This window comes from Lamprocystis purpurea DSM 4197 (genome assembly GCF_000379525.1).
Classification (GTDB): Bacteria; Pseudomonadota; Gammaproteobacteria; order Chromatiales; family Chromatiaceae; genus Thiodictyon; species Thiodictyon purpureum.
The window spans coordinates 1-57,671 of sequence record NZ_KB902510.1 but is presented as its reverse complement, the minus strand read 5'-3'; the positions used below and the strand labels follow the sequence as shown (position 1 = coordinate 57,671).

Sequence of the window (57,671 nt, the reverse complement as noted above, 5' to 3'; positions counted from 1 at the left end):
GGTCGGCATAGGGGATCAAATAGGCATTGTCCTTGGTCTTGAGCTCTTCATCGACCACCTTGAGTTCCGCTCCGACCTCTGCCGCCCCATAGTCCCGCCCTACGTTCACGACCATGTCCCCATAATAGGACAGGCTGCTGGCCATGCCTTGCTCGATCTCGGCGAGCATCCCCTGCCACTTGGTCATCTTTTCGGCGAGCGCGTCACGCGCTTCGGCGATCAGCTTGGGTCCGTCCCGCGACCCCTGAGCCTGCTTGGCGAAGGTGTCGAAGTTGCTCTGTGCCAGCCCCATCAACCCTTGCAGCACCTCGGCGCGTTTGCCGTCAGTCACCACCCGCTTGCCCATAAAGGCGCCCATCCGCAGCAGGGCGCGTACCGTGCGGGCGCGGGCCTCGTTGAGCCCCGCGTGCGCCTGTTCGACATTGCGCTGAATCAGTTCCAGCCGGGTTCGCAGGGCGTCGTCCTGCGATTGGCGTGCAACCTCCTGCAACTCGGCCAGCGCCTTGTCCGAGTCGACTCGCACGTCACCGGTGAGGCTCGGTAACTCGGACCAGGACTCCTTGATGGCATCCAGACGTGCCGCCGAGACGATGACCGGGGCCGTGACCACCAGTCGGAAGCCCAGGCTGTCGAGTGCCTTGGCGCGGCCGGTGGTGGCATTGAAATAGTTGTGCTCCTGGCGCACGGCGCTGCCGATCTGGCTCGCCGGGGTGAACACATCACCGCCGCGGCTGACGAAACCGCCGGGCTGACCATGGGGACGGCCGCGGCGGTCCAGATGGAAGGGCGCCAGGGTCATTTCGGCCGCGTTGCCGAGCACGTCATACAGGCCCAGCGGGTTGGGCTTGAGCAGTCCCACCGGGTGCAGTTCACCGGCGGCGGAACCGGTGCTCTCGTGCCAGGCATAACGCGCCAGATCGCCGTCCGGCATGGGGAAGACGGTCGCCAGAAAGTCCGTGTCATCCACCGCGAGGCCGCCGCGGGTCGCGAACTCCCATTCCTCCTCGGTCGGCAGGCGCAGGAAGCCGGGTTCCTGCTCTTCCCGCGGCAGGGCGGCGGGGGCCTTGGTGAGCAGCCATTCGGTCGTGCGGCGGGTGAAATCCACCGCGTCGAACCAACTCACGTCGGTCATCGGCAGACGCCCGCGCATCGTCGGTTGAGGGCAGGTGTCGGCGGTGAGTGCGGCGTACTGGTCGCGGGTGGTCTCGTACTTGGCGATGTAGTAGCGGCGCGCGGCGGCCGTGCCCATGCTGAAGGCGCCGGCCAGGTGGCTGAGCCGCCGGCCCTCCTTGTAGCCGCGTGCAGCGTCGGTCTGGCCGAGTTCCACCTGGCGGTCATCGAGCAGGTTCCCGCCGGGAATCTCCACCGGTCGAAAGACCATGGCGCCGCCGCAGGCCAGGGGCAGGATCAGATCCCCCGCGGCGGGCGTCGGGTTATAGAGTTTCTCGGGCCAGGTGATGGCCGGTGCGGGTGTGTCGGCACGGGCCGGACCCATCATCAGGCAGCAGGCCGCGGTGGTGATCAGGAAGATGATTGCGTTCATTTGCGGTTGAATTCAGACCTCACGTAAACCCTCGGCAGGTTCGATGCGCGCCGCCCGCCAGCCGGCCCAGGCCGCCGAACCGGCGGCCCCCAGCAGGGTCGCCGCGAGCGCGATCAGGAGATGCGTCGGCAGCAATCGGCAGATCGACTCGTCATGCTGGAGGCTGTCGGCGAACCAGATGTTCAAGGCCGTGGCCACCGGCAGGTAAACCGCCAGCGCGGCCACCGCCCCCAGCAGGGCGACCAGCAGGGCCTGGACTACCGGGAACAGGACCAGGCTCCTGGTCGGAAACCCGATCAGCCGCACCACCGCCAGTTCGCGGCGTTTGCGCTCCACGTTGGCCAGCAGATTGGCCGCCAGCGAGGCGAGGAACCCCAGGGTGCCGATCATGGCGATCAGCCAGAACACGCGGCTGAGGTTGCGGTCCAGCGCCTGCATGCCGGCGATCTCGGTGACCTGGGTGCGGACCTCCACGCCGTCCGCGGCCAGATCGGCGGCGAGTCCGGCCACCGCGTAGATGCTCACCGCATAGAGGCGAAAGCGCGCGAACTCACGCGGCCCGCCGCGGACTGGCGCGCCCTTCCAGCCCAGCGCCGGGACAGCCAGGCCGTCCCGATAATCCTCGGTCGCCACCAGCAGGGGCAGCGGAACCAGGGCCGCCTCCTCGGCCATCGCCGCATCCGGCAGGATGCCGGTCACCGTCACCTCCCACAGGGCCTGCTCATCCCGCTCGTCGCGGCGGCGGTCGACCCGCGCGACCAGCCGGTCGCCCGCCGCCGCGCCCAGTTTGCGGGCGGCAGCGGCCGAGAGCACCAGTTCCGTCAGGCCGGTCGGCACCGCGGGGCCAGCCGCACCGGCCAACCCCGATGTGAGGAGTGGATCGCCGGTCCCGGTAGGGATCATGGAGACGACTCGCAGGTCCTGCCCGTTGGCGGTGTTCAGCAGGCGGGTCAGGCTGGCGGCGATGCGCCTGGTATTGGGGATCAGAAAGGCGACATCCGGGCGGGCGCCGATGCGATCGAACCAGGCCTGATCATAGTCGCGACTCCCCAGCGGCTGGATCTCGCGATTGACCGGCGACTCGACCAGGCGCTGGGCCAGAGTGTCCACCAGACCGAACTTGAGTCCGAACAGGATCAGCAGCGGGGCCAGGACGGCCATCAGCGCCAGCACGAAGCACAGCGAGATCCGCCGCTCATGGGCAAAATCCCGATAGGCCAGTCGCAGAATTTCAGGCGTGGCGCGCATCGTGATTCAAACTAAAACCGGAATAAGGTTTCATGTGCGGTGACATCTTATTGGTGTTTAGCCCCAGAACAAGGACCGGGTCAGGTCCCCATCACGCTCGATGCGGTGCTCCAGCACCCGCACGCCCGGCAGTCGCTCCGGCCGCCAATCATGGCTGGCGATCACCGCGCAGGCGCCCGACTGGCGCACCAGATCCAAGAACAGATCCAGAATGCGTGCCGCGTTGAGCGGGTCGACCGAGGCGGTCGGCTCGTCCGCCAGCACCACCCCCGGCCGATGGGCCAGCGCGCGGGCGATGGCCACCCGCTGGCGTTCGCCCACCGAGAGTTGGCCCGGACGTTTGTCGAGCTGCGCGCTAATGTCCAGGCGCTCCGCCAAGCGTTCGATCAAACCACCGGGATCACGCCCCAGCAAGCGGCAGGAGAGGGCGATGTTCTCCCGTGCGGTGAGGAAGGACAAGAGCCCGCCGGTCTGCAGCACATAGCCGATATGGGTCCCGCGCAACTGGCCGAGTCCGTCCAGATCGTCGCGCTGCCACAGCCGCCACAGATCGGTCGCGGCGCGATGTTCCGGGCGAAAGCTGAAGATGCCGGCCCGATCCGGGCGCAGGGCCAGTGCCAACAGGTCGAGCAGGGTGCTCTTGCCGCTCCCGCTCGCCCCCTGCAACACCACGACTTCGCCGGGCGCGATACGCAGCTCGGGCACCAGCAGTTCGAAGGCGGTCCCGCCGCCGACGCGGCGCTTGATCAGCCCCTGACACAGGTAGACGGGCGGGGAGGGCGCCATCAGGGCAGGCTATCGAGCGGCAGGGTGGTGACTGCTTCTCCCGGCGGGGCCGCCGGGGCCAGGTTGATCCACCGGTCGGTCTCGTCGTGGACCTTACGGTAGAGCCGGATCTTCTCATCGATCACGTCCAGCACCTCTTGCTGTTCCGCGTAGGAGCGGGCGAGCCAGCGTTCCGGGGTCAGATTCATGATCTGACTGGTGTAGGGCAGCCCGTCCAGCCAGGCCCCCACCAGACCGACATCCGCGAGCCGCTTCACCTGGACCTGACTGACCTTGTCGGGGTCGCGCGCCAGCGCCGCCGCGGCGCCGCGCAACTGGTCGAAGAAATCCTTGGCGTTCATGTGCGTGCGTTCACCGGCGGCGAGGATGGCCTCCAGGGTCTCCTGCAGGTTGCTCAACTGATTCTTGGTGAGCATCACCCGCACCTCCAGCGTCTTCTGGGTCGGGTCGATCAAATCCCGATCGGTCACCCAGGCCTCGATCAGCCGCGGTGCCCGGCTGCCGGTCTCCCGGCCCAGATAGGCCAGTTGCATGGCGCGCCCGACCAGTGCGGTCTTGCGCTCGACCGGATCGACCTTGGGTCCCTCCGGCACTTCGATCAGACGCCCGGACGCCGCGCTCTCGAGTTGCCGCAGCAGGGCGTCGGCGAGGGTGTCCACCTGGGTGCCGAACGCCTCGACCGCGCCGCCCTCGACCGGGAAATAGAGATCGCCCGCGTCGCCCCAGCGGCTCAGTTCCCGATATTGCCGGGTCGCGCCCTCGTGGGTCTGACGGCCCTCGCGGGTCAGCAGGTGCAGCACGGCGATGGCGATCTTGCCGCCGCCCCCGGACTGGTCTTTTTCCTGGGCGAGCAGGCGCAGGCGCTCGGCGGACAGTCCGGTGCGGCCCAGCGGGTCGTTGGCATCGCGCGCGCCGGCGTCGGTGATCAGCACGATATAGCGGGCGTCGAAGCCACTCCAGTCGATGCGCTCCAGGGCGTCCTGGATGCCGGCGTAGGCGTCCTCGTTGAACCCCTTGCTGGAGACGGTCGCCTCCTTGACGCCGGCCACCTTGGACTGGAAGGTCGCCGGGTCGCGGCCGTCCTCCAGCGACGCCGCGACCCGGCTGACATACTCGAGTCCGGGTGCCGCCTCGACGTTGTCCCGGAAGGCGACCAGGCCGAAGCTCAGTCGTTCGCCCAGCGTCGAGCCCCGCAATTTGTCATAGATGCGGCGGACCGCGGTGCGGGTGCGGTCGATGTAGGGGCCCATGCTGGTGGTGCTGTCGATCACGAAGACCACACCGGCGCGATAGCCGGCGGGGCGCGACGCGGCCGTCTTATCGGCCGGCTTGGCGTTGGGTTGGCGCGCCGGTTTGGGCGTTGGCTTCGCGGCGGTGTCCGTGCCCAGCAGGTCCTGCTCCCCCGCCTGCAGGGTCACCGCGGCCACCTTGAGCAGCATGGTCTCATGGCCGCTCTGCAGGTACACCGGCTCGAAGGCGAGGATCGGCAGCAGATAGAACTGCTCGTTCGGGTCGATATAGGTATCCGGCTCTTTGGCAATCACCGGAAAGTCCGTCGGGAAGCGTCCGGTCTTGACCTCGGCGCGCAGGCGGTCGACCTGCGGCACCAGGTCCTCGGCCTCCAGCAGGTGCGTGAGCCGGTCATGATCGCGAAAGAACAGCGCCGGATCACGATTGGAGGTGCGCGTAAAGGCCAGCGTCAGCGTCTGGCGCCAGTCGATCGCCTGGGCCGCCGCGATCCAGCCCTGAGCCGCGTCCGCCGCGGCGCCGACCTCGATCCAGTCCTTTCCCTGGACGGCACGCCGGTCAAAGACATAGAGCACCGACAAGGCCGGCAGCGCCGGACCGGGCGCGGCAGCGCCGCCAGGCAGCGTGAGCAATCGCGTATCGGGCCGCGTCAGCACCCGCTGATAGAGCCCCGGCTTATCCGGAATCGACAGGGCGGTCCGGTCGGCGGTTGCTGCCGGGGCCGCCGTCACCGCGGGTCCGCACAGCAGGGCCAACGCCGCCGCGACCGGCAGCACGCGGGTTAGGAAAGACCTCATTGGATGAGTGCTCCTCTGCGTAAGTTGCCGATGAGGCGCCGCGGCACCCAGGTCCCCGAACGGCAGCGGGGTAGGGGCACTGATGAGAGTACACCGGCGCCTGCTTGCGCTCCAGACCGATGTGATGGGCATCCGGCGCGACGGCCTTGATCATCGCTCCGGCCAGCGACGGACTGTCCGCAACTGGAGGTCGAGGCATTACCGGAAAAGTCGCGCAGCGACCCCGTGGGAGCGGCGTCCCGCCGCGATGGGGCCGGGCGTGCAGCCGCAGCGTTCGAGGTCACCGCGGCACCGCATCGCGGTGGCCGGATGGGCATCGCTCGCGCTCTGCCCATCCTACGCGCTGACCGAATCATTTGAAAAATTGACGATCCGGTGAGTCTCTCGAATACTCTGCCACGACGCCTGCCGCGGCCACGCAACACCTACTCCAAGGAGTCCCAATGACAACCGCACTGGTCAACTGCCCCGTTCAGCCCGTCCCTCAGCCGCTGGCCGCCGCCCTGCGGGCGTGTCTGGGCCCCTTCGCGCTCCGGCCGCTCGCGGCGGCGGGCGCGCTGGCCCTGGCGCTCAGCACCCCGCTCGGCGCCCTGGCCGACACCTACACCGTCACCACCCTTGATGACAGCGGGCCGGGCAGCCTGCGTCAGGCGGTGCTCGATGCCAATGCCCGAGCGGGGGCGGACGAGATCGTCTTTGCCTCCACTGTCAGCGGTACCATCGCCCTGACCTCCGGACGGCTGGTCAGCGCGGACGCGCTGACCCTGACCGGGCCGGGGGCGTCGGTGTTGACGCTGGATGGGGGAGGGGCCTCAGATATCCTGCTGTTCGCTTCTGACCTGACGGTATCCGGTCTGACCTTGACGAATGGGGAAAACGCGATTTATTCCCATTCTTCGTATGATTCGCATCTTAAGGTCAAGGACTGTGTGATCGTCGAAAACTCCGGCTTTGCAATCTTCAGAGACACCCGCAGAAACACGGATTATGATTCCCCCTCCAGCTATTTGGACGTGGATGATTCGATCATTGCCGGTAACGGTAGCGGCATCGAAATGCTAAATTCGACCTATGGTGGCCCTTTTAGCTCTGCTGGCGGCTATGTACGTATCCGCAATAGCGTAATCACCGGTAATCGTGGGGTTACTGCTGTATATGCATTCAGTGGTGGCATCGCCATATCTGACAGCACGATATCTGATAATGGCAGTACTGGTTATTATAGTAAGTATAGCGGTATTGTTAGTTCAATTTACGGCGGCATCAGTATTACCGGCAGTCTGATCGCCGGAAACCGCGGATCGGCTGTCAGCAAAGGGTTCGATGCGTCGGTATGGATTGATGCCAGCACCATTACCGGTAATCGGGGCGCGGGCGTCACCCTTGGATTCGAACGTGGAGACCTGCGCATCCTGAACTCGACCATTACCGGCAACGCGCTCACTGGGGTTGGGGCCTACCTGTATTCTGGATATGTCAGCATGTTGAATTCAATCGTCGCCGGTAACGGACCAGGTTCCGGAGCGGACCTGACGGGACCACACATCTTCGACGTCACCTATTCGCTGATCCAGGCGCCCGGCGACGTGACGATCACTGAATCAGTCCCCGGCTCCAACATTTTCAACACGGATCCGATGCTTGGCCCGTTGGGGGACAATGGCGGTCCGACGCATACCCAGGCCCCGCTGGCCGGCAGTCCGGTGCTTGACCGCGGCGACCCGAACTTCAGCCCCCCACCCGCCTTCGATCAGCGCGGTTCGGGCTACCCGCGGGTGGTCGGCGGCCGTGTCGATCTGGGTGCGGTGGAGGTGCAAGTCGGCGAGGCGCCGTATCGGCGTGCCTGGCTGCAACTCCTGGGCGACACCAACGGCGACGGCACCCCGGAGATTGCCGTGGTCAGCCGGGTTCATGACACCGCCCGCGCGACGGTGAAAGACGCCGCCACCGGGGCGCTGATCAGCCAGGTCGCGTTCAGTGATGCGGTGCGGTCGTTGGTGGCTGCCGAGACCGTGCCGGCCGTCAGGCCCGGGCTCGGGCCGCATCTGGTGCTGCTCGGCGCGGCGCCGGCCCAGGCCGAGACCCGCAATCCGCTGACCGGCGATCTGCTTGGAACCGTCCGCGTCGATAGCAATCCCTTGCCCTCCCCGGTGGACTTGGCGGTACTCCCTGACCAGGACGGGAACGGTGTCCAGGATCTTGCCGCGCTGGTCACGGCAGCGTCGACGCTCGTCGCGGCGGAGCGCGTGACCGAACGCGTGAGTGTTGACTCGAACGGTGCTCAAAGCGAGCCTTCGAGTGAAGCCCCATCGCTCAGTGCCGATGGGCGGTTTGTGGCGTTTCAGTCCGCCTCTGCCAATCCCGACATCAATGGTACTCGCGATATATTCGTCCAGGATCGTTTGACGGGGGCGACCGAGCGGGTAAGCGTCGACTCGAACGGGGTTCAAGGAAACGATGGGAGCTACTTTCCGGTCATCAGCGCCGATGGGCGGTTTGTGGCGTTTCAGTCTTACAGCAGCAATCTCGTCCCGGGCGACACCAATGAAGACAAAGATGTATTCGTCCACGACCGCGAGTCGGGAGTGACCGAGCGGGTAAACGTCGACTCGACCGGGGTTCAAGGGAACGGTTCCATCGGATACGGGGTAGCCATCAGCGCCGATGGACGCTTTGTGGTGTTTAGTTCTTACAGCAGCAATCTCGTCCCGGGCGACACCAATGATGAGTCCGATATCTTTGTCCACGATCGCGTGACGGGGGTGACCGAGCGAGTGAGCGTCGACGCGAACGGGGTTCAAGGGAACGGTTATAGCGGATTCCAGGGGGTGGCCATCAGCGCCGACGGACGGTTTGTGGTGTTTCACTCTGGCAGCACCAACCTCGTACCGGGCGACACCAATGATGCGTTCGATACATTCATCCACGACCGCGTGATCGGAGCGACCGAGCGGGTGAGTGTCGACTCGAACGGGGTTCAAGGAAATTATGGGGGCGGCGGGTCTGGGGCCATCAGCGCCGATGGACGGTCTGGGGCCATCAGCGCCGATGGACGGTTTGTGGTGTTTGGTTCTTACAGCAGCAATCTCGTCCCGGGCGACACCAATGAAGACAAAGATGTATTCGTCCACGACCGCGTGACGGGGGCGACCGAGCGGGTAAGCGTCGACGCGAACGGGGTTCAAGGGAACGGTGACAGCGGAACCTATTACGGGGTAGCCATCAGCGCCGATGGACGCTTTGTGGTGTTTGATTCTGACAGCAGCAATCTCGTCCCGGGCGACACCGTTATGGGTCACCGTATCGTCATCCACGACCGTGTGACGGGGGCGAATGAGCGGGCGGACGTCGACACCTGCATGACTCCAGGCGTTGGTTGGGCATCCTCGTTTGCAATCAGCGCTGATGGTCGGTCTGTCGCGTTTGATTCCACTGCCTTTAACCTTGTTCCGGACGATACCAATCAGGCTTCTGATATTTTCGTCCGCGGACCCGCCGCCGACACGTCCGCGCCCCTGTGCCCGGTTCCGCAAGACTCAACCCAGGTCGAGGTGCGCGACGCGGCCACCGGGACCTTGTTCAACACCCTGGCCTTTCCCGCCCAGTTCGAGCCCCGCCAGGTGCTGGCTCTGCCCGATCTCAACGGCAACGGCAGCGCCGAGGTTGGCGTCGTGTTGTCCGACCCGGACAAGACCGACCGCCTGCTCATCAAAGACACCCGCACCGGTGCCGCGGTGCAGACCCTGTGGTCCGGGGCCGACCTGTTGCAGGCCGCGGTGGTCGCCGACCGCAACGGCAACGGCTTACCCGAGGTGGCGCTGCTATGGCGCGACCCGGCGGTGGGCGACACCCACGTGTGGGTCGTCGATGCGGCCACCAACCAACGAGTCGCCTCGCTGGCCGGGTTCGGCCAGGGCTACGACCCGCTGAAGCTGGCGGTGGTCGCCGATCTGAACGGCAACGGCGTGGACGACTACGCGGTCTTGGGCCGCAACGCCGCGACCGGCCAGGTCGCGGTGTCCGTACAGGAGGGGGCGACCAACCGCTGGCTGAATCGGTTCTGGTACGACAAGGGGTGCACGCCGCTCGATCTGGCGAGCATCGCCGACCTTGATCACAACGGCGCCGCGGAGTTGGTGATGCTGGGCCGCTGCGGCGCCGACGGCGAACTGCGGGCCGTCGTCACCGACGCCAAGACCGGGCAGGTGCTGAACCGGCTGACCTTCTAGCCGTCACTGGCCGGACGGGGCTAGCGCTTCGTCCGGCGCGAGTGGCATCGCACTTGCTTAATCCCACAATGCCCAGTTCTCACATCGCAATTCAGTAGGGTCGCGCGATGCCGCCCAAATGTGGAATTGCTGTGCCGACGCCTGTCACAGATACGCAACACCCAAGCCCAGGAGATCCAATGACACCCGCACTGGTCGACTACCCCGTTCAGCCCGCTCCCCAGTCGCTGGCCGCCGCCCTGCGGGCGTGTCTGGGTCCCTTCGCGCTCCGGCCGCTCGCGGCGGCGGGCGCGCTGGCCCTGGCGCTCAGCACCCCGCTCGGCGCCTTCGCCGACACCTACACCGTTACCACCCTCAATGACAGCGGGCCTGGCAGCCTGCGTCAGGCGGTGCTCGATGCCAATGCCCGAGCGGGGGCGGACGAGATCGTCTTTGCCTCCACTGTCAGCGGCACCATCACGCTGACCTCCGGACCGCTGGTCACCGCGGACGTGTTGACCCTGACCGGACCGGGCGCCGCGGCCTTGACGCTGGATGGGGGTGGGACCTCCGATGTCCTGAACGTTGTTTACGACTGGGATCGGCCGGGTGGGGAGCGCCTGACGATATCCGGTCTGACGTTGGCAAATGGGGAAAACGCGATCGATGCCGGCACTGGAGGGTTTTCTGATTCCGGCACAGATATTCATGTCAAGGAATGTGTTGTCACTGGCCACTCCGACTGGGTCATCATTTCAAACGACGATTATGGGAGCGGCAGGGTCACGATAGAGGATTCGGTTATCGCCGATAATGGCAAGGGACTCGCTGTCCCCGCATCGTCGAAGGGTGGTGGGGGGTATTCAGCAGTCATACGCAACAGCAGCATCACCGGTAATCGCGGTACGGCCGTGGCAGTAGAGAGCGGCTACGTTCTGATATCCGACAGCACGATAGCCAATAATGGGAAGGGGTTTTCCGGCATCTATTACTACAGTAGCATGGCTGTGCGTATCCTTGGCAGCCTGATCACCGGAAATGGCGGACCAGGTGTTGCGATCGGGGCTTCCTCCGGCCTGGTAAGCATCGTCAACAGTACTATTACAAACAATGGCGTTGGCGTATACCATGATGGCGGACAACGCTTGGACATCCTGAACTCGACCATCACCGAAAACGTCGGCAGCGGAGTCGTCGCTTTATCTTCCTGGTCGCCAGGTGTCGGTATCTCGAATTCCATTATCTCCGGTAACGAACGAGGCACCCCGGCGTCTCCGGATAGAGCGGACCTGTATGGAGGTGGGACCTTCAATATCAATTATTCGCTGATCCAGGCGCCCGGTACGGTGTCGATCGAAGAAGCGGTCGCCGGCTCCAACATCTTTGATACCGATCCGTTACTTGGCACGTTGGGAGATCACGGCGGCCCGACCCTGACCCAGGTCCCGCTGCCCGGCAGCGCGGTGCTCGATCGCGGCGACCCGAATTTCAATCCCCCGCCCGCATTCGATCAGCGCGGTTCGGGCTACTCGCGGGTCGTGGGCGGCCGTCTCGATCTGGGCGCGGTCGAGGTGCAAGTTGACGAGGCACCGTATCGGCGTGCCTGGCTGCAACCCCTAGGCGACACCAACGGCGACGGCACCCCGGAGATCGCCGTGGTCAGCCGGGTTCAGGACGCCGCGCGCGTGACGGTGAAAGACGCCGCCACCGGGGCGCTGATCAGCCAGGTCGTGTTCAGTGATGCCGTGCGGTCATTGGTGGCTGCCGAGACCTTGCCGGCCGTCAGCCCCGGGCTCGGGCCAAATCTGGTGTTGCTCGGCGCGGCCCCGGCTCAGGCCGAGACCCGCAACTCGCTGACCGGCGATCCGCTCGGGACCGTCCGCTTCGATCGCGATCCCTTCTCTTCCCCGGTGGACTTGGCGGTACTCCCTGACCAGGACGGAAACGGTGTTCAGGAACTCGCCGCGCTGGTCACGGCAGCATCGACGCTCGTCGCGGCGGATCGCGTGACCGAACGTGTGAGTGTGGACTCGAACGGTGCTCAAAGCGAGTCTTCAAGTGAAGCCCCGACGCTCAGTGCCGATGGGCGGTTCGTGGCGTTTCAGTCTTACAGCAGCAATCTCGTCCCGGGCGACACCAATAATTGGAGAGATGTATTCGTTCACGACCGCGTGACGGGGGTAACCGAGCGGGTCAGCGTCGACTCGAACGGGGTTCAAGGGAACTATGGGGGCTACCGTGCGGCCATCAGCGCGGACGGACGGTTTGTGGCGTTCGAGTCTTACAGCAGCAATCTCGTACCGGGCGAAACCAATGATGGTCCTCATATATTCGTTCACGACCGTACAACGGGGGCGACTGAGCGAGTGAGTGTCGACTCGAACGGGGTTCAAGGGGACGGCGGCAGCTACGCTCCGGCCATCAGTTCCAACGGACAGTTTATTGCGTTTTCTTCTGACAGTAGCAATCTCGTACTAAACGACATCAATGATAGAATGGATGCATTCATCCACGACCGCATGACGGGGGCGACCGAGCGGGTGAGCGTCGACTCGCACGGGGTTCAAGGGAATGGTAATAGCTGGTCTGGATCCATCACCGCCGATGGGCGGTTCGTGGCGTTTTCTTCTGACAGCAGCAATCTCGTCCCGCGCGACACCAATCATGTGAACGATATATTTGTCCACGACCGCATAACGGGGGCGACCGAGCGGGCGAGCGTCGACGCAAACGGGGTTCAAGGGAATGATGGGAGCTACTCTGCGGCCATCAGCGCCGACGGAAGGTTTGTGGCGTTTCAGTCTTACAGCAGCAATCTCGTACCGGGCGATACTAATGGTGCGTTCGATACGTTCATTCACGACCGCGTGACGGGGGCGACCAAGCGGGTGAGCGTCGATGCAAACGGGGTTCAAGGGAGCGGTGACAGCGAATACGCAGGGGTAGCCATCAGCGGCGATGGACGGTTTGTTGCGTTTGCTTCCGACAGCAGCAATCTCGTCCCGGGCGACCCCAATGCTTGGACCGGTACGTTCGTCCACGACCGTGTGACGGGGGCGATTGAGCGGGTGAGCGGCGGCATCTGCGGGACTCCGGGTATTGGAGCGACATACTCGTTAGCAATCAGCGCTGACGGTCGGTTTGTCGCATTTGCTTCCACTGCCTTTAACCTTGTTCCTGACGATACCAATCAGTTTTTCGATATTTTCGTCCGCGGACCCGCCGCCGACACGTCCGCGCCCCTGTGCCCGGTTCCGCAAGACGCGACCGAGGTCGAGGTGCGTGACGCGGCCACCGGCACCCTGTTCAACACCCTGTCCTTCGCCGCGCAGTTCGAACCGCGCCAGGTGGTGGCGCTGCCCGACCTCAACGGCAACGGCAGCGCCGAAGTCGGCGTGGTGCTGTCCGACCCCGCCAAGGCCGACCGCCTGGTTATCAACGACACCCGCACCGGTGCCGCAGTGCAGACCCTGTGGTCCGGGGCCGACCTGCTGCAGGCCGCGGTGGTCGCCGACCGCAACGGCAACGGCGCGCCCGAGGTGGCGCTGCTGTGGCGCGACCCGGCGGCGGGCGACACCCGCGTGTGGGTCGTCGATGCGGCCACCAACCAACGGGTCGCCTCGCTGGCCGGGTTCGGCCAAGGCTACGACCCGCTGAAGCTGGCGGTGGTCGCCGATCTGGACGGCAACGGCGTGGACGACTACGCGGTCTTGGGCCGCAACCCGGCGACCGGTCAGGTCGCGGTGTTCGTGCAGGAGGGGGCGACCAACCGCTGGCTGAATCGGTTCTGGTACGACAAGGGGTGCACGCCGCTCGATCTGGCCAGCATCGCCGACATTGATCACAACGGCGCCGCGGAGTTGGTGATGCTGGGCCGCTGCGGCGCCGACGGCCAACTGCGGGCCGTCGTCACGGACGCCCGAACCGGGCAGGTGCTGAACCGGCTGACCTTCTAGCCGTCACTGGCGGGACTGCGTTTCGCGGTCCGGCCGCGCGGCCATTCGGCCGGACGGGGCCTTTGCTCCGTCCGGCCGAATGGCTGCGCACTCCCTTTTCTTACGCGTTTTCACTTGTTGGTGACCAAGTGTGACAGAGTTCACGCTTTGGGAGTCGGCGTATTGCCGCGCGGTGATTTTCTGCCAGACTGCAACCAACGACGCTCCCGCGGCGTCGATTAGTGCTCCGTCCATGGACTTCTAAAGGTTGGGATGTATGGCGATGTCGGATTTGCGCACGACCAGGCGTTCTGCCGGAAAACACCGACTGATCGAGAACCAGCCATGACCGTGATCGTGGCCCGTCACTTGGCGCCTGGGCAGCGGATTGAGGCGGATGTTTGTGTCGTTGGGTCCGGCCCCGCGGGTCTGACGGTCGCCGCCGCACTGGTTCGGGCTGGCCACTCGGTCTGTGTCATCGAAAGTGGGTATTCCGCGCCGCATCAAGGCGCTCAGGAACTAAGCGCGCTGGAGTCGGTCGGTCATCCGGTCCGCGAACCCTTTGTGCATCGCCTGCGGATGCTTGGGGGTACTGCCAATCTTTGGGCCGGGCGCTGCATGCCACTGGAGCCGATCGATTTCGAGACCCGTGACTGGGTTCCGGCGAGCGGGTGGCCGGTGTCCTTTGCCGACTATCTCGGTTTCCTGCGGCAGGCCGGACGGCTGATGGGATTACCGCAACCAGGCGTCGAGCCCATCGCGAACCGGGCCGGACAACAGGCGCCGGCCGGACCACCCGCGCTCTTCGAACGCACTGACTTTTCGTCGAAACTCGCCCTCTGGGCCAAGCGTCCGCCGAATTTCTGGAGTCTCTTCGGTACCACCCTGAAACGCAGTTCGGCCTGCCGGATCATCATCGGGTTGACGGTGATCGGGCTGCGTTTGAACGACGCGGGAACCCGGGTCACCGCGCTGCGGGCGGTTCCGTCCACGGGGGGGCCGACGCATGAGTTGCGCGCCGGACGCTTCATCCTGGCCATGGGGGCGATCGAAAATACCCGCTTGCTGCTCCTGGGGCTGCTGGACAACCCGCAAGCCTGCTACCCGCGCGAGCCGCTCGGCCGATATTTCATGGATCATCCGCGCGCGCTCCATGGGCAGATTCGGTTGAGTGCGGGCGTCGACCTGACCCGGTATCTCAGTTGTCCGGTGCGCGGCGGCATGATGCAGCCCGGCCTTGGCCTGGCGTTCGAAAAACAACGCATCCTGCGCTGCCTGAACGGGTATCTGCACTTTGAAGTGGCGCGTCCGTCGGTCGTGGAACAGGGCTATGACACCACGATTCACGTCATGAAATGTCTCTTGCGCCGTGGTTATGCCGGGCGGCGCCTCGCCCCTTCACTGCGCCCGCGCATTCACGATCTGATTTACCATCTGACCCCGCGCGAGTTGCTGCCCTACGATCTGTATCAACTTTACTTCCGGGCCCGCGCCCTGGCGCGCGTGCAGCGCCGCAACCTCGTGGTCTATAACCACTGCGAGCAGGTGCCCGACCCCGACAGCCGGATCACCCTGGGGACCGGCAAGGACCGGTTCAGCAATCCCCTGGCGCGGCTGAACTGGCGCCTTCATGCTCCGGAGATCGAAACACTGGTGCGGCTCCAGGAGACCCTGCGAACTGTGCTCGAAACGCGCGGACTCGGTCGTCTGCTCTCTGATCCGAACGATCTGGAGCCGGCTTTGTTCGCCGATGCATCGCACCACCTCGGCGGCACCCGGATGAGTGCACAGCCGGCCACCGGGGTCGTGGACTCCGATCTCAAGGTGCACGGGGTCGTCAACCTGTTCATCTGCGGCGGTTCGGTCTTTCCCACCAGCGGCAGCGGCAATCCCACCTGGAGCATCGTCGCCTTTGCCCTGCGGCTGGCCGACCATCTGGGCGCGCCGAGCAGCGGTGCGGCTTGGGGTGGTGCTGGATGAAACGCCGGACTTGGGGCTGAAGTCTTGGGCTCCAGGTTCGGCACTCTATTCTTGCTCGGGATGCAGCCGGTGGATCGGGCCGCGGCGGTTTCGATTCGCGGCGTGATTTTCCGGCAATCTATTCGGAAAACGGGTACTAAGGCGAGTATATCCGCTGCAGCGCATCGCGCCCGCGCCAGATGGGCCCGTCCCATCCTGATCTCGCCATAGGAACGGTCATCGCCGAGCGTCTGCTTGGCCGGGGCGCGGTACGGCCGCGGCCTCGATGCCCTGGCAGCGGCACCAGTCGGCGACGATGGCCAGGATCTCCTGGCCATAGCGCGCGACGGAGGGCTTGCCGATGCCTTTGACGGCGACCAGCATCTTCGGGTTCTGGGGCAGGGTGTCGGCGATCTGTCGCAGGACGGCGCGGGTCAGCACGCGATAGTGCTCCACGCCCTCGCGCGCTTCTTCCTGCGCCTTGCGGTCGCGCCAACGCAACAGCGCCCCCAGCAGTCCGGGGCTCTCGGCCGCGTCGTGGCGCGGGTCTGGTCCCGGCCCCGTCGGCGGCCCGTTGGGCTCGGCGTCGATCCGCGCCTTGGCCAGCGCGCTCAGATGGGCGGCCGTTGCGAACCCGTCCCGGCAACTCTCGATACCGGCGGTCTTGACCGCCAGCTCAGTGCGCAGCGCCGCGACGGCCTGGCCGAGTTGCTTGCCCAGCGCCTTGTTGTCGGTCCCGAATGAGAAGGCGGCGAGCCAGGGGCGCAGGCCCTGCTGGAGCTGCTCGGCGAAATAGACGGACGCCTTGCGCAGGCGCTCCTGTACACGGGCATCGTCTTCCGGGGGCAAGTCCTCCTGGAACAGCGCGCGGAGCTGGCCCCGGAACTTGGCGGCGACAGTGACCACCGCATCGAAGGTCTGTCGTTCCAGGGCGTCGATGGTGTTCGCGCCGTTCGCGTCGATCACCCTTTGGTGCTCGCGCAGCAGGCCGAGCAGTCGCCGCAACCGGGCGCCAAGCGCGTCGAAATCCCAGCATTCCTGGAGCAGCCGCTGCTGGTAGGTGATGCGTGCGCGGTCGATCCGGCCCTGGGTCGGCGGATGGCGGGTGGCCTCGGTGACATAGTCCGCCACCACCTGATCGGTCATGACCGCCCGGCGCGGGATGGGGGTGCCGAGCACCAGCCCCTCGAAGGTCTTGCAGCGGCTCAAGGCGACATAGACTTGCCCGGGCGAGAAGGCCGCCCCGGCATCGACGATGGCCCGCTCGAAGGTCAGGCCCTGGCTCTTGTGGATGGTAATCGCCCAGGCCAGACGCAACGGGTACTGGGTGAAGCGGCCGACGACCTCCTCGGTGATCGCCTTGGTCTCTTGATCGAGGCTGTACTGGATGTTCTCCCAGGTAACCGGTTCGACCTCGATCTCGGTCGCATCATCCGGGCAACGCACGCCGATGCGCTCGCGGCCAAGGCGGGTGACGGTGCCGATCTTGCCGTTGAAATAGCGCTTGGCCGGTCCGGCGTCGTTGCGTACGAACATGACCTGGGCGCCTTGTTTCAAAGTCAGCTTCTCGGCGGTCGGATAGCTGTGCGCCGGGTAGTCGCCCTGGATATTCGCGGCGAATGTGAATGACTTGGTGTCGAGTGCGGCGAGGCGCGTCTCATTGATGCGATCGGCGCCCTGGTTGTGCGTCGTCAGGGTGATATAGCCCGCCGATTCACTGGGCCGGAAATCGGGCTGATAGCGTGAGTTCAGCCGCTCCAGGGTGGCGTCGTCCAGCCGGTTGTCGCGCACGCGATTGAGCAGTTCGATGAAATCCGCGTCGGACTGGCGGTAGATGTGCTCAAGTTCGATAGGCACCATCTCGGTCGCCTGCAGCGCCCGGCTGCCGAAGAAATACGCGGAGTCATAGAACTCCCGGAGGATGGCCCAGTCCGCCCCGGGCACCACGGGCGCAAGCTGATGCAGGTCGCCGATCATCAGCAGCTGGACGCCGCCGAAGGGCCGGTCGGAGTCGCGCTCCCGGCGCAGCACGAAATCGACCGCATCGAGCAGGTCGCAGCGGACCATGCTGATCTCGTCGATGATGAGCAGGTCCAGGCCCTGGACGATCTCGCGCTTCTGCCGGCGTAAACGCCGCTCCGCCGTCTGGCGCTCGCTGTCTCCGCCGGGCACGAAGGGGCCGAACGGAAGCTGGAAAAACGAATGCAGGGTCACGCCGCCGGCATTGATTGCGGCCACCCCGGTCGGGGCGGTGACGATGGTGCGTTTGGGCAGGTCTGCTTTGAGCGTGTGCAGGAAGGTGGTCTTGCCGGTACCGGCCTTGCCGGTCAGAAAGACATTCAGATCCGTGCCGCGGATGAGTTCTTGCGCCAACTGCAACTGTGGATTGCGCATATCCGTCTCGACAACTGTGCGGGGCGGCGGTCATTGTGCGGCTTTTTTGGCCTTGCGGCCAGTTTACCAGAGACGGCGCGGGATTCGGTGGACTGCGCTATCACCCTAGGGCTGGAACGATGATCAAGGCCGCGAAACGCCGTGGGGCGAGAGTGTCCTCGCGGGTATCGTAAACACGATTGCGATTACGACAACGACAACGACAACGACCGAGACCGAGACCGAGACGCCAAAGCCGCGACGATACTCAGGGCCGCGTGTGGATTGTCACCCATAGGCCGCCGTCAGTTCATTCAAATCCACTCGCGCCCGCAAGCGGCGACAGAGCATGAAGATGCCGACAAACTTGCGGTGCAGGAAGAAGGTCGCCGGTTCGGGTTTCCGGCCGAAGGCATCCTCGTAGAAGAGTTCGCGCCCGCCGACAAAGATCCGCTCCAGGAGGGTGGCGGCATGGTCACGTTCCACTTGGCGAAACGCCTGGCCGGTGAGTTGATCCACCGGGATACCGGTGGCGAAGTCCATGGCGAGGACGCGGGTGCTGGAGAGGTCCCGGTGGACCTTGGGCACCAGCAAGTCGGGGTCGTCGCCGATGAGTGCCCCGTAGGCTTCCAGCGCGTCGGCCTCAGTCAGGTAATCGGCCTCCTGGTGGAGTTGGCGACGTGCTACCGCCAGGATGGGCTCCAGGTTGACGCCCCTGGGCGCGAGCCCCAGGGTCTGCCCCAGGAAGGCGAAATTGTCCAGGTCGCTGTCGATGCTCTCGCGCACCCCGGGAAACTGGATCTTGATGGCCAGGTGCCGACCGTCCCGGGTCTCGGCCTGATGGACCTGCCCGATGGAGGCGGCGGCGATGGGGGTGAAGTTGAAGCGGCGAAAGCGCTTGTCCCAGTCGACCCCCAGTTCGCCTGAAAGCACCTGGTTGACCTGTCCCAGCGGCATGGGCTGGGCAGGGTCGCGCAGGCTCGCCATGATCGCGGCGGCCTCCGGAGAGAAGATGTCGGAGCCGTCCAGGGACATGAGTTGACCCATCTTCATCGCCGCCCCGCGCATTTGCGCCAGGCGATCGGTGAAACGCTGGGTGCGTTCGGGCGACATTTCTTTACGTATCAATGATTGCTAATAGGCTAATATATAAGGGCGACTGAGCGTCCTCCGGGTATTGCGGGCACGGTGATTCGACCATTCGTCCTGCCCGTCCCGGGAAGATCGCGGTAGTCGTGCCAACCTGGCGTACTCCCTACATGTGCTTGCGTCGTCACCTGGCGGCCATCGCCGCGTTCACCACCCTGATGTTGTTCATCCCCAGCGCGGCCCTGGCCGCAAACTGGTACGTGTCGCCCGCCGGCAATGACACCGGCGACGGCTCCGCCGCCCACCCCTGGCGCACGATCGCCCATGCCGCCGCCGCTGCCCTGCAACCCGGCGATCAGGTCCTAATCGCCCCCGGCACCTATGCCGAGGCGGTCGCCTTGACCCGCTCCGGCGCGCCGATCGTCCCGGTCACCACCGGGGTTGCGGTCGCCGGGACCGATACCATCCGCTTCCCGGCCGGCACCGATCTGTCCGGGATCGATCTGGCCGTACACCCGGGTGAATACCGGCTCTATGTCTATCGCAGTTGGCGCGCCAACAACGGCGTCTTCGCGATCCTGGAGACCGGCCGTTATCGCGACTACAACGATGCGGACCCGGTCGACTGGACCATCGTCGACGGCATCGACGCCACCGGCTCGCACCAGGGCGGCGGCGTGCATCTCCAGGATTCGAGTTTCAACGTCGTCATGAACAGCCGGTTCTATGACCTGCAGGGTGCCGGTATCCTCATTGCCGGTAACCAGGGCGAGCCGTCGCGCTACCACCTGATCTGGAACAATACCCTTTACAACACCCCGACCGAGGGCGTCTATGTCGGTGCCGGCGGCCATGGTCCGGCGGCCAATCACGCCTGATCGAGGTTGTACCGCCGGCTGTCCGCCAAACGGTGCTTTCCAGCGACTTCGAGACCGGGCTCGCGGGTTGGTACCGCCAAGGTAAGGTCGCCTGGTACGCGGGCGATCCCAAGCACGGGACCCACGCCATGCGCTTCACCGGCAACAATGTCTGGGTCGAGCGCCGGCGCTCCACCGCCGGTTACCAGGATCTTGTGCTGTCGGTCTACCTGGGCGCCAAGTCGTTCGAAAATTGGGAGTACCTGATCCTCTATTGGACCGACGGCCAAACCTGGTACGAACCGCTGACCGTCGATAACCACCACCCGGCCAGCGATGGCCAACTGCATCTGATCGAGATCGCCCTGCCGGCCGCCGCCGCCAACAACCCGGCGTTCGGCATCGCCTTCGGCATGTGGGACACCGACACCAGCGACTTCGCCTACATCGACGAGGTGCTGTTGACCGGCGTGCCCATCAGTCCGTAGGGCGAACGCAAGCGCCGCGCGGAGCGTCCGGTGACGACGCGGGACGAGGAATACGCGCTCAAATCCCCGTGGCATGGGATCTGGCACAACCGGCAGACGGGCTATGATCGCCGCGGCAATGCGCGGCGATCATCCGGCCGACTCAGCGTTTCTTCGGCGGCATCAGGTCGGTAATGGACCCGTGGGCCATCTCGGCGGCGAGGCCGATGGTCTCATTGAGCGTCGGATGGGGATGGATGGTCAGCCCCAGGTCTTCCATGTCGGCGCCCATTTCCAGGGCCAGCACGGTTTCGCCGATCAGCTCGCCGGCGTTCACGCCGACGATGCCGGCGCCCAGGATACGATGGGTCTGGGGATCGAACAGGAGCTTGGTCAGACCTTCGTCGCGGTGGATGCCCAGTGCCCGGCCGCTCGCCGCCCAGGGAAAGACGCCCTTTTCATAGGCGATCCCTTGCTTCTTGGCCTCGGTCTCGGTCAGCCCCATCCAGGCGACCTCGGGGTCGGTGTAAGCGACCGAGGGGATGGTCAGGGGGTCGAACAGGGCCGGCAGCCCGGCGATGACCTCGGCGGCGGTCTTGGCCTCGTGGGTGGCCTTGTGCGCCAGCATCGGGTTGCCCACCACGTCGCCGATGGCAAAAATGTGCGGGACATTGGTGCGCAGGTGTCCGTCGACCGGGATGAATCCCCGCGCGTCGACCGTGACGCCCGCGGCTTGCGCGTTCACCGACTGGCCGTTGGGCCGCCGGCCGACGGCCACCAGCACCTTGTCGTAGGTCGCTTCACCGGGATGCTTGCCGTCGAACACCACCTTGATGCCCTCGGGCGTCGCGTCCATGGCGGACACCTTGGTCTCCAGCATGATACGGTCGTAGCGCGGTTTGATGACTTTTTCGAAGGCGCGGACCAGGTCGATATCGCAGCCGGGCATGAGTTGGTCCTGCAACTCCACCACCTCGATGCGGGACCCCAGGGCGGCATAGACGCTGGCCATCTCCAGGCCGATGATGCCGCCGCCGACGATCAGCAGGCGTGCCGGGATGTCGCGAATCTCCAGGGCGCCGGTGGAGTCCAGCACCCGCGGGTCGTCGTGGGGAAAACTCGGGATGCGCACCGGGCTCGAACCGCAGGCAATGATGCAGTGTTCAAAGGTGACGTTCACCCGGCCCTCGGCGGTCTCGACGCTCAACTGATACGGGCCTTCCAGTCGTCCCTCGCCGGTGACAATCTGCACCTTGCGCTGCTTGGCCAGTGCCGCCAGTCCGCCGGTGAGGCGGTTGACGACCGCTTGTTTACCCGCGCGCATCTGGTCGAGATCGATCTGCGGCGGGGCGAAGGTCACGCCCATGGTGCCCAGAGATTTGGCCTCCTCGATGATGGCGGCGGCATGCAGCAGCGCCTTGGAGGGGATGCAGCCGACGTTCAGGCAGACGCCGCCCAAGGCGTTGTAGCGCTCGATCAGCACCACCCGCTTACCGAGGTCCGCGGCACGGAAGGCCGCGGTGTAGCCGCCGGGTCCGCCGCCGATGATCGCCACCTCAGTGCTGAGGTCCTGGGTTGGGGTCTGGTTGGTTTCGCTCATGTTCGCTCTGCAAGGTGAGTTGGTTAGGGGTCCGGGTGTCGGTGCGGCGTGAAGGTGCGCGATCCGGACTGACGGACGGTATCGGCTGGGGGGATTATCGCGGATTTGACCCTCAGTCACGTTGCGGTGTTCGGTCCAGCCGCGACGCGCAGCGGCCGGAGATGCCCGTCGGTCAATGATCGCCATACCCATTCCAGGGGCCCGTAGCGGAAACGCCGCAGCCACAGCAGGCTGAACAGGACCTGGAACGCGGCGACGGCAAGGAAGATCAAGGCCAGTTGCCACCGCTCCAGACGCCCGAAGAGCGCGAATCCGAACCCGTAGAACAGGGTGATGCCGATCACCGTCTGGGTGATGTAGTGAGTCAGCGCCAGGCGTCCGGTGGCAGCCAGCGCATGCGTCAGCCGGGCGGCGCGGCTCCATCGGCACAGCAGTCCGATCAGGCCGACGTGACCGAGCGCCACCGGCAGGCGCCCGAGATCCAGGTCACCCTGGGCGAGCCCGGCCACGATCAGCGGGTCGAAGTCCAGGCGATAGGCCTGGTAAACATCGGCCCCGCGCAGCCAGCCGCCCACCCCGAACCCCAGCAGCGCGAGTAGCCAGTAAAGCCCCGCCGGGCGCTGTCCGGAGAGGACTCCCCAGCGGTACAGCGCCATGCCGATCAGCATCATGCCGCCGATCTCGAAACCATGCCGCTGATAAAAGACCGTGGACTGTTGCGCCGCGACCTCCGCGGCTTGGGCAGCGAAGAGGGTCAGGTAGTCTGAACCGTAGGTTTGGATGTCCTGTTCCAGTTGCAACCGCAGCCAACCCAGGAAACGGGCGGCCTCCGCCGGGTCCGCGCCGGCCCCGGCCGCGGCGGCGGCGAGCTCGGGTGACTCGGGCAGGCCGCGCAGCCAGTCGATGACCGCCGGCCAGTCGATCGTCAGGTCCGCGACCCCCTGGAGCACGACTCCGATCAGGAACAGCGCCAAGGCCGGCAGGCGCCGCAGCGGGAAGAGAAAGAGTCCAAGCAGCCCGTAGGCATAGAGCACGTCATGAGGCCACAGCAGCAGATAGGCATGGATCAGACCGAACAGCATCAGGATCAGATTGCGCCGGTAGAAGCGGTCCACCAACGCCACCCCGTCGCGCGCGAGCCGTGCCTCGTCCAGGTAGATCAGGGCGCTGGCCCCGAACAGCATGGAAAAAACGCCGCGTACGGCACCCTCCATGTAGACCTCGGTCGAGGCCCAGAGGGCGAGATTCAATGGGCTTGCGGTGCCGAGCAGGGTCGGCAGGGCATTGGCCCCGTAGGGCAGACCGAAGGCGCCGACTCCGATCCAGAAGACGCCGAGCACGGCGAAGCCGCGCAAGGCGTCGATCTGGGCGATGCGGCCGGCGTCGGGAAGACGCAACGACGGTGCTGCAGGATCGGCTCCGGTCATACTCTGGTCACCAGGATCGCACGAAAATCGTTGACGTTGGTCAGGGTCGGACCGGTGACTACCGAGTCGCCGAGGGCCTGGAAAAAGCCATGCGCGTCATTGTCGGCCAGGTGATCCCGCGGCCGCAGACCCAGGGCCGCGGCGCGGCCGAGGCTGTCCGGGGCGAGCCAGGCGCCGGCGATTGGTTCCTGACCATCCATGCCGTCGGTGTCGCCCGCCAGGGCATAGACGCCGGGCTGGCCGGCGAGCGCCACCGCCAGGGCCAGCAGGAACTCGACATTGCGTCCGCCACGCCCCTGACCGCGGACCGTCACCGTGGTCTCGCCGCCCGAGAGCAGAACACAGGGGGCCGGAGTCGGCTGGCCGTGCACGGCCACCTGCCGGGCGATACCGGCCATGACCGTGCCCACGCTGCGCGCCTCGCCTTCGATGCTGTCGCCCAAAATAAAGGGCGCGATTCCGGCCTGACGTGCGACCGCGGCGGCGGCTTCGAGTGCCAGTTGGGGCGTGGCGATCAGTTCGACCTTGCCCCCGGCGAGGCGCGGGTCTCCTGGTTTGACCGTCTCGCCCGCGCCGCTCGTGAGCAGCGTACGTGCCGCTTCCGGCACGGCAATCCCGTAGTGGTCGAGGATCCGCAGGGCGTCCGCGCAACGGGTGGGATCGGGGACCGTCGGACCGGACGCGATGTCGGTAGGATCATCGCCCGGTACGTCGGAGATCAGCAGCGTCAGGACCCGGGCCGGGTGGCAGGCCGCCGCCAGGCGTCCGCCCTTGATCGCGGAAAGATGGCGGCGTACGCAGTTCATCTCGGCGATGGTGGCGCCGCTCTTGAGCAGCGCCTGGTTCAGCGTCTGTTTGTCCGCCAGTGTCAGGCCCGGCGCCGGCGCCGTCAGCAGGGCGGACCCGCCGCCGGAGAGCAGACACAACACCAGATCCGCGCGATCGAGTCCGTGCACCAGGTCCAGGATGCGGCGGGCCGCCGCGCTGCCCGCGGCATCCGGTACCGGATGGGCCGCCTCGATGACCTCGATCCGTCGGCAGGGTACGCCATAGCCGTAACGCGTGACGACCAGACCCGTAAGATGGCCGCTCCAGTGCCGCTCCACGGTCTGGGCCATCGCCGCCGCCGCTTTCCCGGCGCCGATGACGATCAGGCGCCCCGCGGGCGGGTCCGGCAGATAAGGCGGCAGACAGCGCGCGGGCTGGGCCGCGGTGATCGCCGCGTCGAACATGTCACGCAACAACGTCTTGGCGTTGACTGTGCTTGGGTCGGTGATCCTGTTTGCGGTCATTTGATATACTGTCTGATCTCTCGAACGCGGTCGCCTGTTCCATGTCCCGCATTGCCGTCTTGCGCGTCTTCATCCTGGCCGTCCACTGCACAATGGCGCCGGCCGGGCCGGGGGTCGGGGAGTGAGTTCCGACCCGCTGGAATTCATTGCGTGCGACGCCTTGGGTGCGGGCGAGGCGCAGACCATCGCCGCCAGCCTCGCCGCCGGCGACCCCTGGCGGACCTTGGGCTACGGCGCCGACGCGCTGGCGCGCGGACTCCAGCTCACCCACCCGGACCTCACCCGCTATCTGGCGGTCCGCAACGGGGCGATTCAGGGGCTTGTGGTCATCCGCCACCCCTGGCTGCGCGGGGCCTACATCGAACTGTTCGCGGTCTTGCCGGGCGCTCAGGGCCAGGGGGTTGGCCGCGCCGTCCTGACGTTCATCGAGCGGACCTACCGCGGCCGGACTTCGAACCTCTGGCTCCTGGTGTCCGGTTTCAATTCAGGTGCCAGAGCCTTCTATGAGAAACAGGGTTTTCGCCCCGTCGGCCTGCTCACGGACCTGGTGATCGCGGGACAGGATGAGGTGTTGATGCGCAAAGTGATTCAGGCCCATCCAACGCCTTCCCGGCGGACCCCATCGGCCTCCCCCGCGGAGCAAGGCGATTGAGCAATCGCCAATGCCGGCGACGCCTGCCCGGTTGGCCGCTCCGGGCGCGGACCCGCATCCGCTAGGCCCCCGTACCTTCACGGCGCGTCACCGCGTGCGTGATGGCGTCCACCAGCGTCCCGAGTTCCTCGACAGTGATGACCGTGAGGAGTCGCTGGATCAACTCCTGCGGCAATGCGACATAGACCCGGACGCCGTCCGGGAGTTGAATGACGAACCCGCTGCCGTCGTCATCCCTGGCCGATTGGGGCAGGTTCCTGACCTGTACCGACTGTTCAGCGGAAAACAGTTCGTCGTAGATCGCCTCGATGCGTTCGGCCAGTTCGTCGTCCAAGCCAGCCTCGTCGACGACGACCAGGGTCTCCAGGTCACCGGGCTCCAGGGTCCAGGCCAGGCCCTGCGCGGTGAGAAAATCCTGGAACCGCTTACGGGGTGTTTCTTGGAAAAAGACATACTCCAGCATGATCCGGCAACCTCCTGCGAACGTCTCGATGAACTGACGCGAACGGATGCAGGCGACCGCCAGGGTGGCGGGCGCGTGCTTGCCGCGCGTCCCTAGTGTAAGGTCATACGGTCACGCGATGCCAACCGATCCCGCTCGGGCGGTGCGGTTGAGCGAGAGTGTTTCGTGTTCAATCCTGTGTTAACCATGGAGTAACGCGCGTTGTCGAGCCACCGCCGTGCGTCTGGTGCCCGCCGCTTGTCCGGCCGTCTGCTCGGTACACTGTTCCCGCCAACCTGCATCCTCTGCGGAGCGCCGGGGGCGGGTGGACGCGACCTGTGCCTGGGGTGCGCCGCGGAACTCCCGTTCAATCGGCACAGTTGTCCGTGCTGCGGGGTTCCCTTCGACGGGCCGGTCGCCGCACTGTGCGGGTCCTGCCAGCGGCGGGCGCCGCCTTTCGCGCGCGCGATTGCGGCCCTGCGTTATGAGACTCCGGTGTCGAACCTGGTGGCTGATGCCAAGTTTCGCGGCCGCCTGAATACCGCGCGTCTGCTTGGCGATATTCTGGCGGATGCGATACGCGAGCAGGGGCTGACCTTGCCGCAGGCGCTGCTGCCGGTGCCTTTGCATCCGCGGCGGTTGGCCGAACGCGGCTACAATCAGGCGCTGGAGATTGCCCGCGTGGTTGGGCGGGCCCTGGCCCTGCCGATCGATGCGCGGTGCTGCCGCCGGGTCCTGGCCACCCCGCCGCAGGCGGGTTTGGACCAGGGAGCGCGCCGCCGCAATCTCCGCGGCGCCTTCACCGCACAGACGCCGCTGCCGTGGGCGCATATTGCGATCGTCGATGATGTGATGACGACCGGAAGTACCGTGAGCGAGTTGGCCTTGGTCCTGCGGCGGGCCGGTGCCATCACGATTGACGTCTGGGCGGTGGCCCGGACAGCGTGATGTCCGCGCTTTGAAAATACATCGATCAGAGACAGGGGCTTCCCGCCATGAAATTTCCCCATCTGCCGCTGGGGCAGCGGTTTGTCTATCAGGATGAGCGCTATACCAAGACCGGTCCAATGACCGCCAGCCGTGAGCGCGATGGGGTCCAGCGCATGATCCCGCGTTCGGCTGCCGTGTTACCCGGCGACGCAACCGGTGAGGCGTCGGCCGGACCAGACCCGCGCGGCTCTTGGCAGGCCGCCTTGGACGCGTACGAGATGGCGTTGCGCCGCGGGTTGGGACCGCTCGACCTGGACTTGGAAGAGCGGTTCGAGGCGAGCCTGGCGACCGCCCGGGCGGTCTTCATCGCAGCCATCCGGTGAGTTCCGCGCGGCTTGGATGCTGTTGCTTGTTGTTGCCGGCGGCTCACCGCGTGGCTCTTTGAAACAGGCGCAGCGCATCGATGTCGCGCTCGATCGCGGCGACGGCGCCGCGATAGGCCGGGCTCTTGGTGTCCTGGAAGGCCGCGGCGAAAGCGGCGGCGTTCATGCCTTCCGGCAGCCGGTCGATGGCGGGCATGAGGTCGTCCGCGGTGAGTCCCTCACGGGCGGCGGCCTGGACGGCCTGGGCGTCCTGGCGTTGGCCGGTGGCGAGATTGGCGAAGCGGGTACCGGCCCGGTCCGCGGCCAGGTCGGCAAAGCTGAAACCGCTGCCCCCGCGGGAATCCGCGACCTCTTTGTAGAGCCCCACCAGGTCCGAGAGCGCGCTTCCACCCTGGGCGGCGAGCGCCGCGGAGGTCATGAAGTGTTGCGCCAGGTCGCGGCGGCCAAGCAGCGCAACCGGGCGAAAGCGGATGCGGGCGGAGCGGGCGTCGGGTTGGTCCGGATCGCGGATGTGCTGTTGGTTCGTATAGGCGGCGAGGGCGAGGAGTGCCACCCGGTTCTCCGCGACCGGATCGGACTGAGACGCGCCCTGGGCCGCGGACAGAACCACCGAGAGCAGGTCCGCCAGCGCGATCGTCGGCGGCTTGGGATGGGCGGCCGCGTAGCGGACCAGCACGTGCTGATAGGTGAGAATCCGGGCTCGCTCCTCCGCCGAGACCAGACCGCTGCCCAGATTGGCCAAGGCGTCGCGGTGCCACTCGTAAGTGAGCAGCGCCAAATCCGGTTGCAGATCGACATGGTGCAGCAGGCGGGCCTGGTCCAACGCGTTCACCAGGCGCTCCGCGATGGTCTGGACCAGGTTCTCGGGCAGTGGCAAGCCCGCCAGGCGCGCCTGTGCGATCCGGGGCAGACGCTCGCCCCCGGCCAGGTTCAGGTCCAGATTCATGAAGCGCTGGTCAGGGTCCCAGGGCAGTCCCAGCGACGCGGCCACCCGCGCGCCGTCCGCCGTCAGTCGCACGTCGACACGGCCTTGGCCGACTCTGTCGATCAGGTAGTTGCCGATGATATTGGCCTCGCGTTCCGAGAGGGTCAGGGTGATCCGCTCCCCGTCGCGCAGACCCTGCGGCTTGGCGGCGACGAGCCACTCCCGTGCCCAGGCCTGCTCGGCCGCGCTCAGGGTGCGGTCTTCCGGGACCAGCGGCCGGCTGTCCAGGAACACCAGGACCACCAGTGCGCCCAGCCCCAGCAGGGTGAGCGTCAGCAGCCAACTCAGGATCTTGATCAGCAGGCTCATCGCGATGTGCCCGGTTGGGCGGCACGCAGGTACTGCAACTGGCGCCACCAGAGTCGGGCACCCCAGAGCAGCGCCAGCCCCATGATGAGTGCCCCAAGCAGGTGACTGGTGCGGGCGAGTTGGTGGTCCAGATGAAGCAGCCCGGTCTCGCCCAGCAGGTATTCCCAGTCGTGGAAGCCATAGGGCGAGGAGTGCCCGAAGTTGCCGCCCACCAGCGGCAGAACGCCGGCGCGGGCATCGTTGATGTAGGGGGCGATGTCCAGAAAGTTCTCGCCGAACCACCACAGGGCGGCGGATGCGCCGAAGGGGTCACGGGTCTGAACCAGCAGGACCCCGCAGCAGATGGCCGGCATCAGCAGTTGACCCAGAGTCCCGCCCAGTGAGGTGAGGTAGTCGCCAAACGGGCGGAACAGAATGTGCCCGAACTCATGAAACGGCAGGTTGATGTTGTGCAGAAAGGACGCACCGACGCCGCCGCTCTCCACCGATGTGAACATCAGCGACAGTCCCCAAACCAGGAGCACCGCCCACAGCAGACCGCGGGCACTCAGGGTCAGCCAGTCCCCGCCGGGCGTGGCCGGGAACAGCAATGATTCCGACCGCTCGGACGCGGGCGGGGTCAGGGTCGACGTACGCGCGTCGACCCGCCCCGGCGGGGGTGCGGGACTGTCCTCATCCGCACGCGGGTGGTACTTGTAATACTTGGCAAAGACGATACCGCAGCGGCAACAGATGGCGTTGTCCGCCGACTGTTCGGCGCCGCACTTGGGACATTGCATCGGGACGGCCTTCACCGTGGCGCTACCGCGAGATTTCGGGGGGATTCATCGTGCCAGTCTAGCGCGCCGCACGCCTGTCGCACAGTTCGGTGCGGGACAACTGCGGTTCGTCGTGGAGTCGTCCGGGACCGGCGCGTTATACTGACCAGTCTGACTAGCGCGACTTTCGACGGAGGTTCCCATGCGCCAATGGGCTTTACAAGATGCCAAGGCACGTTTGAGTGAGCTGGTGCGGCTGGCTGCTGACCACGAGCCTCAGGAGATCACCCTGCGCGGCGAGCCGACGGTGGTGGTGTTGGCACGGGCCGACTATGACGGACTGACCAAGCCGCGCGAGTCCTTGCTGGAGTTCATGCAGCGCTCCCCGCTGTATGGGGCAGACGACGTGGAGTTCACCCACGACCAGAGCCTCTCCCGCGAGGTCGATCTGTGAGCTGGCTAATCGACACCAACGCGTTATCGGAGTTGAAAAAACGCCGCCCGCACCCAGGTGTCGCGGCCTGGTTCGCGCAACGCCCGGCCGCCTCGCTCCACCTCTCGGTACTGACTTTCGGGGAATTGCGCAAGGGTATCGATGCCATGCCGGAAGGCGACCGCAAGACCACCTTCGCGGCCTGGTTGGAGGTCGAAGTACCCGCCTACTTCGCCGGCCGCATCCTGGGCATCGACGCCCACACCGCCGACCGCTGGGGCCGCCTCTGTGCCGAGGCGCGCCGCCCACTGCCCGCCATCGACAGCTTGCTGGCGGCCACCGCACTGGTGCACGGCCTGACCCTGGTCACCCGCAATCTGGGCGACTTCCAACTGCCGTTGTTGCGGGTCTTCAATCCTTGGGGTGAGCCTCCCGAGGCGGACTGATGGGAAGCGAGACTGCCCTGAAGCGAACTCAACGGTGCGAAACATGCTGCTCAAATCCATTACGTTAACCAACTTCCTGAGCTTTGGTGACAAATCCAAACCACTTTCGCTGCTTCCCCTCAACGTAGTGATCGGCCCCAACGGCTCCGGCAAGTCCAACTTGATTGAGGCTGTCGACCTGATACGTTCCGCACCAAAGGACCTCCTTACGCCCATTCGTGACGGTGGCGGCGTGCGCGACTGGCTGTGGAAAGGAGCGCAAGGAACGCCAGCGGCTAAAATCGACGCGGTGTTGGAGAACCCGAAGGGGAGCGCGGATCTACGTTATCTGCTGAGCTTCACTGAAGTGGCGCAACGCTTTGAGCTGCTCGATGAGCGTATCGAGAACGTAGAACCCGATCTTGGGCATCACAAGCCATATTTCTACTACCGCTTCCAAGACGGGCACGGCGTGCTCAACGTCAAGGGCACAGAGCGACGCCTGCAACATGAGGAGATCGATCCTACTGCCTCGATTCTCGCTCAGCGCAAAGACCCTGATCAATACCCAGAGTTGACCTACCTCGGAAATGCATTTTCCAAGATTCGTTTGTATCGTGAGTGGACCTTCGGTCGCTATACCCTACCACGGTTGCCACAGAAGGCTGATTTACCAAACGATCTATTGCAGCCTGACGCCGGCAATCTCGGTCTGGTGCTCAACCGCTTGCGCCGCGAGCCCGCGGCGAAGGCGCGCCTGCTTGATGCATTACGCAAACTCTACGAGGGCATTGACGATTTCGATGTGCAGGTCGAAGGCGGCACTGTGCAAGTCTTCCTCCAGGAAGGCCGCTTTACCGTGCCGGCAACGCGCCTCTCCGATGGGACCCTCCGCTACCTATGTCTGCTCGCTATTCTCTGCCACCCCAGCCCGCCGCCTTTGATTTGTATTGAAGAACCAGAGTTGGGCCTACATCCGGACATTCTACCCACCGTGGCAGACCTATTGAAGGAGGCATCTGAACGATGCCAACTTATCGTTACCACGCATTCCGAAACGTTAGTAAATTGCATGCACGACGTACCGGAGAATATCATCGTCGCCGAGAAGCATGAGCAGGGCACCGTGCTACAGCGGCTGGATTCTGCAGACCTGAAGCCGTGGTTAGATAAATACCGCCTGGGCGATCTTTGGCTTCGCGGCGACATTGGAGGGACCCGATGGTAGGTATGAAACTTTTCGTCGAGGGCGGCGGGGACAGCAATGATCTCAGGACTGCCTGCCGTGCGGGTTTTGCAGCATTCTTGAAGAAGGCTGGCCTGACTGGCGCACTTCCAAGGATCGTTGCCTGCGGTAGTCGCGGTGCAGCTTATGCTGATTTCTGTACCGCCATTGCCAATGGGCAACACGCCATGCTGCTGGTGGACAGCGAGTCGGCCGTTTTGCCTACGCACCAAGCTGACCAGGACAAAGCCCGATGGCAACCCTGGGCACATCTTGCCCAACGACAGGGAGATCACTGGGCCAAGCCCGATGGCGCGGCGGACAACGACTGTCATCTCATGGTTCGATGTATGGAAAGTTGGTTTCTGGCGGATCGGCAGACTCTACAGCTATTTTTCGACCCCGGTTTCAAGCTCAATGTCCTTCCGCCGCCATCGCGACCTGTCGAGGACATCGATAAGGAAGACCTGTATCAGAGGCTAAAGACCGCCACTGCTCATTGCAAGACAAAAGCCGGTTACGGCAAGGGTGAGCACTCATTTAAACTCTTAGCGTTGATCGACTCGGATAAAGTCACCGGCGCATCCGGGTGGGCCAAGCGATTTATCGACGAACTCAAGCGTCGCATGGGGATTTGACTTGCAGGACCACATCGATCCTCCCGAAAGAACAATGCCCCATGAACGAACTGTTTGATGGCCAGAGTGTGGCAACCGGCGGTTCCATCGACTGTTGGAGTTCCAGAACCAAACAGGTTGGAGTCCAAGGCTTCAGCCTTGCCCAATGAGCACCTAGGCTGAAGCCTTGGACTCCAGTGGCGGAAGTCCGTGCGGCGCACCCCAGTGGCCTGGGTCCGCCGCACGGATCGGGCGTCCTAGCCCGCGGCCTTGAGCTTGAGCCGCATGGCGTGCAGCGTCGGCTCGGTATAGCCGTTGGCGATCTCGCGGCCCTTGAAGATCAGGTCGCAGGCGGCCTGGAAGGCGGTGCCGTCGAAGGCCGGTGCCATCGGCTTGTATAACGGGTCACCGGCATTCTGGCCGTCGACCACCACCGCCATGCGCTTCATGGTCGCCATGACCTGATCGCGCGAGATGACGCCGTGGTGCAGCCAGTTCGCCAGAACTTGGCTCGCGATGCGCAGGGTCGCGCGGTCTTCCATCAGGCCGACGTTGTTCAGGTCGGGCACCTTGGAGCAGCCGACGCCCTGGTCGATCCAGCGCACCACATAGCCCAGCACGGCCTGACAGTTGAGGTCCAGTTCCTGCTGGGTCTCTTCCGGGGTCCAGGTGCCCTTGGGGTCGAGCGGGATCTGCAGGATGGTGTCGAGACTGGCGCGGCGTCCGCCGGCGGCGATCTCGGCCTGCCGGGCGGCCACGTCGACCTGATGGTAGTGCATGGCGTGCAGGGTGGCGGCGGTGGGCGAGGGGACCCAGGCGCAGTTGGCCCCGGCCTTGGGGTGCATGGCCTTGGTTTCGACCATGGCGCGCATCTCATCGGGCATGGTCCACATGCCCTTGCCGATCTGGGCGTGACCCGGCAGGCCGCAGGCGAGGCCGATGTCGACGTTCCAGTCTTCGTAGGCCAGCAGCCAGGGGGCGGTCTTCATGGCGCCTTTGCGCAGTACCGGGCCGGCCTCCATGTCGGTGTGGATCTCGTCGCCGGTGCGGTCGAGGAAGCCGGTGTTGATGAAGATGACCCGCTCGGACGCGACGCGAATGCACTCCTTGAGGTTCACGGTGGTGCGCCGCTCCTCGTCCATGATGCCGAGTTTGATGGTGTTGCGGGGCAGCCCCAGCGCGGCCTCGACCTGAGCGAACAGATCGACGGTCAGCTGCACCTCTTCCGGCCCGTGCATCTTGGGCTTGACGATGTAGATGCTGCCGGCGCGCGAGTTGCGTAAAGCCCCCGTGCCTTTCAGGTCATGGACGGCGCACAGTGAGGTGATCAGGCAGTCGAGCATGCCCTCGGGGACCTCGGAGCCGTCGGGCAGCAGCACCGCGTCGTTGGTCATCAGGTGGCCGACATTGCGCACCAGCATGAGCGCGCGGCCGGGCAGGGTGAGGGTTCCGCCGTTGGGGGCCGTGTAGGTGCGGTCCGGCTCCAGGGCGCGGTCGACCAGCTTGCCGCCCTTGCTGAACTGGGCGGTCAGGGTTCCCTTCATAAGCCCGAGCCAGTTGCGGTAGACGCCGACCTTGTCCTCGGTATCGACGGCGGCCACCGAGTCCTCGCAGTCTTCGATGGTGGTGACCGCAGACTCCAGCAGCACATCGGCGACCCCGGCCGGGCTCGCCTTGCCGACCGGATTGGCGCGGTCGATCTGCAACTCGACATGCAAGCCATGGTTGACCAGCAGGACAGCGGTCGGTGCGGCCGCGTCGCCCAGGTAGCCGGCGAAGCGCGCCGGGTCCTGCAGCCCGGTCCGGCTGTTGTTCGGCAGGCCAACGACCAGTTGGCCCTGCTCCACCCGATAGCCGACGGCCTCCCGATGGGAGCCGGTGGCGAGCGGTGCGGCCTGGTCGAGGAAGGCCGCGGCGCGGGCGATGACCTCGGCCCCGCGGTCGGGGTTATAGCCCTTGCCGCGTGCCAGCTTGCCCTCGTCCGGGATGACGTCGGTGCCGTAGAGCGCGTCGTACAGGCTGCCCCAGCGGGCATTGGCGGCGTTCAGCGCGTAGCGGGCGTTGCTCGCCGGGACCACCAGCTGAGGCCCGGCGATCGACGCGATTTCGGCGTCCACATTGGCGGTGGTCACGGCGAAGTCCGGACCCTCGGGAACCAGATAGCCGATGTCGGATAGGAAGGCGCGATAGGCCCCGAGGTCGATCGGCTGGCCGCGATGGTTCAGGTGCCAGGTGTCGATTTGGGCCTGGAGCGCATCGCGCTTGGCCAACAGCGCCCGGTTGCGCGGCGCCAACTCGGCCAGGATGGCGGCGAAGGCGCTCCACAGGCTGTCGGGGTCGACCCCGGTGCCTGGTGTGATCTGCGTCTTCACCAGGTCATACAGGGGCTTCGCGACCTTGATGCCGCTCACTTCCACTCGCTCAGTCATTGCTTGCTTCTCCGACCCCCGGTGGTGAGGGCCTGTCGTTGTAGGTTATGGCACGGGCGGCGGGACGCCCCCGATACAGCCCCCAGATTGTCAGGTCAACCGGAACGCGGCACAAGTGGTGCGTGCCGGGTTCCGTCGCGGTCCGCGTCGACGGTCGTTTCGCGGAGGCGTCGCCGATCCGGCCGCGGCGGCGCGGGCGGGCGAACGCGACCGGCGCAGTTGTTTGAATCCGCACGGGTTAGCCGATAGGCACCGAGTGTTCTCCGTCCTTGACGCTGGGGCCGCCCCTGACTACCCTGCCAAGGTCATGTGGGCTTTCCCGCCCGCCGTGTCGTGCGGGTTTGTCAACGCCAACACGCTGTTTTTCTGAAGAGCATCATCGTGTATCCCAAGTATTTCGGACTCAAGGAGCCGAGTTTCTCGATCGCCCCTGACCCCCACTACCTGTTTCTTAGCGAACAGCACAAGGAGGCCTTGGCCCATCTGCTGTACGGCGCCGGTGAGAGCGGCGGCTTCGTGTTGCTCACCGGTGAAGTGGGAACCGGTAAGACAACCGTCTGTCGGGCCTTTCTGGAGCAGTTGCCGGAGGGCGTGGACGTGGCCCTGATCGTCAATCCGGCGATGACCGCCAGCGAACTGCTGCTCAATTGCTGCGACGAATTCCGTATCCCGGTCGGGGAGGGGGAACCTTCGGTCAAGGTCCTGGTGGATCGCCTGAACGACTATCTGCTTGCCGCCCACGCGGCCGGTCGTCGTCCGGTCCTGATGATCGACGAGGCGCAGAACCTCCGCCCCAAGGTGCTCGAGCAGATCCGTCTGCTCACCAATCTGGAGACCACCAAGGCCAAGCTGCTGCAGATTTTTCTGGTCGGCCAGCCGGAACTGCGGACGATGCTGGACCGCGAGGGACTGCGCCAGATCAACCAGCGTATCACCGCCCGTTATCATCTGCGTCCCCTGAGCGCGGCCGAGACCGGTGACTACATCCGCCATCGCGTGGCGGTGGCCGGGGTCGATCGCCCGTTGTTCACGGCAGGGGCGATCCGGCGCATCCATCAGTTCGCGGGCGGGGTGCCGCGCGTCGTCAATATCCTGTGTGATCGCGCCCTGCTCGGGGCCTGCGTCTCGCGCGCCAGTCAAGTGACGCCCGCGGTCGTCACCAAGGCCGCGCGCGAGGTGCGCGGGGAGGGGATCAAAACCGCGCGCCCGGCGGCGGCACGTCCTGCCGTTGCGGGAGCCGCGGCATTGACCTTGATGTTCACCGCGCTTTGGCTGTCCGTTGATCGGCTTTACGGTGACCCGGTGGAACTGATCGCCGGGTGGTCGGAGTCGCGGCCGGGCCCCGAGTTGGCCGGTGCGGCAGCGCTCGACCCGCCGGTTGTCGCACCAGCCCCGGCGGCAACCGAGGGCGGAAGTCCGGATGCCGCCGTCGCGGGCGCGCCCCTGTCCCCCAATGCGGTTGTCCCGATTGCTGCTGCCGCTGCCGTGACCCCGCCGACCGCTGCGGTGCCGGCTGACGAGCCTGTGATGTCAAGCGCGGTCGCGGCCGACACCCTTGCCGCGTCCTTGCCGCGGGTCTCGCTGGCCGCGATCCAGCCAGAGTCCGCTGCGGATACCCTGGCGCGGATCAGCCTGCCGGAGGAGGCGGCCTTGCGCGTCCTGTTACGCCGCTGGGGGATCGCGGTTCAGGATTTGGGCTTCGGCGATCCCTGCGGGCGAATGGCGGTGTTTGGACTGCGGTGCGAACGTGAGCAGGGCAAGCTCAGCCATGTCCGGTTCTATGACCGGCCGGTTCTGCTGCGCATGAAGGATGTCGGTGGCGAGCGCCGGTATGTGGTGCTCGGTGCGCTTGATGCGGCCGATGCCACCCTGGATTTGCTGGACGGCAGCGAGCGGATACCACTCACCGGGATCGAATCGACCTGGAACGGCGACTATACCGTCGTCTGGCAGGCGCCGCCGACCGGCGCTTCGGTGATCGGTCCGGGGGCCGCGGGCGAGTCCGTGCGGTGGCTGCGGCGTCTGCTTGCACAGGTCCCCGGAATCGATGGCGCAGACAACGGGTCGGCTCAGTTCGACGCTGCCCTGGGCGCCGCCGTGCGCCGATTCCAGGTGTCGCGCGGTTTGTCGCCCGACGGCATCGCCGGCCCCCGGACCCTGGTCCAACTCAACAACGCCTTGACCACGCCAGGCATTCCTCACCTGATGACCGCGCCGCTCGCGGCCGCGGCAGCGGCGCAGCGCACTGCGGCCCAAGCGGCGGTTGACGGCACGGCAGCCGATCCAGGTCGTTGGCGGATCGGCCCGTCGGCTGCTGTCCAGGATCTGTCGGTTCCGCCAGGGAGTCACGGTGCGCCATGAGCTACATCCTCGAGGCGCTGAAGAAGTCTCAAGCCGAGCGCGAGCTCGGACAGGTGCCGACCCTGCACGGGGCTGGCCTGTTTTCCGAGGACGACGCGGTGCCGGCGCGCAGCCCCTGGATTCTGGTCTCCGTCGGGCTGGCGGCCGCGGCGGTGCTGATCGCGCTCTATGCCGCGCTGCGTCAGCCGGTCCCGATCACGCCGCAGGTCGCGGTGCCGGCCGCGCCTCCCGGTCTGATCGAGCGCGCGTCCCCGGTGCAACTCGCCGTCACGCCGACCGCGCGCGACCCCGCCGGCACGACACCGGATCGCGGGGCCCGCCAGACCCCGATCGTGAATCCGCCGGTTGCGGCAGCGGCGGCACCGGTTGCCCTGAGCCCGGCGTCGGGCACCGAGGAATTGCGGTCATTCGCGAGCGCAGCGCCCTTGGTCGAGGCGCCGCCGCCCAAAGGCGCGGTACGCGCACCCCCGGCGATGCCCGCGCCCCGCGCCGCTGATCTTGGCCAAACGCCGCGCGCATCCGACCAAGGCCGCCACACGGATGCGCTGGAGGCCGAATTGGAAGTTGAGCTCCAACGCCAACTGGAAGCCGACGAGAGTTATGCGGCGGACGCCGAGGAGTGGATTCCGGTCGCGCAGTCGGAGGACCCGGCTCCCACGCCGGTGCCGCCCGACCTGATAGCCGCTATTGAGACGTTCAAGAACGAAACGGGCCAGGTCCAGGGGCGCGCTGGGGACCGGCGGTCCAATGAATCCAAGGTGAAGGACGAACTCGCAGCGCCGCCGCAGGAGCCGCATGATGCCGGTGATCTGACCAAGCTGCGCCTGACGCGCGACCAGCAGGCCAGCGTGCCGGCCTTCTTAATGACCGTGCACGTCTTCGAGGCCAATCAATCCCGTCGCTTCGTCTTGATCAACGGACTCAAGTACCGCGACGGGGAGAAGACGCGCGAGGGGCTGGTGGTCGAGCAGATCGTCCCGGACGGGGTCGTCCTGAGTCATCAAGGCAACCCGTTTTTCGTCCATCGGTAGCAACGGGTGACGGTTCTGCATCGGGTCAAACGCGCCCGGCGGCAGGGGGAGAGCGAACCGCTGGTCAGCGACGCAACGCCCTTCGCGACAGGCGGCGGCAGCCGCTAGACGGCCCCGACCTGAGGAACCGGGTTGCCGGTTCCAACGGCCAAACGGCGGCGCAGGCGACGCACATTACGCATGGCCGTACCAAACACCTCGCTGATGGCCTCGGCCGGGTCCTTGCGTGCATCGCGCACGATAATTTGGCGACCTTGTCCCAGATTCGCGCGCAACTCGCAACGCACCCGGTGACCGTGCAGGGGGTCGAATTCCTCATTGATACGCGCTAAAGCGTCGATGCTTTCATCCGGGAAGCGGTCAGCGAGTTTTTGCGCCTCGCTTTCGATCTGTCGGCATATTGCCTTATCCAGGGCCAGGGTGTCGCCGCTGATCTTTATCGGCATGGGTTGAGTCTCCAGGACTTCATTTGTCTTTCGATTGGATGACCCGCGGCTTCGGGGCGAACCCGGAGTGCAGGAACGGGCGGCAGAACTGCCGCGTCAGTGGATATGTCGGGTATAGCGGTCGTACGCGCAACGACGCTACCAGCGCTACCAGAGAATCGCTTTGGGTTGTCGCGGCGGGTGCTGTGCTCGGGTCCAACATCGCGCTGGCACTATTCATAGCGTCTACGGCCGAAAATACAAGCCCGGCTGATCGACAACCTCGGTGGTGGCTACGGCGCCGCCCGCGGGAGCGGGGGATCGCTGGGGCCAGGCCCATCATCGTCGGGCGGGGCCGGTAGGTGATCTTGCGAAAACTCAATGGTTGTTGGCCGGTTGCTGTCGAACTTCTCAAGCGAAATGTACTCGAAGTCAGGGAGTTTCCTTGGAAGCTCGCTGACTCCTTCGTCATCGTCCCCGCTTTGTGCGGGGATTTTTTTGTCGCGGACCTTGGGTCTTAAGTCGTATACAGTGCCTTCCCGCCATCGCGAAGGAACCGGCGGCACCCACAGTACATCCCCGACCACCACCGAGCCCCGCTATGCCCGAGGGAGACACCGTTCACACCATCGCCGCTGTCCTTGGGCACTGGCTTACGGGGCGTCGGCTGGACGCGGTTTGGGTGCGTGGACAATACCTGTCCGAACTGACTGCGCGCCAGGTTGTGGCAGTGACCAGCCGCGGCAAACATCTCTTCATCGACCTGGATGACGGCCAGCGACTGCGCAGCCACTTGGGGCTCTATGGCGCCTGGCACCACTACCGGCGCGCGGAGCCTTGGCAGAAGCCGCGGCATCAGGCGTCATTGATCCTTGAGGTCGAGGGACGGATCTACGTTTGCTTCAACGCCCGCGAAATAGAACGCATGCGAATTCAGAGGTTTCGGGATCTGGATCTGCGCCGTCACCTGGGGCCGGACCTGACCCGCGAGGCGTTCGACCCGGGTCTACTGTGGGACCGCGCCTTGGTACTGCTGCCGCGGGACACGCCAATTGTGGACCTGTTGTTGGACCAGCGGGTCGCTGCCGGAATCGGCAATGTTTACAAGTCAGAGGTGCTGTTCGTGACCCGTCGCTCGCCGCAACTGCGGCTCGACGACCTGTCTTGCGCGGATTTCGATACACTGTACAGGACGGCGGGGGATCTGCTCAACGGAAATCTTTCCGGCGGACCGCGTCGTACGCGGCCGTCCGGCGCTGGACAGGATCGGCTCTGGGTTTATGGTCGCGCCGGGCAGCCCTGCCTGTGCTGCGGCACACCGGTGCGCCGCGACCGGCTCGGACGCAACCCGCGCTCGACTTACTGGTGTCCGGTCTGCCAGGGCAGCGCGTATTCGGGCGGGCTCTAGTCGAAGAGGTCCCGAAAGGCCTTGGCGAATGATTTGTAGGCATCCCAGCCGTCCTTGTCCATCACCTGGTCGATCACCCAGCGATTCTCCTGGCCCGCCCCCATCAGATTCTGAATTTCGAACCCGAGGTGTCGCAGAAAGGCGTAGCTGGGTCCGTCCTGATCGAGTTGGTACTGCGCATAGTCCGCGGAGCGCCGATTGAGCAGGTCGACGAAGGGGCTGCCGTAGTCCCCAGGGCCGAGCAGGTCCTGACTGTTGTCCTGGCAGTGTGCGATCACGTTTCGCACGAGGCTCGTAATCAGGACGCGACGCGCGTCGTCGGCGAAGCGTCCGTGGGCCAGCCGGTCGGCGACCTGGATCAGGAAGGCGAGATATTCGCGGATGACACCCAGGCGCTGGGCGTCGTCCGCGTAGACGAAGCGCTCGCAGTGCAGATTGATGGCCTTATCCAGCGCGATGCGCCAGGAGATGAAGGCAAGTGCTGAGGCAATTTCAGGCAGCGTGCGGTTGGACGCTTCGTTCCACCAGTGACTCTTGATGCGTATTGCCATGCCTGATTCCTGCACTCGTTAAGCTGCTGCGGCGCCGGACCCACCCCCGACCGAAAATCCCAGATTGGGGCCGTGAACGCCACCCCAAGACCCCCGGCAGCAGTACCGGACCCGCGTGTGCGTCCGAACAGGGCGCAGTCGCCTCCATCCGGCGGCCTTCGCGGCACGGCGTATCGGTGCGGGAAGGGGCCGGTTGCAATCGCTTGAGTGATGGGTTGTCCGCCCGGTCGGGCGGGCAAGTTGGTGCCGACCGCATCAACGGGCGCAACACACGGGCGGTTTTGCTGTAGCCAAGCTATGCTATATGCAACGGGTTTTGAGTTTTCGGTTTTTCTTTTTCAGTATGGACAATTGCTATCAACTCGCTCCGCCGTCCGAGGACGCGCAGGCCTGTCGGGAGTTTGATTCGCCGGCCTTCGATGCCTGGCTCGAGCGGCTCAGCGGGCAGGGCCTTTGTCAACTGTTGGTGTCGCTGTTGCTCAAGTTGGAGCGACTGGCTCAGGTACCGGTCGAGGGTCCGCGGGCACTGGCGATTCTTCAGCAACTGGCGATCGTCCTCCGTGATGTGGCCGACGATCTGCCCAAGGGCCGGTTGCCGCCGCCTGACGCAGCGGCGCCGCTCTCCCTGGAACAGCGCCTGTGCTGCATCATGTTCAGGAACCTCAAGTTGACCTTGGAGCGCCGGGACCGTTCCGCGCGGGGCGTGCCGGTAGATCCTGATGCGGAGCGCGCGTGGTTGGTTGCCGAGATGTTCGACTGGCTTGGCCGACAAATCGAACTCGGGGTGGTCCGGGGCAGGACCTGGCCCCCGCATACCTGGCAGGAACTGCACGATCTGTTCTTCTATGCCAGCAACCGGATGGCGGCGGCACGGCCACGGATGGCGCAAGCGGCTGATGCCCTTTCGGGCGACGACCCGCAAACAGCTTACAAGCGGCTCCTGATCCTCGGCTTGTACGCCGAGCAAGGGGGCGACACCTTGCTCGGGCCGGATCAGGCGGAGCGGCTCGCCGACTGGGCGCGCGCAAGCACACTCGAAGATCCTGGTCTGTACTTCGGCTATCTCGGCACTTACCTCGTCGAGGTCTCGCGCGATACACCGCCGCGCCTGGTTACGGGCGCCCTCGGCTCAGCTACTCGGGCCTGGGTCTTGCGTTTGCCGGCGGACCTTCTCTCCATCATCGAGGCCAACCGCAAACGGTTCCGCCCCGGCGCCGACTGAGAACCCAACTGAGAACCCAACTGAGAACCCAACTGAGAACCCAACTGCGATCCCAACTGCGATCAAGTCCCCGGTTCAGGGCCATGCCCCGCGCTGCCTGCGTTCAAACTGGGAAGCAATCGGCAGATCCTGAGCGACCGCGGCGGCTAGCATTCAAGGCGGAAGGGTGCCACCATCGACGTGCTCGGGAATGGGGGGTCGGGGTCGTACTTGAAGGCTCGCCGAGGTTTGTCGATTGAGTTCGACTGGAAGGTCATCATGGGCTCCGATTCCCTTCAGTTAGCGACCGCGACCATCCGTGACCTTGCCGCACCGCGCTTCGTCGGGGACGTGCCCGAGTCGGGCGAATGGATTCGCAGCTTGCGCGCTGCCGGGGTGCGCCAATCGGGCCCCGCGCTGGTCCTGGCACTGGACGGCCTGCGCCGGGCGGACTGTTCCCCGTCGCGACGCTTTTCGGTGCTGCGGTTGCTCAAGCGCCCCGTACTCAAGACTTGTGCCGGTTTGCCGAAGCCTTGGACGATGCCCTTGACGCCGGGATCAGCGGCCTCGGCTGCCGATTCGGTTCAGCGCGGGGTGACGGTCGAGCAACGGCTGTACTGGCTGATGTTTCAGAATCTGAACCAGGCCTTGCGCCAGTTCGATCGCTGCTATCTGGTCCAGGATGAGCAGCAGGTTCGGCGGCGTGACTGGGCGACGCATAATCTGTTCCGGTTCTTTGGCCGGCAAATCCGTTACGCGGCCCTGTGGGGTCGGCCGTTACCGGAGAACGCCTGGCGGGACCTGCATGATCTTTATGTCTATCTGTTGGTTCGGCGGATGACTCAGGGCACCCGTCATGGGCACCCGGGCAGCGGTCAGGACGATACCGATATTGATAATGAGTACAAGCAGTTGCTCTTATTTGGTCTGGCGGCGCAACGCTCGGCGGCAGGCGTTCGCAGTGAGTCGGTCATGGCCGGACTGGAGGAGTGGGCGCGCGAGACCGTCCTCGAAGACCCTCAAGGGATGTACGGGGATGTCGGGCTCTACGTGGTCGAGGTTGCCGAGGACCGGCCGCCGCGCCAGTTGTCGGGGCCGTTGGGCGCTGATTTTCGGGGTTGGGTCTTGGTGCCGCCGGCCGCGTTCATCGTGCAGCTCGAACGCAGCGCCCGCGATGACGAGTCGCGGGGCTGTCCAGGTTAGGCGATTTCGGGAAAATATGGTCCAGATGACGTGTTATTCATTTCGCCCGCGCGGTCGATATCCGTCAGGAATCAGGATGGTGGGTGCGCGTTGGCTGCGGTCCTTGTCAGGGAAGTCGGACGTATAATGTAGCCCCCGACTCTCGCGCCGCCGCAGCGCCGACTGGATGATGAGATCCGCCACTTCGAGCAGGTTGCGCAGTTCGATCAGATCATTGCTGACACGAAAATTGCTGTAGTACTCGATCACTTCCTGATGGAGCAGGTCGGCGCGCCGTTTGGCGCGGCGCAGCCGCTTGTTGGTGCGGACGATGCCCACATAGTCCCACATGAAACGACGCAGTTCGTCCCAGTTGTGGGTGACGACCACTTCCTCATCGGGCTCGGTGACCCGGCTCTCGTCCCACGGCGGCGCCTCGAGGAGTTCGCCGCTCTTCGTCATCAGGCGGGTGATGTCCGCGGCCGCCAACTCCGAATACACCAGACATTCCAGGAGCGAGTTGCTGGCCATGCGGTTCGCCCCGTGCAGCCCCGTGTAGGCCGTCTCGCCGCTGGCATAGAGGCCGGCCAGGTCGGTGCGGGCCTGATCGTCGACGATGACGCCGCCGCAGGTATAGTGCGAGGCCGGAACCACCGGAATGGGCTCACGGGTGATGTCGATACCGAGTTCAAGGCAGCGGGCATGGATGGTTGGGAAATGCTCGATGATGAAATCGGCCGGGCGGTGGGAAATGTCCAGGTAAACGCAGTCGCTGCCCAGGCGCTTCATCTCGTGGTCGATGGCGCGCGCCACGATATCGCGCGGGGCCAGTTCGGCGCGGGCGTCGAAGCGCGGCATAAAGCGCTCGCCGTCCGGGAGCAGCAGCCGCGCACCTTCGCCGCGCAGGGCCTCGGTGATCAGGTAGGAGCGGGCCAGCGGGTGATAGAGGCAGGTCGGGTGGAACTGCATGAACTCCATGTTTGCCACCCGGCAGCCGGCCCGCCAGGCCATCGCGATCCCGTCACCGGTGGAGACATCCGGGTTGCTGGTGTACAGATAGACTTTACTGGCGCCGCCGGTTGCGAGCACCACGAAGCGCGCCAGATAGGTCTCTACCCGGCCGGTCGCGAGATTCAGGATGTAGGCCCCGAGACACCGGTGCGCGCGCTGATCCCCGAGGTGACGCGAGGTGATCAGGTCGACAGCGATATGCTGCTCGTGTACATTGATATTGGGCCGATCACGCACCTGGGCTTCCAGCGTCGTGGCCACTGCCAGACCGGTAGCGTCTGCCGCGTGTACAATTCGCCGGTGCGTGTGGCCGCCCTCGCGTGTCAGGTGATAGCCGCCCGCCGACACATACTCGGCGTTGCGGGTGAAGGCGACGCCCTGGTCGAGCAGCCACTGGATATTGCGGGGACCGTGCTCGACCACCATCCGGACGACGCGCGGGTCACACAGGCCGGCCCCGGCTTTCAGGGTGTCCTGGACATGCGACTGCACTGAGTCGTTGGCGTCGAGCACCGCTGAGATGCCGCCTTGGGCGTAGACGGTGCTGCCCTCGCTCAACTCGCGTTTGGAGACGACAGCCACCGCGCTCTGCGCGGGCAGACGCAGGGCCAGGCTCAGGCCCGCGGCCCCGCTGCCGAGGATCAGGCAATCGTAACGGTGGACGGTCTCGGTCATCGTTCAGGCTCGCTCGCGGATCGATTGGTGGCGGAACAGGGATGGTCGGGCCGAACGTCCGGCCAAGTCGCTACACTCACCGATTTCATGTCCTGGATCAAGGTTACGTGCTTTACTTGGGACCTTCTCGACCGCACTTCGATGTACCAGCGAACTAACCGAACGAGGAATTGTCCATGCCATCGGACCCCGGACCCGACGGACGCGAGGTCAGCGGGCGTGACTGAACGCGACACCGACCACGCTTTGGTCTTACGTGCTCAGGCCGGAGACAAGCGGGCCTTCGATCTCCTGGTGTTGAAGTATCAGCAGAAGGTCGCCAACCTCATTGGGCGCTACATCCGCGATCCGAGCGAGGTCCTGGATGTGACCCAGGAGGCATTTATCAAGGCCTATCGGGCCTTGGCGGGTTTTCGTGCGGAGAGTGCCTTCTACACCTGGCTCTACCGGATCGCCGTGAACACGGTGAAAAACCAGCTCGTGGCCCAGGGCCGCCGCCCGCCGGGAGACGATCTGGATACCGAAACGGCTGAGTTGATGGACGGGGGCGGGCGGCTGCGCGATTACGCCACCCCGGAGCGTCAGTTGTTGACGGATGAGATCGCCCACAGCGTTCAGGATGCGCTCGATGCCCTGCCGGAGGATCTGCGCACCGCCATCGTCCTGCGCGAGCTCGAGGGGCTGACTTACGAGGAAATCGCCCAGGCCATGGAGTGTCCGATCGGGACTGTGCGATCCAGGATTTTCCGGGCCAGGGAGGCTATTGACAAGCGGCTGCGTCCGCTCCTTGAACCCTAAGGCGATTTCCGTCAAATCACATGATTTTCCGGCAATCGCCCAAGTCCTGGCATCTACCAATGACCGCTGAGCAAGTTTCCCAGTTGTCCGCCCTTGTTGATGGTGAGTTGGCGACCCGTCATGCCGTGCCCTTGGTCCACTCGGTCGGACAGGACCCGGCGTTGCGTGCAACCTGGGAGCGTTATCACCTGATTGGTCAGGTCCTGCGTGGTGAGCGGGTCCAGTCGGAGGTGCGCGGTGTGGCGGCCGCGGTCCGTGATCGATTGCGTTCCGAGCCCACCCTGGTGATGCCCCGCGCAGTTGTCGGCGTCCGCTCGCGGATCTGGCATTCACCCCTTGCCGGCGCCGCGATGGCGGCCGGCGTGGTCTTGCTCGCGGTCTTCGCCGTCCCGGGATTTTACCGTGGACCGGTGTCCGGGACCGAGTTGACTGCCGACCGGTCCGCTGGGGCTCAGCCGGCGCGTTCCGCCGCGGTCGGCGACGCCGCGATCGATCACGCGCTGCGGCGCTGGCAGACCGATCGGGATGCACTGGCGAGCAAATTGGATGTGTTTCTCGTCAATCACCAGGAAACCGCACCCGCTGCCGGGGTCAAGGGGCTGCTCCCCTACGCCACGCTCGTGGGCTATGAGCGGGTTCGCTAGGGTGCCGGGCCGGGTGGGTGCGGCACTGCCGACGGCGCCGTCCCGCCCGCTGTCGCGCCGCGGCGGAGCAGATGTCGGGTTACGCGTCGCCCGCGCGGTGCCGACTGGCCGCCGCCGGTGGTCGCGGCGGCACTGGTTGCCGATCGGACTTGCCATGCTTCTGGGCTGGTGTCTGCTCCCCCGGGTGTCGGCCCAAGTCGCGGATGCGATCGATCTGGGTCCGGCGACCCGCCTGCTGGACCGGATGAACGGGGCCTTGCGCTCACTCGATTACCAGGGAACCCTGGTCTACCTGATCGACAATCGGCTGGAAACCCTGCATCTGGTGCATCGGATCGAGCACGGCCGCGTCCAGGAGCGGCTCGTCTCCATGAGCGGCCCACTGCGCAGCGTGACGCGTGAGCGCGACCGGGTGACCTGTGTCATGCCGAACGGCCATCCGATTCTGGTCAAGAGCCAGTCCCGTCGCGCCTTCATGCAGCCGGAGCCGATCGACCCGCGCGCCCTCAGTGATCGCTATCGTACCGAGCTGCTCGACAGCGCGCGGGTTGCCGGTCGGGAGACCGACGTGGTGGCGATCCGGCCCCTGGATGAGGTGCGCTATGGGTACCAGTTTTACCTGGATCGGGCCACCGGCCTGCCCTTGAAATCGGACCTGATCGACCATCGGGGCGAGGCGATCGAGCAACTCCTGTTCACGTCCATCGAACTCAGCGGCACCACCGCGGCGTCGCCCGCGTCCGCGGACGCTCCGCCGCCGGTCTTTGCGGCCCCGCCGACCGACCCGCTGCCAACCTCGTGGCGCTTCGATCCGCGCCCCGCGGGTTTCGAGTTGACCATGCACGACGTCATGGAGGGTCCGCAGGGGGCGCAGATCGACCATTTCGTGTTTTCAGATCGGCTCTCATCGTATTCGGTTTACATCGAGGGCAATGCCATGGACGGGTTCGACGGGGTGACCCGCATCGGGGCGGTGCATGCCGCCGGCCGGGTGGTCGACGGGCATCAGGTCATCGCGGTCGGCGAGGTCCCCGCCGGGACCGTCGCCGCTGCCGTGTCGGGCGTTCGCTCGGCCGGGGACGCGACCCCCTGAGCGGGTACCCAGCGCCGGTTCGTGGTACTGGCGTTGTTGCGATTGCGCCGCTACAGTGTCGAGTTGACTGGGAGTCCACCGTTTCGACCGGTTCTGCCGTGTCGGCGTGAGGCTGCCGCAATTCCCTCATCCTTCCCCGGCTGATCGATCGAGTGAGCGCCCTCGCGTGCCGTGCGGACCTGGGTGATCTCGGTGCCGTCGATCGAATTACGGAGTCCCCATGCGCCTCTTTGCGAGTCTCAGGCCTGTTCTCGGTGCCGTCCTGGCCACCGCACTGGTGGCCCAAGTCCAGGCCACCAACCGTGCGTTGCCGGAGTTCACCGCCCTGGTGGCGCAAAACGGTCCCACGGTGGTGAATATCAGCACCAAACAGAGCCAGAATCTGACGAGGAGCTTCCAAGGCTACCCCATCCCCGATTTGCCCGAGGACAGCCCCCTGCAGGATTTTTTCAGGCATTTCTTCGGTGATCAGGGTGACTCGGGGGAGGCGCCGGAAGACGACGAGCAGGGGCGGTCCCTGGGCTCGGGTTTCATCGTCTCCGCGGATGGCTATGTCCTCACCAATGCCCATGTCGTCGAGGGGGCGGAGGAGATCATCGTGCGCACCAGTGACCGCCGGGAGTTCGTGGCAACACCGGTGGGGGCGGATAAACGCAGTGACATTGCCTTGCTGAAAGTCGACGCCACCGACCTGCCGACCGCGCGGATCGGTTCGGCCAAGGACCTGCTGGTCGGTGAGTGGGTGCTCGCCATCGGTTCGCCCTTCGGCTTCGAACACTCCGCGACAGCGGGTATCGTCAGTGCCAAGGGCCGTAATCTCCCCAGTGAAAACTACGTGCCCTTCATCCAGACCGACGTGGCCATCAATCCAGGTAATTCGGGCGGTCCGCTGTTCAATCTGGACGGCGAGGTGATCGGCGTCAACAGTCAGATCTACAGCCGGACCGGCGGTTTCATGGGTCTCTCGTTTGCCATCCCGATCGACGTGGCGATGGACGTCGTCGAGCAGATCAAGACCAAGGGGCGCGTGAGCCGGGGTTGGCTGGGAGTGCTGATTCAGGACGTCACCCGCGATCTGGCGCCGACCTTCGGCTTGAGCCAACCGCGCGGTGCTTTGGTGGCGCAGGTGCTGCCGGACAGCCCCGCGGCGACTGCCGGAGTCAATGTCGGCGACGTGATCCTCAGCTACAACGGCAAGGACGTACCCACCTCGAGCGCCCTGCCGCCCCTGGTCGGGACCACTCCGGTCGGCGAGTCCGCCCATCTGGACGTCCTGCGTCAGGGTGCGATGGTGGCCCTGGAGGTCAAGATTGCGGAACTCCCCGAGGACGACGGCGCTGCTGACGATCCGGACGGCAAGGGCGCGGAGCCGGCCGCCAGCGATTTCAACCGCCTGGGAATGGTGGTCATCGAACTGCGTCCGGAGCAGCGGGAGCAACTCGGGATCGCGCAGGGCGGCGCGCTGGTCGAGCGGGTGAAGGAAGGACCGGCCGCCCAGGCCGGACTCATCGCGGGAGACGTCATCCTCATGCTGGACAATCAGACGATCGACGATGTCGCGGGACTCAACCGCATCCTGGAATCGCTCGAACCCGGACGCTCGATCTCCGTCCTGATCCAGCGGGGCGAGGGGCGCATGTTCTACGCCGTGCGGGTTCCCAAGCCGTAGGGGACCTGCTTCTGCTATGATGGCGCAGTTTTTGCGGCAGCAGTTGCCGCGGCGCGGCTCCGGCCGCGGCCGCGGGCAGACCGGCTGACCGCGTCCCCCGGTGGCCCGGTCTTGCTCCCCGACGCCCCGCACTCAGAGAGCCCCAGGGCGCCCCACACCGATGACTGATCTGACCCATATCCGCAATTTCTCGATCATTGCCCACATCGACCACGGCAAGTCGACGATCGCGGACCGCTTCATCCAGCTCTCCGGCGCACTGAGCGAGCGTGAGATGTCGAGTCAGGTCCTGGACTCCATGGACCTGGAAAAGGAGCGCGGGATCACCATCAAGGCGCAGAGCGTCACCCTGGAGTTCAAGTCCCGCGACGGGCGGACCTACAACCTCAATTTCATCGACACGCCGGGTCATGTCGACTTCTCCTACGAGGTCTCGCGCTCGCTGGCAGCCTGCGAGGGCGCCCTGCTGGTGGTGGATGCCGCCCAGGGCGTCGAGGCGCAAAGCGTAGCCAACTGCTACACGGCCATCGAGCAGGGGCTCGAGGTGCTGCCGGTGCTGAACAAGATCGACCTGCCGTCGGCGGAGCCGGAGCGGGTGATCCGCGAGATCGAGGAAATCATCGGTATCGAGGCCAAGGACGCCCTGCGCGTCAGCGCCAAGACCGGCGAGGGCATCCCTGAACTGCTGGAGACACTGGTCACGCGCATCCCGCCGCCCCAAGGTGACCGCGATGCCCCCTTGCAGGCCCTGATCATCGACTCCTGGTTCGACCCCTACGTCGGCGTGGTGTCGCTGGTGCGGGTGATGAACGGCGAGATCCGTCGGCGCGACAAGATTGTCATGCTGTCCATCGGGCGCACCCAACAGGTCGACGCCGTGGGTGTCTTCACCCCCAAGAAGACCGAGCGCCCGAGCCTGGGCCCCGGCGAGGTCGGCTATCTCATCGCCGCCATCAAGGAAATCGACGGCGCTCCGGTGGGCGATACCATCACCCGACCCGAGCGGCCGGGTGAGAAACTCCCCGGCTTCAAGGAGATGCGCCCGCGGGTGTTCGCCGGGCTCTATCCGGTCGACTCGGACGCTTATGAGGATCTGCGCGACGCCTTGGGCAAGCTGCGGCTCAACGACGCCTCGTTGTTCTACGAGCCGGAGGTGTCCCAGGCCCTGGGCTTCGGCTTCCGCTGCGGGTTTCTGGGCATGCTCCACATGGAGATCGTCCAGGAACGTCTGGAGCGCGAATATGATCTGGATCTGATCACCACCGCCCCCACGGTCATCTATGAAGTCCTGCGTCAGGACGGCGAAGTCATCCGCATCGATAATCCGGCCAATCTCCCCGAGCCGAATCGGATCAGCGAGGTCCGCGAACCGATTATCGAGGCGCACATTCTCACGCCCCAGGATTATCTGGGTAACGTGATCAACCTGTGCATCGAGAAGCGCGGTGTGCAAAAGCAAATCCAGTATCTGGGCGGCCAGGTCATGGTGAGCTACGAGTTACCGCTGGCCGAAGTGGTGCTGGACTTTTTCGACCGGCTCAAGTCCGCGAGCCGCGGCTATGCCTCCTTCGAGTACGAGCTGAAGCGTTTTCAAGCCTCCGATCTGATCAAGCTCGACGTGTTGATCAATGGTGACAAGGTGGATTCGCTCTCGACGATCGTGCATCGCTCGGTTTCGCAGTCGCGCGGTCACGACATCACGGTGCGGATGAAGGAACTGATCCCGCGGCAGATGTTCGAGGTCGCCATCCAGGCCGCCATCGGCAGCAAGATCATCGCCCGCACCACGGTCAAACCCCTGCGCAAGAATGTCACGGCCAAGTGCTACGGCGGCGACGTGAGCCGCAAGCGCAAGCTGCTGGACAAGCAAAAGGCGGGTAAGCGGCGCATGAAGCAGGTGGGCAAGGTGGAGATCCCGCAAGCCGCCTTCCTGGCCGTGCTGCAGATGACCAAGGATTAGCTTTTTTCTATTCAACCGAGACCTGCTCTACGTCATGAACTTCGATTTTCCGGCCTTTTTGGTGCTGGCTTCCGCCGTGACGGGCGGCATCTGGCTGGTGGATGCGCTCGTCTTCGCCCCACGGCGGCGGCGCCTGGTACAGGCGGCCGCCGCGGCGGATGGCGGGATGTCCGGCGTCGCCGTCTATCGCGAACCCGTCCTGGTGGAGTACGCGCGCTCGTTTTTTCCGGTGATCTTCGCCGTCCTGCTGCTGCGCTCCTTTGTGGTCGAGCCGTTTCGCATCCCCTCCAACTCCATGATGCCGACGCTGTTGACCGGCGATTTCATTCTTGTCAACAAGTTTGCCTACGGGTTGCGTCTGCCGGTGAGCAACACCAAGATTGTCGATCTGGGCGAGCCGCGCCATGGCGATGTCGTCGTCTTCAAGTACCCGCAGGACGACAAGACCGACTACATCAAGCGCATCATCGGTCTGCCTGGTGACGAGATCTGGTATCAAAACAAGACCGTCTATCTCAACGGCCAGCCCCAGGGCCAATTGCCGATCGGCCGTTATGCCGGTGTCGCCTCGGGCGCGGTGATGACCGGTGCGCGTGAAGCCGTTGAAAACCTGGATGGGGTGGAGCATCACACGCTGATTCGTCAGGGCGCGCCGGACCTGCCGCCAGGCTGCCGTGTGCTCGCCGCGGGGCCGATCCGGGTGCCGCCCAACCAGTATTTCGTGATGGGGGACAATCGCGACAACAGTAACGATAGCCGCTGCTGGGGCTTCGTACCTGAAGCGAACCTGGTGGGCAAGGCGTTCGCCATCTGGATGCATTGGGACAGCGAGCGTGATGGTATTCCGATCGCATGGGATCGGCTCGGTAATGTCATTCGATAGCGGAGGTAACGCGATGCCGGGGATGCGTGCGGTGCAGCAGGGGATGGGGATGAGCGCCATCTTATTCGTTCTGGTCGTGGTGATCTTTGCCATGACTCTGCTCTTCAAGCTCGGACCTTCGTACATGAGCTTTTTTACGTTGAAGTCCATTATGAACAGTGTCGCGGAGAGTCCTGAGCCCATTCTGGGAGGCAAACCCGCGGTGATGAGACAGGTCGAGAATCAGATGATGGTGAACGACGTCCGGTCGGTGGACAGTAAAGCCTTCACCGTCAAGAAGAGCGGGGAGAATACGCTGGATCTGACGGTCGACTATGAGCAGCGGACGCATATCTTCGCCAACGTCGACGCGGTGCTGACGTTCAAGCACACGGTTGTGGTCAAGGGCCGGTGAACGCGGACGCTCAACGATTTGCCCGCACACTCAACCACGCCTTTGCCCGTGAGGACCTGCTGGTGCAGGCCCTCACGCATCGCAGTGTCGGGGCCGCCAACAATGAGCGTTTGGAGTTTCTGGGTGATGCCCTGATCGGCTTCACCATCGCCGAGGCCTTGGTGAGTCGCTTCCCCCAAGCCGACGAGGGCGCCTTGAGCCGGATGCGTGCCACGCTGGTGAAGCGTGAGTCCCTGGCCCAGCTTGCCCGCGGTCTGCAGCTCGGCGATTATCTGCGGTTGGGTGGCGGCGAACTGCGCACCGGCGGTCATACCCGCGACTCGATTCTTGCCGATGCATTGGAGGCGGTGCTCGGCGCCGTCTATCTGGACAGTGGATTCGCTCAGGCGCGATCCGTCATCCTGGCCCTGTTTCGGACCCACTTGGAGCAACTCGATGATTCCCGTGCCAGCAAGGACCCCAAGACCCGTCTGCAGGAGTTCCTGCAGGCACGTCGTCGCCCGATTCCGGAGTATGAGGTGGTGACCATCGGCGGTACCCAGCACGACCAGAGCTTCACGGTACAATGTGTCTTGCCCGATGACGGACAGTCGGCGCGCGGTGAAGGGAGCAGCCGACGGCGGGCCGAGCAGGCGTCCGCCGAAGCGATGCTGGCGCGGATTGGCGAGGTTGCCCATGGCTGAGCCAGAGAGCGATCCGGTGATTCGTCGGTGCGGCTATGTGACCATCGTCGGGCGCCCCAACGTCGGCAAGTCGACGCTGCTCAACCGCATTCTGGGTCAGAAACTCGCGATTACCTCACACAAGGCCCAGACGACCCGCCACGCCATCCTCGGCGTCAAGACCCTGCCCGCGGGTCAGGCCCTGTTCATCGATACCCCCGGCATCCACCAGCGCGGTGACGGGGCATTGAACCGTTACCTCAACCGGGCCGCCCGGTCGGCCATCGGCGACACCAACCTCGTTCTCTTCGTGGTCGAGGCCCTGCGCTGGACCGCGGAGGACGACCTGGCCCTGGAGGCCCTGGTGAACGCCAAGGTCCCGGCGATCGCCGTGATCAACAAGGTGGATGGCGTGCCCGATAAGACGGCGCTGCTGCCGTACCTTCAGGCGCTGGCGGCGCGCTATCCCTTCAGTGCCTTGCTGCCGGTTTCCGCGGCGCGGGGGACCGGTATCGAGGCCCTCGGACAGGCGGTGATCGCCGCCCTCCCGGAGGGTGAACCGCAGTTCCCGGAGGATCAGATCACCGACCGGTCGGAGCGGTTCTTTGCCGCCGAACTGTTACGTGAACAACTGGTGCAGCGTTACGGGGAGGAACTGCCTTATCGGACCACGGTGGAGATCGAGCGCTTTGTCGAGGACGGTGGGCGCTACCGGATCAATGCCCTGATTTGGGTCGAACGATCGGGGCAGAAGGCTATTCTGATCGGTCACCGCGGCGAGGCCATGAAGGCGACCGCAACCCAGGCGCGTCTGGAGATGCAGAAACTCTTCGGCTGTCCGGTGCACCTGGAAGTCTGGGTCAAGATCAAGAAAAGCTGGTCCAGTGACGAAGCCGCGCTGGCCCAGTTGGGGTACCGCGACGCGTGAGCGGTTCCGGCGGGTTGATCCGCGCCTTCGTCCTGCACCGGCGCGACTTCAGCGACACCAGCCTCCTGGTGGAACTCTTCGCCGAGGGTCATGGCCGGTTCCCGGCCATCGCCAAGGGGGCGCGTCGCGGGCGCAGCCCGACGAGCGCTCTGCTGCAACCGTTTCAGCCGTTGTGGATCGCGGTGGTCGGGCGCGGCGAGGTGCTCACCCTGACCCGCAGCGAGGCGGCCGGGCGTGCCTTTGCGTTGGTCGGCCGGGCCTTGCCCTGCGGCTTCTATCTGAACGAGATTCTGATGCGGCTGTTGGGCCGCAATGATCCCCATGACCCGGTCTTCGCCTTTTATCATGCCGCTCTCGGCCAGTTGGCCGAGGGTCAGGACCTGGATTCGGCGCTGCGCCGGTTCGAACTGCGCCTGCTCGACGCCTTGGGTTACGGGCCGTCACTCGATCGGGTGATGGATGTCGGCGACCCCGTGGATCCGCGGTATCAGTATGTCGTCGAGCCGGGTCGCGGCACGCGGCTGGCCGACGCGGATGACCCGGGCGAGCCGATCCCCGGCGCAACCCTGTTAGCGCTGGCCCGCGGGGATAGCCTGGGTGCTGATCAGGTCCGGCCGGCGCGCACCCTGCTGCGGCGGCTGCTCGAACCCCACCTGGGACCCAAACCGCTGAAGAGCCGGGAGCTGTTTCGACGCGCGGGTGATGCCGGTCAGCGTGGTCCAGCGCCGCCGACCGATGAACCCGGAACCTTATCCGCAACTGAACCTGAATGATCGAGAGTCGAAATGCAAGATACCGCACCGCCCGAGGTTCTGCTTGGGGTCAACATCGACCACGTCTGTACCATTCGGCAGGCGCGCGGCACGCGCTATCCTGAGCCGATCCAGGCCGCCCTGGTGGCGGAGCAGGCGGGCGCCGATCTCATCACACTCCACTTGCGGGAGGACCGCAGGCATATCCAGGATCGGGACGTGGAACTGCTGCGCGATATCCTGGTGACGCGGATGAATCTGGAAATGGCGGCAACCCCCGAGATGGGCCGCATCGCCGCCAGACTGCGCCCGCCGGATTGTTGTCTCGTGCCCGAACGGCGTGCCGAATTGACCACCGAGGGTGGTCTGGACGTCGTCGGCCAGCGCGCCGCCCTCACCGAGTTCTGCGCCATGTTGGCGGAGGCGGGCGTGCGGGTCTCGCTCTTTATCGATGCCAACCCGGCGCAACTCGAAGCGGCCCAGGCGGTCGGCGCCCCGGTCGTCGAGATCCATACCGGGGCCTATGCGGACGCCCGCACCGCGGAGCAACGGGCTGCTGAGTTTCAACGCATCCAGCGCGCGGTGGAGCAGGGTCTGGCGCTCGGACTCCAGGTGAACGCCGGGCATGGGCTGGATTACCATAACGTCAAGGCCATCGCCGCCATCCCCGGCATCAAGGAGCTGAATATCGGCCACGCCATCGTCGCGCGCGCGCTGTTTTCCGGGTTGGATCAGGCGGTCCGTGACATGAAGCGGGTGATCGACGCCGCCGTGGTGCGGCCCGCCTGATGTGGGGATGCGCAATGCCGCTGCACCTCCAGTCATTTGCGCATATTTGTCTTCAGGCGATTGCCGGATGTGACGGAAATCGCCTCAATTGCGGCCAACGGCTCTCTTCAGGATCACTGCTGACATGCCATCTCACACCCTGACTCTGGTCCTTGCCGCCAAGCGCGGCACCGGACTTGATCCACTCACGCTCCATCGCCCCAAGGCCGCCGTTCCCTTCGGCGGTAAGTTCCGGGTGATCGATTTCACCCTCGCCAATTGTCTGCATTCCGGGTTGCGCCAGGTCCTGGTACTCACCCAGTACAAGAGTCACTCGCTGCATAAACACCTGCGCGACGGCTGGTCGATCTTCAACCCGGAACTCGGCGATTTCATCACCCCGGTACCCGCCCAACAGCGCGAGGGACTCAACTGGTATGGCGGTCCCGGCGATGCCATCCGCCAGAATCGCTATCTGCTGGAACGCAGCGCCGCCAGCGAGGTGCTGGTGCTGGCCGGTGAGGCGATCTATCGCATGGACTACGCGGAGCTGATCCGCGCGCACCGCGAGTCGGGCGCCCAGGTGACCCTGGCCGTGCGTGGTCGTCGCGAGCCCGGCTCCAGTGTGCAGCCGCTGGTCATGGCGGATCAGGACAGTCGTATTCTGGGTCTGACGGCACCCCAAGCGGATGCTGCCGCGGTGCCGCCCGCGGACGATGCACTCGCGACCATGGGCGTCTATTGCTTCGACAAGTCCTGGCTGCTGAGTGTGCTGGATCAAGGCGGCGAGGGTCCGGACGAGGACCTCGGGGTGGATTGGATCGCGCCGCACCTCGGCACGGCACTCGCCTGCGGTTACCGCTTCGGCGGCGAACGCGGCCGGGTGACCCCGGATCGCTATTGGTGTGACCTTGCCTCGATCGACGCCTATTACCAGGCCAATATGGGTCTCTTGCGGGCCGAGCCGCCGCTCGATCTATATCAGGCTGATTGGAACATCCGGACCTACCAGGGCCAGTATCCGCCGGCGCGCACCGTTCCCGGGGCGGTGAGCGGTACCGAGGGCATTTTCGTCAACTCGATGCTGGCGGCCGGCACCGTGATCTCCGGCGGCGGCGTCAACCATTGCATCCTGTTCACCCGGGTTGGCGTGCGCGACGGTGCCATCGTCGACGCCTCCATCCTCTTCGATGGCGTCGTGGTCGGGGAGGGGGCGCATCTGCGCACATGTATCATCGAGAAAGACGTGCGGATTCCCCCGAAGGAGCGCATCGGCTTTGACCGCAAGCAGGATCAGGAGCGTTTTACGGTCTCCCCGCAGGGAGTCGTCGTGGTGCCGAAGGGGTATCGGTTCTGACTCCCGGCGAGCGTCTCGTTGCCTCTCGAGTGTCTGATATTGATGGTTGAATCTCCGTGCATTTCTGTCTGTCAGATGGATCCTGCGTGCGGCCTGTGTCGTGGTTGCTTCCGCACCCGTGATGAAATCGCCGACTGGAGCAGCGCGACGGATCACACCCGACTGCGCATCCTGGCAGCCGTCGCGCATCGCCGTGAGGAACACGATCCTTGGCAGGGCGATTTTCGTTGTGACTGCGAACGCTGATGGATGGTCCTGGGGCGTTCTGGCAAGGGGTTCCGTTACGGCCCCGTCGGGTCGGTTCAGCCGGGTTGACAAGCGCTGGCGCAGTCCACCGAATCCCGCGCCGCCTGCTAAAGGTGCTTGATCGTCATCCCGATCTATTGGACGAGGTTAGGTCGGCATAGGGTACTTGGTTCAGGGTACCATCCTCTTCGATGTTGTCGTGGTGGGGGAGTGGGCGCATCTGCGCACCTGCATCATTGAGAAAGATGTGCGGATTCCGCCGAAGGTGCGTATCGGCTTCGACCGCAAGCAGGATCCGGAGCGTTTTACGGTGTCCCCGCAGGGTGTTGTCGTGGTGCCGAAGGGGTATTGGTTCTGACTCAAGCGGACTGCTTGGTTCTCTTTGAGGGTCGGCCGGAATACAAGGTGACAGAGTAGAATTAAAAAATCATTGATAGGAGACATCGAGTGAATGATGAACTAGATAGACTGCTGTGTAGCAAATTTCCATGTATCTTTCCTGATCGCTATGAGTCAGAATCTAGAACTATTATGTGCAGAGGCTTTGAACATGACGATGGATGGTTCGAAATTTTGGATTGTGGTCTTCATCTTATACAAGGTCATATAGACTCTATAAACTCAGTGGCTGGCTCAAAAAGCGTAGAGCAAGTCGTTGCAACACAAGTTAAACAAAAATTTGGCAGTCTTCGCTTTTACTACAACGGCGGTGATGAATATATTCAAGGGGTATTCGATATGATGAGGGAGATGAGTGGGCGTACTTGTGAAGTATGCGGAGAAAAAGGGCGCATTCGCACAACAAAAAGGCGCTGGCTTAAGACTCTTTGCGACAAACACGCTAAAGAAAATATAAGAGAAAATGAAAAAAGGGCCGAACTCAATAATCAAATCTGAAAATGGCCTAACAAGTCGCTTACGCGGAACATGCGAAAAGGTGGCGAAAAGAGGCCAGGGCCCAGTTCGTTTTTCAGAAGCAAGAAAGAGCCTATATTTTTCCTGAAAGCGAGCGCACCATCAGGGTTCGTACCATCTGCAGCGTCAGTAGCGGCGCGGGCCACGCCCGCCGGTTGTCCACCCTTGGCCACGGCGCGACCCGCCTGTTCAGCGCGCGCCTCGGCACCAACATGACGTCACGCGCAGGGCGCCGCTCAATTTCCTTAGTGAAGGTTCACTAACAAGTTACTCATTCTAGCTCAGGCGGCCTCTGTCTGGTGGCGGCCATTGATGCGCATTTGGAGTTCAAGGCTTCAGC

Annotated in this window: 48 protein-coding genes (1 of these 48 running past the window's edge); 32 read left to right on the top strand and 16 right to left on the bottom strand. The window is 65.0% G+C overall.

All coding sequences use genetic code 11. The annotated features are described in order from the left end of the window. The 4 genes in view from A39O_RS34285 to A39O_RS0119160 are tightly spaced (at most 57 nt apart) and all read right to left on the bottom strand, a layout consistent with a single transcriptional unit that may run on beyond the window. A protein-coding gene (locus A39O_RS34285) for a formylglycine-generating enzyme family protein (RefSeq protein ID WP_020506285.1) crosses the window boundary here: on the bottom strand, window positions 1-1,543 show its 5' portion. It extends 137 nt beyond the left edge of the window; 1,543 of the gene's 1,680 nt are visible here — the first part of the coding sequence; it begins with the start codon at window positions 1,541-1,543; the stop codon falls past the left edge of the window. A 12-nt stretch (window positions 1,544-1,555) separates the two neighbouring features. Further along, the gene (locus A39O_RS0119170) at window positions 1,556-2,791 is read right to left on the bottom strand and encodes an FtsX-like permease family protein (protein WP_020506284.1); all 1,236 of its coding nucleotides are present in this window, start codon (window positions 2,789-2,791) and stop codon (window positions 1,556-1,558) included. 57 nt (window positions 2,792-2,848) lie between these two features. Beyond that, entirely contained in the window at window positions 2,849-3,577 is a 729-nt protein-coding gene (locus tag A39O_RS0119165; RefSeq protein ID WP_020506283.1) for an ABC transporter ATP-binding protein, read from the bottom strand. Beyond that, the gene (locus A39O_RS0119160; RefSeq protein ID WP_040528214.1) at window positions 3,577-5,622 is read right to left on the bottom strand and encodes a vWA domain-containing protein; all 2,046 of its coding nucleotides are present in this window, start codon (window positions 5,620-5,622) and stop codon (window positions 3,577-3,579) included. Before A39O_RS0119160 ends, A39O_RS0119165 begins: the two co-directional genes overlap by 1 nt. A 443-nt stretch (window positions 5,623-6,065) precedes the next feature. Between A39O_RS0119160 and A39O_RS36850 the strand changes: the two genes are divergently transcribed. From A39O_RS36850 to A39O_RS0119145, 3 genes are all read left to right on the top strand, one after another. Then, window positions 6,066-9,851, top strand: coding sequence for a choice-of-anchor Q domain-containing protein (locus A39O_RS36850; protein WP_020506281.1), 3,786 nt, complete (start codon window positions 6,066-6,068; stop codon window positions 9,849-9,851). A 491-nt stretch (window positions 9,852-10,342) separates the two neighbouring features. Beyond that, window positions 10,343-13,786 carry a right-handed parallel beta-helix repeat-containing protein gene (locus A39O_RS36845; protein ID WP_245561933.1) on the top strand — a complete coding sequence of 1,148 codons (3,444 nt, stop codon included), beginning with the start codon at window positions 10,343-10,345 and terminating at the stop codon, window positions 13,784-13,786. Window positions 13,787-14,110: 324 nt separating this feature from the next. Continuing rightward, window positions 14,111-15,745, top strand: a complete 1,635-nt coding sequence (locus A39O_RS0119145; protein WP_020506279.1) for an FAD-dependent oxidoreductase — start codon at window positions 14,111-14,113, stop codon at window positions 15,743-15,745. Window positions 15,746-15,961: 216 nt separating this feature from the next. Here the strand turns inward: A39O_RS0119145 and A39O_RS34270 are convergent, their stop codons facing one another. Both A39O_RS34270 and A39O_RS34265 read right to left on the bottom strand, forming a co-directional pair. Beyond that, window positions 15,962-18,118, bottom strand: a complete 2,157-nt coding sequence (locus A39O_RS34270) for an AAA family ATPase (protein WP_020506278.1) — start codon at window positions 18,116-18,118, stop codon at window positions 15,962-15,964. A gap of 267 nt (window positions 18,119-18,385) precedes the next feature. Next, window positions 18,386-19,210, bottom strand: a complete 825-nt coding sequence (locus tag A39O_RS34265; RefSeq protein ID WP_020506277.1) for an ABC1 kinase family protein — start codon at window positions 19,208-19,210, stop codon at window positions 18,386-18,388. A 146-nt stretch (window positions 19,211-19,356) separates the two neighbouring features. On the opposite strand from A39O_RS34265, the gene A39O_RS0119130 reads away from it, so the two are divergent. Together A39O_RS0119130 and A39O_RS0119125 are read left to right on the top strand one after the other, a co-directional pair. After that, window positions 19,357-20,064 (top strand): right-handed parallel beta-helix repeat-containing protein, encoded by a 708-nt coding sequence (locus tag A39O_RS0119130; RefSeq protein ID WP_020506276.1) that lies wholly within the window; start codon window positions 19,357-19,359, stop codon window positions 20,062-20,064. A gap of 32 nt (window positions 20,065-20,096) precedes the next feature. Beyond that, window positions 20,097-20,531, top strand: a complete 435-nt coding sequence (locus A39O_RS0119125; RefSeq protein ID WP_020506275.1) for an eL15 family ribosomal protein — start codon at window positions 20,097-20,099, stop codon at window positions 20,529-20,531. A 142-nt stretch (window positions 20,532-20,673) separates the two neighbouring features. Here A39O_RS0119125 and lpdA read toward each other — a convergent pair whose 3' ends face one another. The 3 genes from lpdA to A39O_RS0119110 all read right to left on the bottom strand — a co-directional run bounded on the left by lpdA (window position 20,674) and on the right by A39O_RS0119110 (window position 24,829). Further along, a complete protein-coding gene (gene lpdA, locus A39O_RS0119120) occupies window positions 20,674-22,110 on the bottom strand; it encodes a dihydrolipoyl dehydrogenase (RefSeq protein WP_020506274.1) in 1,437 nt (478 codons plus the stop codon). A gap of 116 nt (window positions 22,111-22,226) precedes the next feature. Further along, window positions 22,227-23,507, bottom strand: coding sequence for a DUF418 domain-containing protein (locus A39O_RS0119115; RefSeq protein WP_211211631.1), 1,281 nt, complete (start codon window positions 23,505-23,507; stop codon window positions 22,227-22,229). 26 nt (window positions 23,508-23,533) lie between these two features. Continuing rightward, on the bottom strand, window positions 23,534-24,829 hold the full coding sequence (locus A39O_RS0119110; protein WP_020506272.1) for a glycerate kinase type-2 family protein: 1,296 nt from the start codon (window positions 24,827-24,829) through the stop codon (window positions 23,534-23,536). Between the two features lie 121 nt (window positions 24,830-24,950). Here A39O_RS0119110 and A39O_RS36840 point away from each other — a divergent pair, with 121 nt between their 5' ends. After that, window positions 24,951-25,481, top strand: a complete 531-nt coding sequence (locus A39O_RS36840) for a GNAT family N-acetyltransferase (RefSeq protein WP_020506271.1) — start codon at window positions 24,951-24,953, stop codon at window positions 25,479-25,481. 61 nt (window positions 25,482-25,542) lie between these two features. On the opposite strand, the gene A39O_RS0119095 is transcribed toward A39O_RS36840, so the two are convergent. After that, window positions 25,543-25,944, bottom strand: a complete 402-nt coding sequence (locus A39O_RS0119095) for a hypothetical protein (protein WP_020506270.1) — start codon at window positions 25,942-25,944, stop codon at window positions 25,543-25,545. 201 nt (window positions 25,945-26,145) lie between these two features. Between A39O_RS0119095 and A39O_RS0119090 the strand changes: the two genes are divergently transcribed. Both A39O_RS0119090 and A39O_RS34255 read left to right on the top strand, forming a co-directional pair. Then, window positions 26,146-26,871, top strand: coding sequence for a ComF family protein (locus A39O_RS0119090; RefSeq protein ID WP_245561932.1), 726 nt, complete (start codon window positions 26,146-26,148; stop codon window positions 26,869-26,871). Between the two features lie 47 nt (window positions 26,872-26,918). Next, on the top strand, window positions 26,919-27,236 hold the full coding sequence (locus A39O_RS34255; RefSeq protein WP_020506268.1) for a hypothetical protein: 318 nt from the start codon (window positions 26,919-26,921) through the stop codon (window positions 27,234-27,236). A 43-nt stretch (window positions 27,237-27,279) separates the two neighbouring features. Here A39O_RS34255 and A39O_RS0119080 read toward each other — a convergent pair whose 3' ends face one another. Both A39O_RS0119080 and A39O_RS0119075 read right to left on the bottom strand, forming a co-directional pair. Continuing rightward, window positions 27,280-28,530 (bottom strand): hypothetical protein, encoded by a 1,251-nt coding sequence (locus tag A39O_RS0119080; protein ID WP_020506267.1) that lies wholly within the window; start codon window positions 28,528-28,530, stop codon window positions 27,280-27,282. Next, on the bottom strand, window positions 28,527-29,309 hold the full coding sequence (locus A39O_RS0119075; RefSeq protein ID WP_040528212.1) for a hypothetical protein: 783 nt from the start codon (window positions 29,307-29,309) through the stop codon (window positions 28,527-28,529). Before A39O_RS0119075 ends, A39O_RS0119080 begins: the two co-directional genes overlap by 4 nt. 181 nt (window positions 29,310-29,490) lie before the next feature. On the opposite strand from A39O_RS0119075, the gene A39O_RS0119070 reads away from it, so the two are divergent. From A39O_RS0119070 to A39O_RS0119055, 4 genes are read left to right on the top strand one after another with little or no spacing between them, the layout of a single operon-like run. Continuing rightward, a complete protein-coding gene (locus tag A39O_RS0119070) occupies window positions 29,491-29,742 on the top strand; it encodes a type II toxin-antitoxin system Phd/YefM family antitoxin (RefSeq protein WP_020506265.1) in 252 nt (83 codons plus the stop codon). Beyond that, window positions 29,739-30,167: a type II toxin-antitoxin system VapC family toxin gene (locus A39O_RS0119065; RefSeq protein ID WP_020506264.1), complete on the top strand. Its 429-nt coding sequence runs from the start codon at window positions 29,739-29,741 to the stop codon at window positions 30,165-30,167. The genes A39O_RS0119070 and A39O_RS0119065 overlap by 4 nt, the downstream gene beginning before the upstream one ends. 43 nt (window positions 30,168-30,210) lie before the next feature. After that, entirely contained in the window at window positions 30,211-31,374 is a 1,164-nt protein-coding gene (locus A39O_RS0119060) for an AAA family ATPase (protein ID WP_020506263.1), read from the top strand. 2 nt (window positions 31,375-31,376) lie between these two features. Then, window positions 31,377-32,009 carry a DUF4276 family protein gene (locus tag A39O_RS0119055; protein ID WP_026199531.1) on the top strand — a complete coding sequence of 211 codons (633 nt, stop codon included), beginning with the start codon at window positions 31,377-31,379 and terminating at the stop codon, window positions 32,007-32,009. Window positions 32,010-32,245: 236 nt separating this feature from the next. Here the strand turns inward: A39O_RS0119055 and A39O_RS0119050 are convergent, their stop codons facing one another. Then, on the bottom strand, window positions 32,246-34,417 hold the full coding sequence (locus A39O_RS0119050) for a malate synthase G (protein WP_026199530.1): 2,172 nt from the start codon (window positions 34,415-34,417) through the stop codon (window positions 32,246-32,248). A 381-nt stretch (window positions 34,418-34,798) separates the two neighbouring features. Here A39O_RS0119050 and A39O_RS0119045 point away from each other — a divergent pair, with 381 nt between their 5' ends. Further along, complete coding sequence (locus A39O_RS0119045; protein WP_157640270.1) at window positions 34,799-36,778, top strand: ExeA family protein; 1,980 nt, start codon at window positions 34,799-34,801, stop codon at window positions 36,776-36,778. Further along, window positions 36,775-37,809, top strand: a complete 1,035-nt coding sequence (locus A39O_RS0119040; RefSeq protein ID WP_020506259.1) for a general secretion pathway protein GspB — start codon at window positions 36,775-36,777, stop codon at window positions 37,807-37,809. Before A39O_RS0119045 ends, A39O_RS0119040 begins: the two co-directional genes overlap by 4 nt. 104 nt (window positions 37,810-37,913) lie before the next feature. Here A39O_RS0119040 and A39O_RS0119030 read toward each other — a convergent pair whose 3' ends face one another. After that, entirely contained in the window at window positions 37,914-38,255 is a 342-nt protein-coding gene (locus tag A39O_RS0119030) for an HPF/RaiA family ribosome-associated protein (RefSeq protein ID WP_020506258.1), read from the bottom strand. A gap of 580 nt (window positions 38,256-38,835) precedes the next feature. On the opposite strand from A39O_RS0119030, the gene A39O_RS0119025 reads away from it, so the two are divergent. After that, on the top strand, window positions 38,836-39,642 hold the full coding sequence (locus A39O_RS0119025; protein ID WP_020506257.1) for an Fpg/Nei family DNA glycosylase: 807 nt from the start codon (window positions 38,836-38,838) through the stop codon (window positions 39,640-39,642). Here the strand turns inward: A39O_RS0119025 and A39O_RS0119020 are convergent. Further along, window positions 39,639-40,193, bottom strand: a complete 555-nt coding sequence (locus tag A39O_RS0119020; protein ID WP_020506256.1) for a hypothetical protein — start codon at window positions 40,191-40,193, stop codon at window positions 39,639-39,641. The two genes, A39O_RS0119025 and A39O_RS0119020, sit on opposite strands and share 4 nt — an antisense overlap. A gap of 343 nt (window positions 40,194-40,536) precedes the next feature. Between A39O_RS0119020 and A39O_RS0119015 the strand changes: the two genes are divergently transcribed. Together A39O_RS0119015 and A39O_RS0119010 are read left to right on the top strand one after the other, a co-directional pair. Then, on the top strand, window positions 40,537-41,415 hold the full coding sequence (locus tag A39O_RS0119015; RefSeq protein WP_157640269.1) for a hypothetical protein: 879 nt from the start codon (window positions 40,537-40,539) through the stop codon (window positions 41,413-41,415). A gap of 258 nt (window positions 41,416-41,673) precedes the next feature. Then, window positions 41,674-42,597: a hypothetical protein gene (locus tag A39O_RS0119010; protein WP_040528219.1), complete on the top strand. Its 924-nt coding sequence runs from the start codon at window positions 41,674-41,676 to the stop codon at window positions 42,595-42,597. Between the two features lie 33 nt (window positions 42,598-42,630). Here A39O_RS0119010 and nadB read toward each other — a convergent pair whose 3' ends face one another. Continuing rightward, window positions 42,631-44,262: an L-aspartate oxidase gene (nadB, locus tag A39O_RS0119005; protein ID WP_020506253.1), complete on the bottom strand. Its 1,632-nt coding sequence runs from the start codon at window positions 44,260-44,262 to the stop codon at window positions 42,631-42,633. A gap of 219 nt (window positions 44,263-44,481) precedes the next feature. Here nadB and rpoE point away from each other — a divergent pair, with 219 nt between their 5' ends. The 15 genes from rpoE to A39O_RS40995 all read left to right on the top strand — a co-directional run bounded on the left by rpoE (window position 44,482) and on the right by A39O_RS40995 (window position 57,313). Next, window positions 44,482-45,060 carry an RNA polymerase sigma factor RpoE gene (rpoE, locus tag A39O_RS0119000; protein WP_020506252.1) on the top strand — a complete coding sequence of 193 codons (579 nt, stop codon included), beginning with the start codon at window positions 44,482-44,484 and terminating at the stop codon, window positions 45,058-45,060. A gap of 59 nt (window positions 45,061-45,119) precedes the next feature. Continuing rightward, window positions 45,120-45,704, top strand: coding sequence for a sigma-E factor negative regulatory protein (locus A39O_RS0118995; protein ID WP_020506251.1), 585 nt, complete (start codon window positions 45,120-45,122; stop codon window positions 45,702-45,704). Continuing rightward, window positions 45,688-46,797, top strand: coding sequence for a MucB/RseB C-terminal domain-containing protein (locus A39O_RS0118990; protein ID WP_169338464.1), 1,110 nt, complete (start codon window positions 45,688-45,690; stop codon window positions 46,795-46,797). Before A39O_RS0118995 ends, A39O_RS0118990 begins: the two co-directional genes overlap by 17 nt. A 220-nt stretch (window positions 46,798-47,017) precedes the next feature. Continuing rightward, entirely contained in the window at window positions 47,018-48,466 is a 1,449-nt protein-coding gene (locus A39O_RS0118985; RefSeq protein WP_020506249.1) for a DegQ family serine endoprotease, read from the top strand. A 160-nt stretch (window positions 48,467-48,626) separates the two neighbouring features. Continuing rightward, window positions 48,627-50,426, top strand: coding sequence for a translation elongation factor 4 (gene lepA, locus A39O_RS0118980; protein ID WP_020506248.1), 1,800 nt, complete (start codon window positions 48,627-48,629; stop codon window positions 50,424-50,426). A gap of 34 nt (window positions 50,427-50,460) precedes the next feature. After that, window positions 50,461-51,309, top strand: a complete 849-nt coding sequence (gene lepB / locus A39O_RS0118975; RefSeq protein ID WP_020506247.1) for a signal peptidase I — start codon at window positions 50,461-50,463, stop codon at window positions 51,307-51,309. Between the two features lie 13 nt (window positions 51,310-51,322). Beyond that, window positions 51,323-51,703, top strand: coding sequence for a DUF4845 domain-containing protein (locus A39O_RS0118970; RefSeq protein ID WP_020506246.1), 381 nt, complete (start codon window positions 51,323-51,325; stop codon window positions 51,701-51,703). After that, window positions 51,700-52,386 (top strand): ribonuclease III, encoded by a 687-nt coding sequence (rnc, locus tag A39O_RS0118965; protein WP_020506245.1) that lies wholly within the window; start codon window positions 51,700-51,702, stop codon window positions 52,384-52,386. The genes A39O_RS0118970 and rnc overlap by 4 nt, the downstream gene beginning before the upstream one ends. After that, complete coding sequence (era, locus tag A39O_RS0118960) at window positions 52,379-53,293, top strand: GTPase Era (protein ID WP_020506244.1); 915 nt, start codon at window positions 52,379-52,381, stop codon at window positions 53,291-53,293. Before rnc ends, era begins: the two co-directional genes overlap by 8 nt. Further along, on the top strand, window positions 53,290-54,066 hold the full coding sequence (gene recO, locus A39O_RS0118955) for a DNA repair protein RecO (RefSeq protein ID WP_020506243.1): 777 nt from the start codon (window positions 53,290-53,292) through the stop codon (window positions 54,064-54,066). Before era ends, recO begins: the two co-directional genes overlap by 4 nt. Before the next feature lie 12 nt (window positions 54,067-54,078). Next, on the top strand, window positions 54,079-54,834 hold the full coding sequence (gene pdxJ / locus A39O_RS0118950) for a pyridoxine 5'-phosphate synthase (RefSeq protein ID WP_020506242.1): 756 nt from the start codon (window positions 54,079-54,081) through the stop codon (window positions 54,832-54,834). A 124-nt stretch (window positions 54,835-54,958) separates the two neighbouring features. Then, on the top strand, window positions 54,959-56,170 hold the full coding sequence (locus A39O_RS0118945) for a glucose-1-phosphate adenylyltransferase family protein (RefSeq protein WP_020506241.1): 1,212 nt from the start codon (window positions 54,959-54,961) through the stop codon (window positions 56,168-56,170). 42 nt (window positions 56,171-56,212) lie between these two features. Further along, a complete protein-coding gene (locus tag A39O_RS43220; RefSeq protein WP_083924780.1) occupies window positions 56,213-56,416 on the top strand; it encodes a DUF1289 domain-containing protein in 204 nt (67 codons plus the stop codon). A 166-nt stretch (window positions 56,417-56,582) separates the two neighbouring features. Beyond that, on the top strand, window positions 56,583-56,774 hold the full coding sequence (locus A39O_RS0118935; protein ID WP_020506239.1) for a GlgC family sugar phosphate nucleotidyltransferase: 192 nt from the start codon (window positions 56,583-56,585) through the stop codon (window positions 56,772-56,774). Between the two features lie 89 nt (window positions 56,775-56,863). After that, window positions 56,864-57,313, top strand: a complete 450-nt coding sequence (locus A39O_RS40995; protein ID WP_157640266.1) for a hypothetical protein — start codon at window positions 56,864-56,866, stop codon at window positions 57,311-57,313. Window positions 57,314-57,671: the final 358 nt, after the last annotated feature.

Excerpts from the sequence above, each read along its gene's own strand:
- A39O_RS0119170 (WP_020506284.1), bottom strand. The coding sequence starts at position 2,791 with ATGCGCGCCACGCCTGAAATTCTGCGACTGGCCTATCGGGATTTTGCC.
- A39O_RS0119165 (WP_020506283.1), bottom strand. The coding sequence starts at position 3,577 with ATGGCGCCCTCCCCGCCCGTCTACCTGTGTCAGGGGCTGATCAAGCGC.
- A39O_RS0119160 (WP_040528214.1), bottom strand. The coding sequence starts at position 5,622 with ATGAGGTCTTTCCTAACCCGCGTGCTGCCGGTCGCGGCGGCGTTGGCC.
- A39O_RS36850 (WP_020506281.1), top strand. The coding sequence starts at position 6,066 with ATGACAACCGCACTGGTCAACTGCCCCGTTCAGCCCGTCCCTCAGCCG.
- A39O_RS0119145 (WP_020506279.1), top strand. The coding sequence starts at position 14,111 with ATGACCGTGATCGTGGCCCGTCACTTGGCGCCTGGGCAGCGGATTGAG.
- A39O_RS34270 (WP_020506278.1), bottom strand. The coding sequence starts at position 18,118 with ATGCGCAATCCACAGTTGCAGTTGGCGCAAGAACTCATCCGCGGCACG.
- A39O_RS34265 (WP_020506277.1), bottom strand. The coding sequence starts at position 19,210 with ATGTCGCCCGAACGCACCCAGCGTTTCACCGATCGCCTGGCGCAAATG.
- A39O_RS0119130 (WP_020506276.1), top strand. The coding sequence starts at position 19,357 with ATGTGCTTGCGTCGTCACCTGGCGGCCATCGCCGCGTTCACCACCCTG.
- lpdA (WP_020506274.1), bottom strand. The coding sequence starts at position 22,110 with ATGAGCGAAACCAACCAGACCCCAACCCAGGACCTCAGCACTGAGGTG.
- A39O_RS0119110 (WP_020506272.1), bottom strand. The coding sequence starts at position 24,829 with ATGACCGCAAACAGGATCACCGACCCAAGCACAGTCAACGCCAAGACG.
- A39O_RS0119095 (WP_020506270.1), bottom strand. The coding sequence starts at position 25,944 with ATGCTGGAGTATGTCTTTTTCCAAGAAACACCCCGTAAGCGGTTCCAG.
- A39O_RS34255 (WP_020506268.1), top strand. The coding sequence starts at position 26,919 with ATGAAATTTCCCCATCTGCCGCTGGGGCAGCGGTTTGTCTATCAGGAT.
- A39O_RS0119080 (WP_020506267.1), bottom strand. The coding sequence starts at position 28,530 with ATGAGCCTGCTGATCAAGATCCTGAGTTGGCTGCTGACGCTCACCCTG.
- A39O_RS0119075 (WP_040528212.1), bottom strand. The coding sequence starts at position 29,309 with ATGCAATGTCCCAAGTGCGGCGCCGAACAGTCGGCGGACAACGCCATC.
- A39O_RS0119070 (WP_020506265.1), top strand. The coding sequence starts at position 29,491 with ATGCGCCAATGGGCTTTACAAGATGCCAAGGCACGTTTGAGTGAGCTG.
- A39O_RS0119060 (WP_020506263.1), top strand. The coding sequence starts at position 30,211 with ATGCTGCTCAAATCCATTACGTTAACCAACTTCCTGAGCTTTGGTGAC.
- A39O_RS0119055 (WP_026199531.1), top strand. The coding sequence starts at position 31,377 with ATGAAACTTTTCGTCGAGGGCGGCGGGGACAGCAATGATCTCAGGACT.
- A39O_RS0119050 (WP_026199530.1), bottom strand. The coding sequence starts at position 34,417 with ATGACTGAGCGAGTGGAAGTGAGCGGCATCAAGGTCGCGAAGCCCCTG.
- A39O_RS0119040 (WP_020506259.1), top strand. The coding sequence starts at position 36,775 with ATGAGCTACATCCTCGAGGCGCTGAAGAAGTCTCAAGCCGAGCGCGAG.
- A39O_RS0119030 (WP_020506258.1), bottom strand. The coding sequence starts at position 38,255 with ATGCCGATAAAGATCAGCGGCGACACCCTGGCCCTGGATAAGGCAATA.
- A39O_RS0119025 (WP_020506257.1), top strand. The coding sequence starts at position 38,836 with ATGCCCGAGGGAGACACCGTTCACACCATCGCCGCTGTCCTTGGGCAC.
- A39O_RS0119020 (WP_020506256.1), bottom strand. The coding sequence starts at position 40,193 with ATGGCAATACGCATCAAGAGTCACTGGTGGAACGAAGCGTCCAACCGC.
- A39O_RS0119015 (WP_157640269.1), top strand. The coding sequence starts at position 40,537 with ATGGACAATTGCTATCAACTCGCTCCGCCGTCCGAGGACGCGCAGGCC.
- A39O_RS0119010 (WP_040528219.1), top strand. The coding sequence starts at position 41,674 with ATGGGCTCCGATTCCCTTCAGTTAGCGACCGCGACCATCCGTGACCTT.
- nadB (WP_020506253.1), bottom strand. The coding sequence starts at position 44,262 with ATGACCGAGACCGTCCACCGTTACGATTGCCTGATCCTCGGCAGCGGG.
- A39O_RS0118995 (WP_020506251.1), top strand. The coding sequence starts at position 45,120 with ATGACCGCTGAGCAAGTTTCCCAGTTGTCCGCCCTTGTTGATGGTGAG.
- A39O_RS0118990 (WP_169338464.1), top strand. The coding sequence starts at position 45,688 with ATGAGCGGGTTCGCTAGGGTGCCGGGCCGGGTGGGTGCGGCACTGCCG.
- A39O_RS0118985 (WP_020506249.1), top strand. The coding sequence starts at position 47,018 with ATGCGCCTCTTTGCGAGTCTCAGGCCTGTTCTCGGTGCCGTCCTGGCC.
- lepA (WP_020506248.1), top strand. The coding sequence starts at position 48,627 with ATGACTGATCTGACCCATATCCGCAATTTCTCGATCATTGCCCACATC.
- lepB (WP_020506247.1), top strand. The coding sequence starts at position 50,461 with ATGAACTTCGATTTTCCGGCCTTTTTGGTGCTGGCTTCCGCCGTGACG.
- A39O_RS0118970 (WP_020506246.1), top strand. The coding sequence starts at position 51,323 with ATGCCGGGGATGCGTGCGGTGCAGCAGGGGATGGGGATGAGCGCCATC.
- era (WP_020506244.1), top strand. The coding sequence starts at position 52,379 with ATGGCTGAGCCAGAGAGCGATCCGGTGATTCGTCGGTGCGGCTATGTG.
- pdxJ (WP_020506242.1), top strand. The coding sequence starts at position 54,079 with ATGCAAGATACCGCACCGCCCGAGGTTCTGCTTGGGGTCAACATCGAC.
- A39O_RS0118945 (WP_020506241.1), top strand. The coding sequence starts at position 54,959 with ATGCCATCTCACACCCTGACTCTGGTCCTTGCCGCCAAGCGCGGCACC.
- A39O_RS43220 (WP_083924780.1), top strand. The coding sequence starts at position 56,213 with ATGGTTGAATCTCCGTGCATTTCTGTCTGTCAGATGGATCCTGCGTGC.